Raw genomic sequence first — 55907 nt, forward strand, 5'->3', positions numbered from 1 at the left:
AGGCCCGGTCCGACCGAGGACGTGTCCGACGATTCCTGACCCCACCGCCCGTTCGCCCCACACCCGTTGAGGAATCACCCGCCCATGAGCACCCCCGCACCGCAGCGCCCCCGGTTCGGCGTCAACTACACGCCCAGCGCCGGCTGGTTCCACCACTGGCTCGACTTCGACCTCGACGCCGTCCGCGCCGACTTCGACTCCATCGCCGCACTCGGCCTGGACCACGTCCGGGTCTTCCCGCTCTGGCCGCTGTTCCAGCCCAACCGCACCCTGATCCGGCCGCGCGCCGTCGAGCAGTTGGCGGCCCTGGTGGACGCGGCCGGCGAACGCGGCCTGGACGTCGCGGTGGACGGCCTCCAGGGCCACCTGTCGAGCTTCGACTTCCTGCCCTCCTGGACCCAGACCTGGCACCGGCGCAACATCTTCACCGACCCCGAGGTCCTCGACGGCCAGGCCGCCTACCTACGCACCCTCGCCGAGGCGCTGCACGAGCGGCCCAACTTCCTCGGCATGACGCTCGGCAACGAGATCAACCAGTTCTCCGGCGAACCGCACCCCGACCCCGACCGGATCACCCCCGGACAGGCCGACGCCTGGCTGCGCCGGATGCTCGACGCCTGCGAGCAGGGCGCGCCCGGCCGGATGCACCTGCACGCCTCCTACGACGCCGCCTGGTACCTGGACAAACACCCGTTCACCCCCTGGCACTCGGCCCGGATCGGCGCCGCCACCGCCGTGCACTCCTGGGTGTTCAACGGCACCGCCCAGCGCTACGGCGCCCACTCCACCGCCACCGCGCAGCACGCCGCCTACCTGGTCGAGCTCTCCAAGGCCTGGGCGGACGACCCGGCCCGCCCGGTCTGGCTCCAGGAGGTCGGCGCCCCCGCCCCGCACATCACCGCCGAGGACGCCGCCCGGTTCACCGGCGCCACGGTCGAGGCCGTGCTCGACTGCCCGGACGTGTGGGGCGTCACCTGGTGGTGCTCGCACGACGTGGACCGCTCGCTGGCCGACTTCCCCGAGCTGGAGTACAGCCTCGGCCTGCTCACCACCGACCGCGCGGTCAAGCCGGCCGGCGCCCGGCTGGCCGAGGCCGCCGCCGAGGCGCGCCGCTCCTGGCAGCCGCCCGAGCCGCGCACCACCGCCGTGGTGGTGGCCACCGGGGACGAGGTGACCGCGCCCAAGCGCTCGGTCTGCGGGCCCGGCGGCGCCGTCTACGAGGCGTTCATGCGCCTCGCCGAGGCGGGCGCCCGCCCGACCACCGTCCTCGCCGAGCACGCCGAGGACCAGGCCCACCTGGCCGCGCGCGGGATCACCGAGGTGGTCCACCCGGACGACGTACGGTCCCTGTAACCCTTCGCCTCAGCCGTTACCCCTCAGTCACGATCCTCACTCACGCCCCTCAGACACGCCCCTCAGTCACGCAACGGAGCCCGCTGACATGCACGATGACCGCACGCTGGTCGAGTCCCGCCTCAAGCGCGTCCTGGACGAGCGCATCCGCCCGGCCGTCTACCCCGAGTCCGTCCCGCTGGAGGTCGGCATCTGGACGGCACCCGGCGAGCCCGTCCCGGTCGCCGAGGGCCTGGCCGCGCCGCGCACCCCGATCGCGGTCAGCGACGCCTGGGGCGCGCCGTGGGGCACCAGCTGGATCACCGTGACCGGCACCGTGCCGCAGGCCTGGGCCGGGCGGACGGTCGAGGCGCTGATCGACCTCGGCTTCGACGCCAACATGCCCGGCTTCCAGTGCGAGGGCCTGGTCTACCGCCCGGACGGCACCCCGGTGAAGGGCCTCAACCCGCAGAACCAGTGGGTGCGCATCGCCGCCCCCGCGGCCGGCGGCGAGCAGGTCCTGCTGCACGTCGAGGCGGCCTCCAACCCGGTCATCCTGGACTACCACCCCTTCCTGCCCACCGAGTTGGGCGACAAGGACACCGCCGGCGACCAGCCGCAGTACAAGCTGACCCGGATGGACCTCGCCGTCTTCGACGAGACGGTCTGGCAGCTGGTGATCGACCTGGAGGTGCTCGGCGAGCTGATGGCCGAGCTGCCGGTGGACGGCGCCCGCCGCTGGGACGTCCTGCGCGCGGTCGAGCGGGCGCTCGACGCGATCGACCTCCAGGACGTCAACGGCACGGCGGCCGCCGCCCGTTCGGAGCTCGCCGGGGTGCTGGCCGCGCCCGCCGTGCCGTCCGCGCACCGGATCAGTGCGATCGGCCACGCCCACATCGACTCGGCCTGGCTCTGGCCGCTGCGCGAGACCGTCCGCAAGGTGGCGCGCACCACCGCCAACATGACCGCGCTGCTGGAGGACGAGCCGGACTTCCTCTACACCATGTCCCAGGCGCAGCAGTTCGCCTGGATCAAGGAGCACCGCCCCGAGGTGTACGCCCGGGTGCAGAAGGCCGTGGCGCAGGGCCGGTTCGTCCCGGCCGGCGGCATGTGGGTCGAGTCCGACACCAACATGCCCAGCTCGGAGGCGATGGCCCGGCAGTTCGTGCACGGCAAGCGGTTCTTCCTGGACGAGTTCGGGGTGGAGAACCACGAGGCGTGGCTGCCCGACACCTTCGGCTTCACCGGCGGCCTGCCGCAGATCATCCGCAACGCGGGCTCCAAGTGGCTGCTGACGCAGAAGATCTCGTGGAGCCAGATCAACAAGTTCCCGCACCACACCTTCCTCTGGGAGGGCATCGACGGGACGAGGATCTTCACCCACTTCCCGCCCGTGGACACCTACAACTGCTCCATGAAGGGCAGCGAGATCGCCCACGCGGCAAGGAACTTCAAGGACAAGGGAGTGGCCCGGCACTCGCTCGCCCCGACCGGCTGGGGCGACGGCGGCGGCGGCACCACCCGCGAGATGGTCGCCAAGGCGGGCCGGATGAAGGACCTGGAGGGCTCGGCCACCGTCCGCTGGGAGAAGCCCGCCGAGTTCTTCACCAAGGCCGAGGCCGAGTACCCGAACCCGCCGGTCTGGGTCGGCGAGCTCTACCTGGAGCTGCACCGGGCCACCCTGACCAGCCAGGCGAAGACCAAGCAGGGCAACCGGCGCAGCGAGAACCTACTACGCGAGGCCGAACTCTGGTGCGCCACGGCCTCGTTGCGCACCGGCGCGGCCTACCCGTACGAGCAGCTGGACCGGATCTGGAAGACCGTCCTGCTGCACCAGTTCCACGACATCCTGCCCGGCTCCTCCATCGCCTGGGTGCACCGCGAGGCCGAGGCGACGTACGCGGCGCTGGCCGCGGAGCTGGACTCGCTGATCGACGGCGCCCAGCAGGCCCTCGCCGGGGACACCGCCGGCGGGCGCGAGCTGGTGTTCAACTCGGCGCCGCACCCGCGCTCGGCCGTCCCGGCCGGCGGGGCCGCCCCGGCCGTGTTCGGCGCGGGCGCCTGCGAGGTCGTCGAGCGGCCCGAGGGCGGCTTCCTGCTGCGCAACGGGCTGCTGGACGTGGTCGTGGACGCCGACGGCCTGGTGGCGTCGGTGGTCGAGGTGGCGAGCGGCCGCGAGACCGTCGCCCCCGGCACCCGGGCCAACCTGCTCCAACTGCACCCGGACTTCCCCAACATGTGGGACGCCTGGGACGTCGACCAGTTCTACCGCAACACCGTCACCGACCTGACCGCCGTGGACGCGCTGACGGCGCTCTCCGCCCCCGACCAGGCCACCGTCCGGGTCGCGCGCTCCTTCGGCTCGTCCACCGTCGTCCAGACGCTCACCCTGCGGGCGGGCGAGCAGCGGCTCGACATCGACACCGAGGTCGACTGGCACGAGACCGAGAAGTTCCTCAAGGCCGCGTTCCCGCTGGACGTGCACACCGAGCGGTACGCCGCCGAGACCCAGTTCGGCCACCTCTACCGGCCCACCCACACCAACACCAGCTGGGACGCCGCCAAGTTCGAGGCCTGCAACCACCGCTTCGTCCACCTCGACGAGCCCGGCTGGGGCGTCGCCCTCGTCACCGCCTCCACCTACGGCCACGACGTCACCCGCGCCGTGCGCGACACCGACGGCGGCACCACCACCACGGTCCGCTTCTCGCTGCTGCGCGCGCCCCGCTTCCCCGACCCGAAGACCGACCAGGGCCTGCACCGCTTCCGGCACGCCCTCGTCCCGGGCGCGGCGATCGGCGACGCCGTCCGCGAGGGCTACCGGATCGGCCTGCCCGAGCGGCGCGTCACCGGCAGCGCCGAGCAGGTCGCGCCGCTGGTGCAGCTCGACAACGACGCGCTGGTGGTCAGCGCGGTCAAGCTCGCCGACGACCGCAGCGGCGACCTGATCGTCCGGGTCTACGAGGCCGGCGGCGGCCGTGCCCGTGGCCTGCTCACCACCTCCTACCCGCTGGCCGGCGCCGTCCCCTGCGACCTGCTGGAGCGGCCCTGGGACGGCACCCGCGGCGAGGTGGCCGTGGAGGACGGCGCGGTGCGGCTGGCGCTGCGGCCGTTCGAGCTGGTCACGCTGCGCCTGAGCGCGGCGGGCTGAGCACGGCGGGCTGAGCACGGCCGTCTGACGGCGGGGCCCTGCCGCTGGGGCCCCGCCGTTGGGGGCCCTGCCGTTGGGGCCCTGCCGTTGGGGGCCCCGCCGTTGGGGGCCCCGCACCCCCGCCCGCCGCGCCCCGCATGCCGCACTACGCTGATCGGCGCCCCGGCCCGCCCGCCGGGGCGCCACCCCCGCCCGAACCCGCCTGGAGCCCGCCGCGATGACCCTCACCCCGCCGCCCGCCGCCACCCCGCTGTTCGCCGCCGTGGACATCGGCGGCACCAAGATCGCCGGGGCGCTGGTCGACGGCCACGGGCGGCTGCGGCACCGGCTCCAACTGCCCACCCCGGCCCGGGAGCCGGGCGCGGCCGTGCTCGCCGTCGTGCACGAGGTGCTGGACCGGCTCGCCGGCACCGCCGACTGGGCCGCCGTGACGGCCGTCGGGATCGGCAGCGCCGGCCCGGTCGACCTCGCCGCCGGCACCGTCAGCCCCGTCAACATCCCCGGCTGGCGCGACTTCCCGCTAGTCGCCGAGGTCGCCTCGCACCCGGCGGTGGCCGCCCGGCGGCTGCCCGTCCACCTGGCCGGGGACGGCGTCGCGATGGCCGCCGCCGAGCACTGGCAGGGCGCCGCCCGGGGCGCGGCCAACGCGCTGTGCCTGGTGGTGTCGACCGGGGTCGGCGCCGGGCTGGTACTCGACGGCGCCGTCCGGCCCGGCCCCAGCGGCAACGCCGGCCACCTCGGCCACATCAGCGTCGACCTGGACGGCGAGCCCTGCCCGTGCGGCTCGCGCGGCTGCCTGGAGGGCCTCGCCAGCGGCACCGCGATCGCCCGCCGGGCCCTCGCCGAGGGCTGGCGCCCGGCCGGGGAGGACCGCTCGGCCCGGGCCGTCGCCACCGACGCCGAGGCGGGCGACCCGGTCGCGCTCGCCTCCTTCGACCGCGCTGCCCAGGCCCTCGCCGCCGGGATCGCCGCCACCGCGGCCCTGGTCGATCTCGACCGGGTGGTGGTCGGCGGCGGCGTCGCCACCGCCGGCGACGTCCTGTTCGCACCGCTCGCCCGCCACCTCGACCGCTACGCCACGCTGTCCTACATCCGCGGCCTCGACGTCCGCCGCGCCGAACTCGGCACCGATGCCGGGCTGATCGGCGCGGCCGCGCTCTGCCGCTGACCCGAACCCCTCGGAGGCCGCGCCATGTCGCTCCCGCCCTTCGCCCTGCTCCACAACCCGGTCCGCCCGTACGCGTGGGGCTCGCCCACCGCCATCCCCGCACTGACCGGCACCGCGCCGACCGGCGCCCCGCAGGCCGAACTGTGGATGGGCGCACACCCGTCGGCGCCCTCCGAGCTGCTGGCTCCGGACGGTGCCGGCGGGCCGCAGCCGCTGGACGAACTCATCCAGCGGTACCCGAACGCCATGCTCGGGCCGGACACCGTGGGGCGGTTCGGCCCGGCGCTGCCGTTCCTGTTCAAAGTGCTGGCCGCCGACCGGGCGCTCTCCCTCCAGGTCCACCCGACCCGGACCCAGGCGGCGGCCGGGTACGCGGCCGAGGAGGCCCGCGGGGTCCCGCTCGACGCACCCGAGCGGGTCTTCAAGGACCCCGGGCACAAGCCCGAACTCATCTGCGCCCTCGGGGACTTCGAAGCACTGTGCGGATTCCGCCCGGCCGCCGACACGGCCCGGCTGCTGGACGCGCTCGCCGTCCCGCTGCTCGCCCCCTGGGCGGACGACCTGCGCGCGCACCCCGCCGCCGAGGTCCTGCCCGCACTGCTGCGCCGGGTCCTGGCCGAGGACCGGCCCACCGGCCCCCAACTCCGCGACATCACCCGGTCTTTGCACCGGCTCGCGGCCGATGGCGGCCCGTTCGCCGAGGCCTGCGCCGGCTACGCCCGCGCCGCCGCGCAGTACCCCGGCGACCCGGGCCTGATCGCCGCGCTGCTGCTCAACCACGTCCGGCTCGCCGCGGGCCAGGCCCTCTACCTGGACGCCGGCGTGCCGCACGCCTACCTCCGGGGCGTGGGTGTGGAATTGATGGCCAACTCGGACAACGTGCTGCGCTGCGGGCTCACCCCCAAGCACGTCGACGTCGACGGCCTGCTGGCGGTCACGTCCTTCCACACCGGTGAACCGCAGGTCCTCACGGCGCTCCCAGGAGACCGATTCGAGGACGAATTCCCCTCCCCCGCCGAGGAGTTCCGACTCTCCCGGCTGCGCCCGGGCCCGGCCGCCGTCCGCGCCGAGCTGCCCACCCCGCAGATCCTGCTGTGCGCCGAGGGCCGCGCCCGACTGCACGCCCCCGGCTTCGCGGACCTCGACCTCCCCCGGGGCGCGTCCGTCTACCTGCGGCCGGGCGCCGGACCGGTCGAGCTGACCGGCCGGGGTGCGGAGCTGTTCCGGGCCACCACCGGCGCGCCGGCCCAGGCCGGCACCGGGTGGCCGAACAGCAGGTCGTAACCGTCCGGGAGCTGCTCGACCACACGGTCGACCAGTTCCCCCGGGGCCAGGTCGGCGAGGGTGCCGAGCACGGCCCCGATGTCCCACGGCCCAGTCGCCTCGGTCGCGCCGTCGATCCAGCCGACCACACCGCGCACGAAGCGCTCGGCGGTCAGCGGTTCGGCGGCGGGCCCGGCATCGCGCAGCAGCGGGGCGTACGCCTCGGGCAGCGCGTCGGCGAGCTCGGCCCGTTCGGCCCCGACCAGGTGCTCACCGAGCAGCGCGAGCACGACCCGGATGGCGTGCTCCGCCTCCGCCTCGCTCGGGTACTCCCCGCAGTCGACGACGCGGGCGCGGAAGTCCTCCGGGGAGATGGTCATCGCGTCCTCCTTCCGGTCGGCGGGGACCGGCTGCGCTCCGCCCGGAAGCCGGAGGCCGAGAGCCGCCGGCCCTCGCGCGGACGATCCGATGGCCCGATGGCCCGGTGGCCCGGTGGCCCGATGGCGGCGGACGGCTGGTGGCGGACGGCCCGTGGCGGACGGCTGGTGGCGGCGAGGTCCGGTCGGCTGCGCCGTCACGGTCCGTGACCGCCTGGGGTTCGCCGGTGCCCGTGCTGCTCAGCGTACTGCGGCACGGCGGCAGGGAGACCGGCCGGACGGATCGACGCCGTTGTCGATCACGTCGCCGGCCCGCGCCCTGCCCGGCGCGGGGCCACCAGGGGCCCGGGTGTCAGGCCGCCGAGGCCCGACACCGTCTGCGGGTGCGGTGCGGCAGAGCGGCGCCCGTGCGGGCCGCCACCCGCTGCGGCGGCGGCGCCGTGACCGGCACGGCCGGTGCGGTGGGCACAGCGGGCACAGCCGGCACGGCGGGGGCCCGCACCTCGTCCGGCATAAACGCCTCGAGAAAACGCCGCTCGTTCGAACTGAGTTTGCGCGAGCGGCCGGATTCACGGTCCCGCGCGACCACCACGGTCCTGGCCCGCATAAAGGTGTGCGGGTCACGGCAGACATCCACCACGATATGCGTGGAACTCCGCCCGATCCGTTCAACCGTCAACTGCACCGACAATGGCTCGGGCCGGTGGTACAACTGCTCCAGAAAATCGATCTCGTGTCGCGCGATAATGAATCCGGACGGGAACAGGGCGTCCCGGACGGCGGTCTCGTGGTGGCAGAACATGTCGTAAATCCCCTCCTGGACGTAGCCGACCAGCCGGGCGTTGTTGATGTGCCCGTTCTCGTCGACGTCGCTCCACCGGGTGGGGCAGGACAGCACGTGCACGCCCAGGTGCAGCGCGCTCACTGCTGCGTCAGCCCGGCGCCGGTCGCGGCGGGGAGCAGTGCCCGGCGCAACCTGGCGTAGTAACCGGACTGTTCCGCCGCCATCCGGGCCGCCGTCCAACCCTCCTCGGCCGCTTCCGCGGCGACCTGGACGACCAGGCTGTCGAGCACCGCGTCAACCGACCGGCAGAGTTCGGCGACCGCCGCGAGACGCTCGGTGACATCCGCGCCTCCGGCCGCGCCCCGGGCCGGGAAAGCGGCCAGCGATTCCGCCGCGAGTTGCAGGTCGTCGACGGTGTCCGGCATTTTCTCCGGCATGTTTTCCGGCATCAAATTCGACACGTTTTTCTCCATGACTCAATCCGGCCATTACGGCCCGGTAGCTAGTGTTCGAATACACCGAATCGGTGTCGGCCCCCCGACGCCTTCGACGCTATCCCAGCCGACACGGTGGACGGATGGTTTACGGACGGCGACGGGAAACTCACTTCTATTGGAGTAGTTTGCCGGGGTACACAATATGCCCCATCATCCGAATGCCGTCGGCAGAACGGGTGGCATCGCCGACCCGAACCCCGAAACCGGCACCTGCGCGTCGCAAATCTGCTACCAGCCTCCCCACCACCTCGCCTTGTAGAGATGCGTCCCGCGCAGGGTCCGCGTACCGTCCGGCCGGTGCAGGGTGATCACCGAGGTACACCAGGAGCACGGCCCGCTGTAGTCGGGGGCCACGGTCAGCAGCCGTCCGGTACCGGGCTCGTCCCCGACGCTCTTCACGTCCCGGACGGCTGCGGGGCCGTCCAGCCGCACGGCGGTGAAGCGGTCGGCCGCCGGGTCGTACCGCCACAGGCCGGTCAGCGTGCTCACCCAGAACCGCCCCGGCTCGGCCAGCACCGGCGCAAGGTCGTGCCCGCCGTGGTCGGGCAGCGGCGTCGACCGGACGGCGGTCAGGGTGGGCGCCGCCGGGGTGCCGCCCACCCGCAGCGCGGTCAGCACGTCGTCGCCGAGCACCCAGAGCAGGCCCGTCCGGCCGTCCCAGTGCACGCCGTGCGCGCCCGGGAGCGGGTAGCCGGCGTGGGCGGTGGCACGCGGCCCCTGCGAGGCCGCGTACAGCCGCACCCACCCGCCACCGCTCGCCGCGACCGCGACGTTGCCGTCCGGCAGCAGCTCGATGCTGTGCGGATTGGCCGCCCCGCCCAGGTCCGCCGCCCAGCGCGTCGCGCCGGTGGTGGTGTCCACGACGGCGGCCAGGCCGCCGGAGGCGGTGGTCAGCAGGTAGCGCCGGCCCTGCCGGACCCGGCTCTTCGCCTCGTCCGGATTCGTCCAGCTCCGCGCGGGCGTCAGGTCCGCGAGCCCGGCCGCCCGGTCGGCGCTCCAGCCCCACACGACCGGCAGCCGCCCCGGGCCCCGGTAGGCCATCAGCTCCTCGGCGCTCTGCAGCACCAGGACGCTACGGGACTCCTGGTCCACCACCACGACCGCCCACCCGGGCGACCTGGCCTGCGCGCCGGTCGCCGGCACGCAGAACAGCAGGACGCACAGGGCGCACAGGGCCGCCAGCCTTCTCCTCAGCACGCCCCCACCGTGCTTGCTCCCGGGCCGCTTTGCACGGTGGAGCGTCCGAACGGCCGTGGCGATCACGGTGGCGGATCCGGGGTGGCGGATCCGCCACCGTGATCGCCACCGTCCGGCGTGCTCGCCGCCGTCCGACCGCGCTCGCCACCGCCCGCGCCGCTACCTCCCGGAGACGACGTCCGCGACGCGGGCGATCGGCGAGGTGGCGGCCCGTCCGCCCGCCTCCTGGCGGTCCGCCGCGTGGTAGGCCGCGTACATCGCGTGCACCCCGATCCAGCGCAGCGGCTCGGGCTCCCAGCGGCGCACGGTGTGGCCCACCCAGGGCAGCCCGGTCAGCCCGGTGTCCCGCCCGAGGACCAGGTCGCGCAGGGTCCGGCCCGCCAGGTTCGTCGTGGTCACCCCGCTGCCGACGTACCCGCCCGCCCAGCCGAGACCACTCGCACGGTCCAGCTCCACCGTGGCGCACCAGTCCCGGGGCACGCCGAGCACGCCCGCCCAGGCGTGGTCGATCCGGGCGCTCGCGGCCGCCGGGAAGAAGCGGTTCAGGATCTGCCGGAGCTGGCGCACGGTCTCCACCTGGGTGCCGCCGTCGGCGTCCGTCCGCGAGCCGAACCGGTACGGCACACCCCGGCCGCCCAGTGCGATCCGGTCGTCCGCGGTGCGCTGCGCGTACATGTAGGCGTGCGCGAAGTCGCCCAGCACCTCGCGGCCCTGCCAGCCCGCGTCCGCCCAGAAGGCGGGCGGCAGCGGCTCGGTGGCGATCATCGCCGAGTTCATCGGCAGCCAGGTCCGCCGCTCGCCGCGCAGGCCGGCCGTGAAGCCCTCGGTCGCGCGCAGCACGTACTCGGCGGTCACCGTGCCCTGCGGCGTCACCGCGCGCGGCCGGGCGTACGCGGTGCCCGGCAGGATCGCCGTCACCGCCGTCCCCTCGTGCACCGCCACCCCGAGGTCCCGCACCACCCGCGCCAACCCGCGTACCAGCGCGGCCGGTTGGATCCGCGCACCGTACGGCGTCCAGGTACCGCCGAGGGCGCCCGCGACGGCGATCCGGTCGGCGGCCTCCTTCGCGCCCAGCAGCTCGACGCGACCCTCGCCGTACGCCCGCTCGGCGGCGGCGAAGGCCTTGAGCCGCTCCAACTGGGCTCTGTTCCTGGCGACTTCGAGCACCCCGCCGCGCACGATGTGCGCGTCGATCCGCTCGGCGGCGGCAACGTCCACGACCTCCCCGACCGCCTCGTCCATCGCCCGCTGCATCGCCGCCGCCGCACCCGGGCCGTACCGCTTCGCGAACGCGCCCCGGCCCGCGAAGCCGTTGTACAGCCACCCGCCGTTGCGCCCCGAGGCGCCGTAGCCGCAGAACCGGCGTTCCAGCACCGCGATCCGCAGCGACGGCTCCGCCTTCTTCAGGTAGTACGCCGTCCACAGCCCGGTGTACCCGCCGCCGACGATGCACACGTCCACATCCGCGCTCCCGGGCAACGCCGGCCCCGGCTCCGGCAACCCACTCGCCGCGTACCAGAACGACACCTCGCCGTTGACCGCCACCAGAACCTCCCACACCCGTCGCCGACCTGCCCGGACGCTACGCCGCACCGGTCACGCCGGAACACCCCCACACTGCCAAGATCCCCCCGCCCGGCCAGCCACCCTGTCAGACCACCAACAGCTCCAGCACCCACATCCAGCTGCACGCCCCCGGCATGAACTCCGCGACCCGCGCCCCCACCCTCCGTAGCCTCGCCAAGCTCGCGTCGCCCGACAACTGGATGGCCTGGGCGATCTTCTGGGCACGCACCGGGAGTACGGCCCGGTGCGTGAGTACCTGGCACGATTCGACGAAGCGAGCAGAATCCGGCTCCTGCTACTCGCCGACATCATCCCGTCACCTCGGGGAGGTTCATCGTGAGGCCCGCACCCACCGACACCGAAGCCTGGAACGCCTACCTCTCCGAAGGCAACGCCAGGCAGGCCCGCAAGCGCGTCTCGGCCGACGTCATCCTGCGAGACGTGAGCGGCTGTCTCCTGACCGTCAACCCGACCTACAAGGACGGCTGGGACCTGCCGGGCGGCATGGCCGAGGCCAACGAACCCCCTGACCAGGCAGCCGTGCGGGAGCTGCGGGAGGAGTTGGGCCTCGACATCGCCGTCCGTGCCCTCCTCGTCGTGGACTGGGTGGCGCCGCACGGGCCCTGGGACGACCAGATCGCGTTCATCTTCGACGCCGGAACCCTCGCCCCCGCCCTTGCCGCCAACGTCCGCCCCCATGACGACGAACTCTCCGAAGCACTCTTCCTCCCAGCACCCGAGGTGGCCGCCCGGCTGCGGGCGCGCCAACGCACCCGCCTCCAAGCAGCCCTCCGCGCACTCTCTGACGGTCGCACCCGCTACCTGCGGGACGGGGCGGAGCCATGGCAACTCTGACCCACCGTCACACACCAATGGCCGGATCGCAGTTCATACCCCGCAGGTCGTAGGCCGTCAGGACCACGGCTTCGGCCCGCGCTCCTCCTGCGCGCGGACGACCGTCGCCGGTGCCGCGTGGTGCCCTGGTGGTCCCGGGCGCGTCGGCCCGGCGAGAGGAGACGCTCCGTGAACCCGTCCACGCCGTACAGGATTCGACCGTTCCGGCTCAGCGCAGCGGCCGTCGCCGCAGGCGTCCTGCTGTTCGGCGTGGCCGCCGCGCCGGCGGCCCAGGCGGCGGGCCCCCGAGCCGACGTCGTCCAGCAGCGGCTCGACGCGCTGGTCCGGCAGGATGGTGTGCCCGGCGCGCTGGCCACCGTGCGGGACCGGAACGGGCACACCCGCACCTACACGGCCGGGGTGGGCGATCTGGCCACCGGCGCGGCGGTGCCCGTGGACGGGCAGGTCCGGGCGGGCAGCAACACCAAGTCCTTCACGGCCGTCGTCGTCCTGCAGCTCGTCGCCGAGGGCAAGGTCGATCTGGAGGCCTCCCTCGACACCTACCTGCCGGGTCTCGTGCGCGGCACCGGCGCAGGCGGCGAGATCGACGGGCGGAAGATCACCGTCCGCCAGATCCTCCAGCACACCAGCGGCCTGCCCGACTACACCCACTTCCTGCCCGACCAGAGCCTCTCCCAGTACCACGAGCCCCGCGATCTGCTCGACCTCGCGCTCGCCCAGAAGCCCGACTTCGAGCCCGGCACGGGCTGGAAGTACTGCAACACGGGCTACCTGATCGCCGGTCTGATCATCCAGAAGGTCACCGGGCGGCCCGCCGGCGAGGAGATCACCCGGCGGGTCATCGACCGCATCGGCCTGCGCCACACGTACTTCCCCGCCCAGGGCGACATGACGGTGCACGAGCGCCACCCGCACGGCTACGTCACCGAGAAGCCCGGTGACCAGCCGCTGGACGTCACCGAGCAGGACATGTCCTGGGCCTGGACGGCCGGCGCCCTGGTCTCCACGAACAGCGACCTCAACCGCTTCTTCCGTGCCCTGCTCGGCGGCGAGTTGCTGGCCCCGGCCCAGCTCGCCCAGATGCAGATCACCGTCCCCGCCGAGTACATGGGCCCCGGCGGCCGGTACGGGCTGGGGCTCGCCAGCCGCCCGCTGTCCTGCGGCGGCGTGTACTGGGGCCACGGCGGCACGCTCCCGGGCTACGCGACCCGCGGTGGTGTCACCGAGGACGGTCGCGCCGCCGACATCGCCGTCACCACCCTGCCCTCTGCCGATGTCAAGCAGCGCGTCGCCGACGCCGTCGACGCCGCGCTCTGCCGCTGAGGCGGTCAGGCACTCACACGCGAGAGCGGACCCCGGGCGACGACCGTGCCCGCCCCCGCGTCACGGGGCGGGCACGGTCGCTCATCCGCGGTCTCAGCCGATGGTGGATCCGGTGATGGGCTCGGAGAGTTCGACGGTCTTGCCGTTCAGGCCGGCCTTGACGAACTGCCAGGTGAGGCCGTTGATGACGCCCTGGCCGAGCGGGGCCAGCTGGGCGAAGGCGGGCTGGCTGAGGTCGAGGTGGCTGGCGTCGCAGGAGGGGCACTTGTCCCGGACGGGGACGGTGACGGTCTTGCCCTGGTAGCTGACCTTGACCGAAATGCCCTGACACAGGGGGTCGTTGTTGGGGTTGGCGCTGGTCCACCAGGTGTGGGAGACCGCGACGAGCATCTGGTTGGAGGCGTTGATCTGGGTGCCGCAGGCGCCGTAGCCGGCGTCGTTGTAGTAGGTGGCCTTGCCGGCCATGGGCGTGTTGATCGGTATCGCCGCGCTGGCGGTGCCGGCGGTGAGGGCGATGAGGGCGGCGGCCGCGAGCGGGGCGCCCGCGAGGATCCTGAGGTTCTTGCTGATGGCGCGCATGGTTCCCTCCGGTTCTTTAGCCATGGACATGACAGGCAGAAGTCGCCGAAGCCGCAGGGGGATTCAGCGAGACCGCCCGATGCCCGTCCGAGTGAAGAGAACGTATGCGCCCGACGGCGGTGTGGTCCAGACCGCCGCCATGTTGACATGAACACAAGTCAGGAATCTTTACCAATACGGCCGAAGGGGCGAAGATACGTGACCGCACCGCGCCGCAGGGTGTTGACAGGCCACCACGCCCACCCCCGGAGGCCCCGCCCCATGCGCACCGCACTCGCCGCACTGCTCCTCGGCGCCGCCCTGATCCCGGCCGCCGCCGCACCCGCCAACGCCGCACCCGTGCCCGTACCCCGCGCCGTGAACCAGGGCTACAGCATCCCCGTCGGCGCCGTCACCGACCTCGGCGCGCTGCCGGTGCTCGGCAGCCTCGGGCTGGACTTCGCCCGCCTGCTCGGGCAGTAGGGACGCGGACCCTTCAAAACCGGCCCCCTCACACCCGGACGCTGAACAGGCCGCCGGAGAGCGGCTGTTGGTCGGACCGGGCGGACGTGATGTAGAGCGTCCGCCCGTCCGGCCCGCCGAAGGCGCAACTGGTGACGCGCGGCACCGGCAGCTCGACCGACGCCAGCACCTCACCCTCCGGCGAGAGGCACCGGACCGCCCAGCCGTCCCAGAACGCCACCCACAGGTTGCCGTCGGCGTCGAGCGTCATGCCGTCCGGGTAACCCGGCAGGTGGGAGACGTCGAGCGTGCGGATCCGCTCGCCGAGGGGGCCGTGCTCGGGATAGGGGTAGAGGGCGATGCGGCGCGTGGTGGTGTCGATGTGCCAGAGCCGGTCGGGCTCCGGCCAGGCGAGGCCGTTGGGGATGTCGAGCCCGTCGAGGATCGCCCGGACGCCGCCGTCGCGCTCCAGCCGGTACAGCGATCCTGGCTCGCGCGGCTCCCCCCGCCCCATCGAGCCGGCGACCGGCCGGCCGTACGGGTCGGTCTTGCCGTCGTTCATCCGGCGGTCCTGGCGGTCGGCTTCGACGGCGGCGACCAGCGTGGTGCGGCCGGTGGCCGGGTCGAGCCGTTCGAAGCCGCGCTCGGTGGCGAGCATCAGTCCGCCGTCGCCGTACGGCATCAAGGTGCCGGGGGTGACGTCGAGTTCGACCGAGCTGATCGCGCCCGAGGCCGGGTCCAGGGTGAGCACCCGCCGGTCGGGGATGCCGATCCAGCGCAGCAGTTGCGCGGACTGGTCCCACAGCGGGCCCTCGCCCAGCTCCAGGTACGGTGTGTCGGCGACCGGTTCGGCACGCACAGCGGGGCCCTCCTCGAACAAGGTGTCAGCGCAGCAGGGCTTCGGGCAGCATCGCGGTCATTCCGCCGTCCACGGCAAGGCAGGCACCACTGATGAACGAGGATTCCTCACCCGCCAGGAAGCCGACCACCCGCGCGACCTCGGCCGCACTGCCGAACCGCCCCAGTGGGGACGACCGTAGCATCGCGGCGCTCGGCTGCGGATCCGTCCACCAACTGATCGGCACGGCCCCCCTTCCAGGGCATCGGCGTCGACGTCGACCGCAAGTCCCCGGTGTCCTGGCCGGTGTACGAGCGCCACCGCTCCCTCCGCTGCACCGGCGGCCTGCACTCCGTCACCTACCTGCCCGGTGGCCCTGGCGTGTTGGTGGCCCCGGCGTGTTGGTGGCCCTGGTGGATCTTCCCCGGAAGGCCCGCCGGGACCGCCCCCACCCGGGTTAGGCTCGATCCGCGCGGCGGCCGTCCGCGCACCGACCGAGGGGGAGCGTGTGATCGGGGACCTGCTGCCGGACGCCGTCGTGACCGAGGTGTCCTACGACGACCCGCCGGAGGCCCGGCTGGAACCGGCCGAGGAGGCCGCCGTCGTCCAGGCGGTGGCCAAGCGCCGCCGGGAGTTCACCACCGTCCGCCACTGCGCCCGCACCGCCCTCAACCGCCTCGGCATCCCCTACCGCCCGCTGGTCCCCGGCCTGCGCGGTGCCCCGAGCTGGCCCGACGGCGTCGTCGGCAGCCTCACCCACTGCGAGGGCTTCCGAGCGGCGGCCGTCGCCCGCTCCGGCGACCTCGCCTCGGTCGGCATCGACGCCGAGCCCGCCCTGCCGCTCCCGGACGACGTCCTGGACGTCATCGCGCTGCCCGAGGAGGGGAAGCGGATCGTCGACCTGCTCGCCGAGCACCCCGGCACCCCGTGGGACCGCATCCTGTTCAGCGCCAAGGAGTCCGTGTACAAGGCGTGGTTCCCGCTCACCGAGCAGTTCCTGGACTTCAGCGAGGCCGACCTGGTCCTCTCCCCCGACGGCTCCTTCACCGCCCGCCTGCTGGTCCCCGGCCCGAACGTCAACGGCCGCCGCATCGAGGGCTTCGAGGGCCGCTGGGCCGTCGGTGACGGGCTGCTCGCCACCGCCATCGCGGTCGCCCGGTAGTCCGGCGCACCGACGACCGCACTCGGCATATCCTCGACCCCGTGACCGTGACCTATGTGATAGCTGGCACCCGGATCCACACGCTGGACGACTTCTGGGACGTGGTCGGTGAGACCATCGGCAGCGACGGCTACTTCGGCCGGAACCTCGACGCCTTCGCCGACTGCCTGCGCGGCGGCTACGGCACCCCCGAGGACGGCGACTACCTGATCGAGTGGCGCGACCACGCGGTCTCCCGCCGCAACCTCGGCTACCCGGAGACGGTCCGCCAGCTGGAACTGCGGCTGGCCCACTGCCACCCCGCCAACCGCGAGCACGTCCGCGCCGACCTCGCCGCCGCCCGGGCCGGCAAGGGGCCGACGGTGTTCGACTGGCTGGTCCGGATCATCGAGGAGGAGCACCCGGGAGGCCTCCGACTGGCCTAACGCCGCAACGCGCCGCCCCCGCACCTCACCGCAGCACGTCCGACAGCCGGACGAAGCGCCGCCCCGCCGCCAGCAGCCCCGGCACCGCCGCCACCACCCCGGGGGCGGTGCCGCCGCCCGGGTGGTTCATGTGGCAGATCACGATCGCCCCCGGCGGGGCCGCCGCGAGCTCCTGCCGCACCTCGGCGGCGCTGAGCGTCGCCCCGCCGTCGCCGTTCACCGTGAAGCCCGCGGCGCGTTCCCCCAGGTCGGCGACCACCCGGGCGGCGACGTCGTCGTAGTGCGCGGTGCCGGAGCGGAAGAACCGCACCGGGTGGCCGAGCAGCCCGGCGAGCTTGTGCGCGTTGCCCGCGACCTCGTCGTACACCTCGCCGACGCCACCGGTGCCGGCGATGCCGTAGGCGGAGCGGCCGGTGACCGAGAGCGGGCGGTGGACGGTGCCGTGGTTGCCGATCTCGAAGAGCGGATCGGCGGCAAGCTGCTTGAACACGTCCGGGTTGGCGTCGATCCAGCGGGCGTTCAGGAAGAGCGTGGCGGGGACGGAACGTTTCCGCAGGAAGTCGATCAGGTCGGCGTCGTACCCGTTCCCGCCGGGGCCGCCGCAGGCGTCGAAGGTGAGCGCCGTCGCGCTCTCGCCGGCGGGCAGCTTGGTGGTCACCCCGGTGACCTCCATCCCCCACTCCTTCGGCGCGGTGCCGACGTACCGGGCGATCAGCTCGGCCCGGGTCGGCTCCCGGCTCGCGGTCGCAGCGGTCGGGGCGGGCGGGGCGGGCGGGGCCGTCGTCGGGGGCTCCGACGGCGTCGCCTCCGATATCGCCGAGGCCCCGGAGGCCCCGGAGACCTCTGCGGCCGAAGCGGAGGCCTCCGGGGCTTCCGGGGCCGCCGCCCCGCCGCCCGCCGAGGACCCGCACCCCGCCAGCGTGCTCCCGGCCACCGCCGCCAGCAGCGCCCGCCGACTCAGTGCCACACCCGTCTCCTCCGCGATGACCCGATCCGCTCGTTATGAATATGAACGGACTAATCGTCATCGCCCGCAACTCGCCGACCCGGCCGACGCCGACCCCCTTCACCGACCCGCCCCCCGCCCGTGGGCCCCGGCTCACCCCTGATTCACCACCACGGGTAAGGAGCCGAACGGACCCGCCCGCCCCGACCCGGAGGACCCGATGCCCGCCGACCACGACACCCCACGCCCCGCCCGCCGCGACCTCCTCCGCACCGGCCTCACCACCGGAGCCGCCGCCGCCCTCGGCCTCACCGCGACCACCCCCGCCGCCGCCTCCGCACCCGGCGCCCCCGCCACCCCGGGCACCCCGGGCACCCCCAGCGCCCCCAGCGCCCCCGGCACCGAACGGACCCTCACCCTCACCGGCCACCTCCCCACCGGCGCCCCCGACTTCGTCTACCTCCCCGTCGAAGTCCCCGCCGGCGTCCGCGAGATCGCCGTCAGCTACGGCTACGACAAGCCCCCGGTCCCGGCCGGCACCCCCGGCAACTCCTGCGACATCGGCATCTTCGACGAACGCGGCACCGACCTCGGCGGCCCCGGCTTCCGCGGCTGGTCCGGCGGTTTCCGCACCGAGTTCAGCCTCGCCCGCGACGCCGCGACCCCCGGCTACCTCCCCGGCCCGATCAACCCGGGCACCTGGCACCTCGCCCTCGGCCCCTACCAGATCGCGCCGCAGGGGCTGGACTACCACGTGCAGGTCACCCTCCGGTTCGGCGCCCCCGGGCCGGCGTTCGCCCCGCACTACCCGTCCGAGCGGGCCCGCGGCCGCGGCCGCGCCTGGTACCGGGGCGACTGCCACCTGCACACCGTGCACTCCGACGGCCGGCGCCTCCCGGAGGAGGTGGCCGCCGGCGCCCGCGCGGCCGGCCTGGACTTCATCGTCTCCACCGACCACAACACCAGCTCCTCGCACGCGGTCTGGGGCCCGCTGGCCGGCCCCGACCTGCTGATCATCCCGGGCGAGGAGATCACCACCCGCAACGGCCACTGGCTGGCCCTCGGCCTCGAAGCGGGCCAGTTCGTCGACTGGCGCTACCGCTCCCGCGACGAGGAGTACCCGCGCTTCGTCCGTCAGGTCCATCGCGCCGGCGGCCTGGTGGTGCCCGCGCACCCGTACTGCCCGTACGTCGCCTGCCAGTGGAAGTTCGGCTACGAGCAGGCCGACGGCGTCGAGGTGTGGAACGGGCCCTGGACGTACGACGACGAGTCCGCGGTCGACACCTGGGACGGCCGGCTCGCCGTCGCCCTGCGCGAGGGCCGTTCCTGGCTGCCCGCCCTGGGCAACAGCGACGCGCACAGCGCCCCGCAGGTCATCGGCTCCCCGCACAACGTCGTCCTGGCCGAGGACCTCACCCGGGACGCGATCCTCGACGGGCTGCGCGACGGGCGCAGCTGGCTCACCGAATCCGCCGCCGTCCAGCTGGAGTTCACCGTCACCGGGCACGGCCGCCGGGTCGGCATCGGCGAGGAGCTGGCCGTCCCGGCGGACGCCCCGCTGGACGTCCGGCTCACCGTCTCCGGCGTCCCCGGCGGGACGGTCCGCCTCCTCACCGACGAGGGCCAGCTGCACCAGGAGTCACTGCCCGCCGACGGCTCCGGCACGGTGGTCTGGCGCACCACCGCCTCGCTCGCCGCCTACGTCCGGGCCGAGGTCCGCCACCCGAAGCCGGACGGGTCGCCCGGCAAGGGCAACGCGATGGGCCCGGACCTCCCCTGGGGTCCGATGGCGGCCCTCACCAACCCGATCGTGCTGCGCGTCGAGGACCGCTGAGGCGTCCGGAGCAGGAGTGGGGACGACTCGGGGCACCGGCGTGGACTAGGTTGATCCCCGAAAGCACCAGTCGTAGGGACGAGGCGGTCGGCTGTCCGTATCCGGGCCGGCCGGCCCTTCCGCACTCCGACCGCCTCGCCCCGGCTACCCGTCCGTCCCCGGCCCGCGAAGGGATCAGCAGCTGTGAACCGTACGACCGTAGGTGGGCCGGAGCTCGGGGGCGGCCGGGGCGCCGGCGGCGTCCTCGTCCTCGTCGACCCGGCCGGGGCCGGCCAGAGCCCGGTCGCGAGCCGGCTCGCGGAGGAGCTGCACCCGAGCGTCCACCTGCGTGCGCACGACTTCCTGCGGGTCATCCGGCGCGGCCAGCTCCCGCCGCACCTCCCCGAGGCCGAGCGGCAGAACACCACCGCCCTCGCCGCCGCCGCGCAGGCCGCCTTCGCCTACGCGACCGGCGGCTACCAGGTCATCGTCGAGTGCCCGGCCGCCCCGCCCACCCTGGACACCTTCCGCCGCGAGAGCCGCACCACCGGCGCCGCCCTCCACCTCGTCGTCCTCCAGCCCACTCCGGGCGCCGTCCCCGGCCCGCACACCCTGGACACCAGCTCCCTCACCCCCGTCGGCGCCGCCGAGTCCATCCTCGCCGCCCTCACCCGCCGCACCCACCTGCTCGGCTGGTGACCCCGCGGGGTGCCCGAGGCCCCGGCCCCGGGCACCCGGCGCGCACGGCTACGCCCCCACCACCCCGTCGATCGCCTCCCGCAGGAAGTCGGCGTGCCCGTTGTGCCGGGCGTACTCGTGGATCAGGTGCAGCATCACCAGCCGCAGCGACACGTCGGCGTCCCACCGGGCCTGGTAGCCGGTGACGTCGAGGGTCTCGGCGGCGCGCTCGATGCGGCGCGCGTGTTCGACCTCGGCCTGCCAGACGGCGAAGGCCTCGGCCCGGGTGGCGCCGGTGGCGTCGTACGCGGCCTGGAAGTCGCCGTCCGGCGACCAGACCAGCGGGACGTCCTCGCCGTCGATCACCCTGCGGAACCAGGTGCGCTCCACCTCCGCCATGTGCCGGACCAGCCCGAGCAGGGTCAGGGTGGACGGCGGGCTGGAGCGCCGGCGCAGCTGCTCGTCGGTGAGGCCCTCGCACTTCAGGGCGAGGGTCGCCCGGTGGAAGTCCAGGAAGCCGCGCAGCATCTCGCGCTCGCCGCCGCTGAGCGGCGGTGCGGGGCGCTGGTCAGGGATGTTCACGGTGTCGCTCTCCTCAAACCCTCGGGAATCCTCGCGGACTGTAGCGAACCGGCCGTCCGCGCCCGGTAGCCGCCCCCGGTAGTGCGGCGGTGTTCTGAGCCCCCCGGGCCACCTCCGCGCCCCTTTCCCGCCCCGGACCGGGGTCCATCACGTACCGTGTTCGGATCACCACCGGTTTGGGTACGTACCTCGGCGCGCCCGACGGGCGCCGAGCACCGCGGTGCCGGTCACAGCGCCGCCACATCGTCACGCAGCACGTTCAGCGTCCCCGGTCCGGGGTCGTCACTCCACCGCCGAGACCGGGTACATCACACACCGGGAGACCGACCATCATGAGCCACGACCACATCCCCGCCCCCGTACGCCGGACCTACGGTGCCGGCGATCTGTCCCAGGCCGCGAGCTTCGCCGGTGGATTCATCAACTTCGGCTACTGGCAGGACATGGACCTCACCGCCCCGACGACCGAGGACCGGGTCCACAGCCAGGAACAGCTCTACCGCCGGGTCCTGCGGGAGTTCGCGGAGCCACGTGAGCGGCTGCGGCTGGCCGAGGTCGGCTGCGGGCGCGGGCTCGGCGCGGCGCTCGCCCTGCGCGAGTTCCGGTTCGGGGGCGTGACCGGCGTCGACATCCACCCCGACCAGATCGAGCGCGCCCGCGCCGTCAACGCCAAAGCCCTGGCCACCTACCCCGATCGGCTGGCCTACACCTTCGGATCGGCCAACCAACTCCCCTTCGCCGACGGCTCCCTGGACGGCGCCTACTCGGTCGAGGCCGCCCAGCACTTCCGCGAACTCACCGGCTTCGCCCGCGAGACCGCCCGCGTCCTACGCCCGGGCGGCCGGCTCGTCGTGACCACCTTCTTCGCCGCCGCCGGACCGGACATCACCGAGCGCCTGAGCATCCTCCTCGCCAGCTTCGCCGACGGCCTCGACGTCCCCCACCCCCTCGCCGCCTTCACCAGCGACCTCACCGCGGCCGGCTTCACCACCATCACCACCGAGTCCATCGGCGACGCCGTCTGGCCCGGCCTCGACCGCTACCTCACCGACGCCGTCCCTCCCGGTCACTGGAGCCGCAACTTCCTCCCCGCCTGGCGCAGCGGCCTCCTCGACTACCACGTCGTCACCGCCACCCGGCCCGGGCCGGCGGAAACGGCCCGCCAGCCGATCTGACGAGCCGTCCTGCCCCCGGTACGTCGCGGGGCCCTGACGCCCCCTCCGCCGTCCGCGCCAGGCCCGGCGGGCGCCCGGCGGCCGCGACGCGCCGGATCAGCCGACCGCCGCCCCCACCCGCGGCGACGGCTCGGCCGCCGGGCCGGCCAGGGCCGCCAGCCGGCGCAGGCTGGCCCGGCGCTGGAGCGCGCCGAGGCCTACGGTCGCCGCGCCGAGGGCCAGCCAGCCGGCCGGACCGGCCGTCATCACCACGCCGGTGAGCAGCAGCGGGCCCACCGACTTCTGCACCGACTGGGCCATCCCGGCCACCCCCAGGTAGGAGGCTTGGGCCCCTGGGGGCGCCAGGACGACCGCCAGCTCCCAGGAGCTCACCGAGCGCATCAGCTCCGCCAGCGTGACGAGCATCGCCGCGGCCAGCAGCGCGAGCGAGGCCGTCCACGGCCCGCCGCCGGTGGCGAGCGCGGTCAGCAGGCAGCAGCCGAGCAACGTCAGGCCGTACCAGCCCACCGCCGCGGCCGCCCCGTGCGGGCCCTGCGCCCGCGCCGAGACGCGCAGTTGCAGGAGCACCACGAGCACCGTGTTGAGGATCAGGAAGACCGGGACGACGGCGTGCGGCGCGCCGGTGTGGTGGACGAGCCAGAGCGGCAGGCCGACGTTGAGGATCGAGTCGTCCAGGTTCAGCGGCATGTCCAGCGCGACGAACAGCAGGTAGCCCCGGTCGCGCCAGGGGCTCGGAGCTGCCGCCGGGGCGGCGGCCGGCTCCTCCCCGGAGGCCGCCGCGACCAGGCCGCGCCCGGCCGGCTCCCGGGTGCGCCAGACCAGGACGGCGGCGAAGGCGAAGGAGAGTGCGTTGGCCACGATCAGCGCGCGGTAGGCGTTCGTGGTGCCCATCGCCAGGCCGATCGCCGCGATGCCCGCGCCGAGCGCGTACCCGGCGTTGGCCACGCTGCGGAACAGCGCCTGGTACGTGCCGCGCCGCTCGCCCGCGATCCGGGTGGCGAACAGCATCTCCAGGGTCTTGGCCGCCCGTTCGGCCAGGCAGGTCAGGGCGACGGCGGGGAGCAGCGTGGCGAAGTCGTCGACGACCAGCAGCAGGCCCATCGTCCCGATCCGCAGCAGGTGGCACCCGATCAGCAGCCACCGCACCGGCAGCCGTTCGGCCGCCCGCCCGGCGAGCGGGGACCCGGCGATCCCCGCCGCCGCGCCCACGCCCAGCAGCACGCCGAGCTGCCGGGCGTCCATCCCGCACACGTAGGTGAAGTACAGCACCGAGGCCGCCGCCCACACCCCGCTCCCGGTCCGGTCGACGCACTGCGCCAGCAGCATGATCCGCGCGTCGCGCCCGCCCGGCGGCTTCCGCAGCTGCGCCATCAGTCCGTTCCCCCGCATGGCAGGCCCCCGTTGCATGATCGACATCAATCTCGACATCAAGATACTTCACGTCGAGATAGATGCGGAAGCCCCGGCCGCACACCCGCCGGGCCCCGAACCTCGGACCTCGACGGCGGGCGGGCGGTGCGCCACACTCTCCCCAGCAGCATCCGCGCTCCCAACGCACCGGCACGACGTCACGATCCACCGCCACATCGGAGAGCCACACGGTGACCACTCGTCAACTGCTGGAGATCGCCTTCTCGTCCGGCCGGGCCGGGTCCGGCCCTGCCACCTGGGGCCAACAGGCCATCTGGGACGTCCTGAGCCGGCTCACCCCGGCCGACGCGCCGCGCTACAACATCGCCGCGGCGGCGCCGCTCGACCCCGGGCTGCCGCTGCCCGCCCTGCTCGCCGGCCTGGAGGGGCTGCTCCACCTGCACGACTCGCTGCACACCCGCCTGGTGCCGGGCGAGGCCGGCCGGTTACACCAAGTGGTCGACGCCGAGGGCCGGTTGGAGGTGGAGGTACGGCACTGCGCGGAGCCGGCCGATCCGGCCGAGGCGGGCGCGCGGCTGCACGAGGAGCTGGCGGCACTGCCGTTCGACACCGCCACCCAGTGGCCGATCCGGGTCGGCGTGGTGGAGGCGGGCGGGTCGGCCCGGTACGTGAGCCTGGTGCTCTCGCACACCGCGGTGGACGGCACGGGGATGAACCGCCTGGTGGCCGACCTGACCGCGCTCTGCCAGGGCACCTCGCCGGACGAACTGGCCAAGATCCGCGAGCCCGCCCAACAGCCGCTGGAGGAGGCGGAGTTCCAGGCCTCCGAGCGCGGTCGGCGGCGGGACGAGGGCGCCCGCAAACAGTTCCTGCGCAAGCTCCGGCTGGCCCCGGCCCGGCTGTTCCCCCCGCCCGGCGAGCCGGCCACGCCGGGCGCCAGGTTCCCGAACGCCGTCCTGCGCTCGCCCGCGCTGCCCCGCGCGGTGGACCAGGTGGCGGCCGCCCACCGGGTGACGTCCTCCTCGGTGCTGCTGGCGGCGACGGCGGCGATGACGGCCCGGCTGTCGGGCTCGACGGAGGCGGTGCTGAACGTCGTGGTGAACAACCGCTTCCTGCCCGAACTGACCAACGCGGTGAGCGTGGTCGCGGGCGACGGGCTGTTCCACCTCCCGGACGCCACCGCCGAGTTCAGGGACGTCGTCCGGCGCACGAACGCCGCCGCGATCGGCGCCTACCGCCACGCCTACTACGACAAGCTGCGACTGCAGGCCGAGATCGGGCGGCTCGCCGCCGAGGGCGTCCCGCTCGCGGACCGGTCCTGCATCTTCAACGACACCCGCGAGATGGTCACCGCCTCCCCCGACACCGGGACGGGCGAGGAGACCACCCTGACCTGGCCGGTGGAGTTCGAGCCCCGCCCCGGCCTGACCTACGCCCTGGACGCACTGCAGTCCCCGGGCGCACTGAGCCTGACCATGACGGCCGACCCCGCGGTGCTCCCGCGTCCGGCGATGGAGCGCTTCCTGTACGGGATCGAGGAGTTGATCCTCACCGAGGCCCGCACCCTCGAAGCAACCTAGCCGTGCCCCGAGACCGGAGGGCACCGTGCACCACGCGGCGCCCTCCGGCGCCTCCCCGCCACCCGCCGCTCCCCCCGGGCCCGTTGGCCCCGCCGCTACGCTGGGCCCATGCGGATCCTCCTCCTCGGCGGCACCTCCTTCGTCGGCCGCGCGATCGCCGACGACGCCCTGCGCGGCGGCGCCGAGGTCGCCCTGTTCACCCGCGGCCGGACCAACCCCGGCCTCTTCCCCGCCGCCGCCCACCTGATCGGCGACCGCGACACCGGCGACTACGCCGCCCTGCGCGGCGGCCGCTGGGACGCGGTGGTGGACGTCAGCGGCTACCGCCCCCGCCAGGTCGGCCAGGCCATGGACGCGCTCGGCGACCGGGTCGGCCGCTACCTGTTCATCTCCAGCCACGCGGTGTACGAGCGCGCCGGCCTCGCCCCCGGCTCGGACGAGTCCGCCCCGCGCCGCGCACCCCTGCTCGACGCCGAGCAGCTCACCGAGGAGACGTACGGCCGGCTCAAGGTCGCCTGCGAGGACGACGTCACCGCCCGCTACGGAGACCGGGCGACGATCGTGCGCCCCGGAAAGGTGGCCGGCCCCCACGACGAGCAGCGCGGGCTCACCTACTGGGCGCGCCGGGCCGCCCGAGGCGGGCGGATCGCGCTGCCGGGGAGGCCGGAGCAGCCCGTCCAGGTGGTCGACGTGCGCGACCTGGCCCGGCTGGTGGTCCGGCTGCTCCAGGACGGCCGGGCGGGCGCCTTCCACGCCGTCGGCCCGGCCGAACCGACCACGCTGGGCGGGCTGATCGCCACCTGCGCCGAGGTCGCGGGCGCCGAGGTGGAGGTCGTCCCGGTGCCGCCGGAGAGCGCGCCGCCGCCGTTCTTCCCGCTGGTCAGGGCCGCGCCGCTCTGGACCGGACAGCAGCGCAGCGCCGCCCGGGCCAGAGCGGCCGGGCTGCCGGCGACCCCGCTCGCGGTCACCGCCGCCGACGTGCTCGCCTGGGACCGCGAGCGCGGCGAACCGCCCCTCGGCCACGGCTTCACGCCCGAGCAGGAGGCCCGGGTGCTGGCCGAAGCGACGGGGCCGAGGCCCTGAACGACCGCCGACCCCACACAGCACGACCGGTCAGGACGGACTGCCGGACGGGCACCCCGTCCTGACCGGTTGTCAGTGTCACGCGCTATGGTCGGCCCCGAACGATCCCACCAGCACCTGCACAGCACCGCCAGGGGGCACCATGACCGCGCACCGCACCACCGCGCACAGCGCCGGCCCGCGCACCACCCCGCTCGACGCACCGCTCGACGCACCGCTCAGCACCGCCGATCTCGTCGACGGCTGGCGGCGGGTGGGCGTCCGCGAGGGCATGGCGATGATCGTGCACTCCTCGCTCTCCAGCCTCGGCCGGGTCGACGGCGGCGCCGCGGCCGTGGTGGCCAGCCTGCGCGAGGCGGTCGGGCCCGGCGGCACGGTCGCGGTGCCCACCTTCACCACCGCCGTCGTCCGGGACCCGGCACCGGAGCACACCGGCCTGCCGAGCCCCGAGGTCGCCGAACGGCGCGCCGCCGTCCCGCTGTTCCACCCCGGGCTCCCCTCCCCGATGGGCGCCGTGCCGGAGGCGCTGCGCGCGCTGCCGGAGAGCCTGCGCAGCACGCATCCGCAGGCCTCGGTCGCCGCGGTCGGGGCGCACGCCCGTGAGGTCACCGCCCGCCGCTCGCTGGGCTTCGCGGTCGGCCGCGAGTCGCCCTTCGGCGCGCTGCACGACCTCGGCGGGTACGTGCTGCTGATCGGTGTCGGGCACAACCGCAACACCTTCCTGCACTACGCCGAGACCTTCGCGCCCAACCGCCGCCTCAAGCTCCGGCGCTTCCCGATGGCGATCCAGGGCGAGCGGGTCTGGATCGAGGCGCCCGACGTGGGCGACGACAACGACACCCACTTCCCGGTCGTGGGAAAGGAGTTCGAGGAGCGGGCGGGCATCCACGAGGTGCTGGTCGGCAACGCGCCCTGCCGGCTGATCCCGGTCCGGGAGCTCATACCCTTCGCCGTCCGCCGCCTCACCGAACTGCTGGCGGCGGACGGCCCCGGAGCGGCGTAGCCCGATCGACCGCCCGCTTCCTCAAGCGGCCGACCGGACCACGCCCGTCACCAGGTCATCGGATCACCGGGTCACATCCGGGGGCTCAACCCACCCAGAGATCAACGCTCCTCGTCGTGCAGCGAGTTGGTCTCCTGGATCTTCTTCCAGGACTTCGGTTCCGCCGGCAGCTGCCCGTCGGCCTGTCCCGCGCCCGCACCCGGCGCGAGCGAGGCCGCCGCTGCGGCCGGCGCCGGCCCGACGGCCGGCTTCGAGGCCGTGAACAGCCAGGTGGCGAAGAGGTCCCCGAGCTTCTTCCCGGAGACCTTCTCCGCGTACGCCTGGAACTCCGGGACGGAGGCGTTGCCGTAGCGGCGCTCGGTGGGCCAGCCCTTCAGGATCTGGAAGAACTTGTCGTCCCCGACGGCGTTGCGCAGCGCCTGGATGGCCACCGCGCCCCGGTCGTAGACGGCGTTCGCGAACTGGTTGGCGGCTCCCGGGTCGCCCGGCTTGACGGTCCAGAAGGGGTCGTCGGCCGGGTGCGAGGCGTAGACGTAGTCGGCGAGTTCCTGCGCCGTGCCCTCGTCCTCGTGCTCGGACCAGAGGAACTGCGAGTACCGGGCGAAGCCCTCGTTCAGCCAGATGTCGCTCCAGTGCGAGACCGAGACGCTGTCGCCGTACCACTGGTGGGCCAGCTCGTGCACGACGACGGAGGTGTTGGAGCCGCGCGCGAACTGCCGGGGGCTGTAGAAGACCCGGGTCTGGGTCTCCAGCGCGAAGCCGGTCTTGACGTTGGGCACGTAGCCACCGACCGAGCTGAACGGGTAGTCGCCGAAGTAGCCGCTCAGCCAGTCGACGATCTCGCCGGTGCGCTCGACGCTGGCCTTGGCCGCGTCGGTGTTCTCGCCGAGGTCCTTGCTGTACGCGTTGTAGACGGGCAGCCCGCTCGGTGTGCTGTCGGTCGTGACGTCGAACTTGCCGACCGCGAGGGTGGCCAGGTAGGTCGCCTGCGGCTTGTTCTCGCGCCAGCTGTAGCGGGTCCAGCCGGCCTGCGAGACGGCGCCGGCCAGGATGCCGTTGCTGATCACCTGGTTGCCGTCCGGCACCTGGACCGAGACGTCGAAGGTGGCCTTGTCGCTCGGGTGGTCGTTGCTCGGGAACCACCACCACGCCGACTCGGGCTCACCGGCGGCCACCGCGCCGTCCGGCGTGCGCAGCCAGGCGGTGAAGCCGTACTTCTTCACGGTGGACGGGACGCCCTTGTAGCGGACCACCACGGTGGCCTGGCTGCCCTTGGCGAGCGGCCGGGCGGGCGTGACCTCCAGCTCCTGCTCCCCGCTGGTGGCGAAGGTCGCCGGACGTCCGTTGACCCGGACCTCCTGGACGTTCAGCGCGAAGTCCAGGTTGAAGCGGGAGAGGTTCTCGGTCGCCGTGGCGAGGATGGTGGTGGTGCCCTCCAGTTCGTCGGTGGCGGGCTGGTATTTCAGCCGGATGTCGTAGTGCGAGACGCGGTACCCGCCGTTCCCGTAGGTCGGGTAGTACGGGTCTCCGATGCCGGCCGCGCCGGGTTGGAAGTCGGCCGCCGAGGCGGGGACGGCCAGGAACAGGCTCAGGGCGCTGGCAGCAGAGACGATCAGCCTCTTGCGCACGTGGTCCTCCAGGGTCACTGGGACGATGGGTCGGATCGATCCATGTCCCGGTGGCTCCCGGTCCACTCCCCAATTGTGAGATGTTCATGAAAAGAAACAGGCCGACATGGCGCCGCCGCGACACCGCCACACACCCCGGGGACCCCCTGCGCCCCACCCGCCCCTCACGCCCCGGCCCCCGCCCCCCTCACCCGCCGAGCGTCACCGGCGCCCGCACCAGCGAGCCGTACTCCGTCCACGAGCCGTCGTAGTTCTTCACGTGCGGGTACCCCAGCAGCTCGGTGAGCGCGAACCAGGTGTGCGCCGACCGTTCGCCGATCCGGCAGTACGCGATCACCTCGCGCTCCGGTTCCACACCCTTCCCCCCGTACAGCGCCCGCAGTTCCTCCGCCGAGCGGAACGACCCGTCGTCGTTGGCCGCCTGCGACCAGGGGACGTTCACCGCGCCGGGGATGTGCCCGGGCACCTGCGCCTGCTCCTGCGGCAGGTGCGGCGGCGCGATCAGCTCGCCCCGGTACTCGGCGGGCGAGCGGACGTCGACCAGCACCGCGTCCGAGCCGGGCTTGGCGAACAGCTCGGCCTTGCCGAGCACTTCGTCCCGCAGCGCCCGCAGCTCCGGGCGCTCGGGCCCGGTCAGCCGGTAGGCGGTGTGCTGGTAGTCCATCACCTCTTCGGTGAGCCCGCGCCCCTCCAGCTCCCACTTCTTGCGCCCGCCGTCCAGCAGTCGCACGGGGCCGAAGCCGCGCAGCCGCAGCAGCCAGTAGGCGTACGCGGCGAACCAGTTGTTGTTGCCGCCGTAGAGCACCACGGTGGTGTCGTCCTCCACGCCGGCCGCCCGCAGCAGGTGCTGGACGCCCTCCCGGTCGGCGTAGTCGCGGCCGACCTGGCTGTGCAGGTCGGTGGTCCAGTTCCAGCCGATCGCGCCGGGGATGTGGTCCCGGTCGTAGGCGGTGGTGTCCTCGTCCACCTCGACGACCCGGATCGTCCCGTCGTCCAGGTGGTGGGCCAGCCACTCGGTACCGACCAGCGCCTCGGGGTGTGCGTAGCCGTTGCCGGTCATCCCAGGCCCTCCTTCGCTCTGCCCAGGCTTTCGGCGCCCGACCAGGGGCACAGCGAGCCGCGCACGGGCACGGCGGGGCGCCGGCGACCGGGCCGGACAGTTCGACGCTACGCCGACCGCCCGGCCCGGGCCACCCCGCTCAGGAGAAGATCACGGAGCGCAGCTTCAGCCGGTCGCCGAGCTTCTTGCCGGGGTTCATGACGTAGTAGACGTCGCCCTCGCAGTCGAAGTCCAGGAACACCGTCGCCGTCGAGCGGGTGAGGTTCTCCGGCGCGAAGGCCGGGTCCGCCTCGGTGGCCCCGAACAGGTTGATGCACTCGCGGCTCTCCGGGTCCGCGAGCCCGGCCGGCACGCCGGGGAGGCGGCCGACCTTGTAGAGGAAGTCGCCGGTGGCGGCGTTGGCGGAGGTCGGGACCGCGAGGATGAGGGCGACGGCGCTGGCGACGGCGAGTGCGGTGTTGCGGAGACGCATGATTGATGGCCTTTCAGGAGGTACCTGGCGGTACCTGATGCATTGATGCGAGATCACCCTAGAGGCCAAAAATCAGCAGAAACGGTTCTCCCAATCCACTCTTTCAGGTGGTTTAAGCGGCAAAGCCGCGACTTCTGCCGAGAACCGTCACCCGCACCCGCCGCCCCGCGCCCGCACTCAGTTCGCCGGGGCCGAGAAGGAGTACCCCTGGTCGATCAGCACCGGCAGGTACGCCTTCAGCGCCGCCACCGTCTGTGACCGGTCGCCGCCGCCGTCGTGGTTGAGCACGATCGACCCGGGCCGGACGTTCTTGAGGATCCGCTCGGTGATCACCGAGGTCCCTGGCGTGGCCCAGTCCTCCGGGTCCACCGTCCAGCCCATCGGCCGCATCCCGAGTTCGGTGGTCACCCTGATCGCGACCGGCGACCAGTCCCCGCCGGGCGCGCGGAACCAGGACGGCTGGCGCCCGGTGGTCCGGTACAGCAGGTCGGAGGTGCGCTCCAGCTCGTCCCGCACCGCCTCGTCGGACATGTGCCGCAGGTCGGGGTGGGTCCAGGTGTGGTTGCCGATGTGGTGGCCGCGGTCCGCGATCTCCCGCACCAGCCCGGTGTTCTCGGCGGCGCACTCGCCGACCAGGAAGAAGGTCGCCCGGATCCCGTACTGCTGGAGCAGCGCCAGGACGGTCGGCGTGTACCGGGGATCCGGCCCGTCGTCGATGGTGAGCCCCACCACCCGTTGGCCCGGGTCGAGTTGGTTGACCGGCTTGGCCTCCTCCTCCGTGAGCCGCCGGCGGGCGGGCATCGGCGGCGGGGCGGCGGCGGGTGTCGGCGGGGCCGGGGCGGCCTGCGGGGGCGCGGCGGAGGGCGCACCGGAGGCGGCGGCCTGGGCCGCCTCCGCCCCGGGGGCCTCCGGGGCGGCCCCCGGCGGCCGCGCCGTAGCGCCCGCCCCGGCGTCGTCCGCGCCGCTCCAGGGGCTCCCGCAGCCGGCCGCCCCGAGCAGGGACATCCCGGCCGCGACCAGCAGCAGTCGCCGCGAGGGCGTTCGTTTGGGCATTTGTGAGTAAATCTGATGATCTGACAGCATTCTGAATGCTTCCCCCGTGTGTCGCCGCCGCTCCCCGATGGCGCCTCAGACGGACCCGATCACCACTCCGACGGCGCAAGCACACCCCGCCCACCCCCGGCTTCCCCGCGACTTCCCCGACCGGACGCCCGCCCTCCCCTCCCGACCGCTACGCTGTGCCTTCCCCAGTGTGATGATCTGCCATCAGAGGACGTGGCCATGACGACAAGTCAGGACATCCCGGACCAGGGCCGGCCCGACGACGACCCCGCCGAGCTGAGCCAGTGGGAACGGTTCGGCGTCGACACCACCGCCCCCCACTCGGCGCGCGTGTACGACTACTGGCTGGGCGGCAAGACCAACTTCCCGCCGGACCGCGCCATGGGGCAGGCCATCGAGGAGGCCGTGCCGAGCGTCAAGCAGATGGCCAAGGCGAACCGCGCCTTCCAGGGCCGGGCCGTCCGCCACCTCGCCCGGGAACACGGCATCCGCCAGTTCCTCGACCTCGGCACCGGCATCCCCACGTCGCCCAACACCCACGAGATCGCCGAGGCGGTCAGCCCCGGCACCCGGGTGGTCTACGTCGACAACGACCCGATCGTGCTCGCCCACGCCCGCGCCCTGATGGTGTCCAGTCCGGCCAGCCGGACCACCTACATCCACGCCGACCTGCGCAAGCCCGAGGAACTGTTCACCGACCCGGCGCTCACCGCCACGCTGGACCTCACCCAGCCGGTCGGCCTGCTGATGATCGCCGTGCTGATGCTCATCGCCGACGAGGACGACCCGTGGGGCCGGGTCGCCGCCCTGCGCGACGCCCTGCCCGCCGGCAGCTGCATCGCCCTCACCACCCCCACCCAGGACTTCGACCCGGAGGCGGTCGGCAAGGTCACCGAGGCCGCCCGGGCCGGCGGCATGACCCTCGTCCCGCGCACCCACGACGACGTCCTGCGCTTCTTCGACGGCTGGGACCTGGTCGAGCCGGGCCTCTCCCCCGTCCTCGCCTGGCGCCCGGACGGCGAGCCGCCGGCCGACCCGAAGGCCGCGTACTACTGGGGCGGCGTCGCCGTCAAGCGCTGAACCCGGCCGGGCGGGGCGGGCCGCACCAGGCCCGCCCCACCCGCGCCCTCACCCCAGCAGCCCCCACCCCGCCCGCGCCCTCACTTCAGCAGCCGCGACAGCCGCCGGTCCGCCAGCGGCTTCCCCCCGGTCTGGCAGGTCGGGCAGTACTGCAGCGAGGAGTCCGCGAAGGACACCTCGCGCACGGTGTCCCCGCAGACCGGGCAGGGCAGGCCGGTCCGGCCGTGCACCCGCAGCCCCAGCTTCTTCTCCGCCTTGAGCTCCCCCGCCGCCAGCCCCCGCGAGCGCTCCACCGCGCCGCGCAGCGTGGCGCCGAGCGCCTCGTAGAGCCGCGCCGCCTCCTCCTCGGTCAGGCTGGACGCCGGCTTGTACGGGGACATCCGGGCCGCGTGCAGCACCTCGTCCGAGTAGGCGTTGCCCACCCCGGCCAGCACGCCCTGGTCCCGCAGCACGCCCTTGAGCCGGCGCCGGTCGCCGCTCAGCAGGGCGGCGAAGTCCGCCAGGGTGAACGCCGGGTCCAGCGGGTCGGGGCCGAGCCGGGCCACCCCGGGCACCTCGGCCGGGTCCTTCACCACGTAGACCGCGAGGCCCTTCTTCGTCCCCGCCTCGGTCAGGTCGAAGCCGTCGCCGGCCTCCCCGGCCAGGCGCAGCCGCAGCGCCAGCGGGTTCCTCGGGCTCGGGCGCGGCGGTTCGGCGGGCAGGCCGTCCTTCCAGCGCAGCCAGCCGGCCCGGGCCAGGTGGATCACCAGGTGCAGGCCGCTGGCCTCGATGTCGAGGAACTTGCCGCGCCGGGTCACCGGGCCGACGGTCCGCCCCTCCAGCGCGGTGACCGGCGGGTCGTACGTCTTCAGCGCGCTGATCGCGACCGGCTGCACCCGGGCGATGACGCGCCCGGTCAGCCGCTCGGACAGGAAGTCACTCAGCGCCTCGACCTCGGGCAGCTCCGGCATGCGCCCAGTCTCCCGCAGCCCCGCGGCGGCCGCCCGCCCGGGGGCGCGCCTTTGCCCGGCTCCCGCGCGGGGCGCAGGCTGGAACTGCGCGCCGTACCCAGCGCCCCCCTGCGCCCCCGCCACGGAGCACCGTGATGAGCATCCTTGAGGAACAGATCGACCTCGCCGTCCCCGTCCTCGTCGCCTGGGAGCAGCTGCACCGGGTGCACGAGTACCCGCAGTTCGTCGACGGCGTCCGCAGCGCCCACCCGCACGGGCGGAACCTGGCACACCTCGGGGTGGAGGTCGACGGCGCCGAGCGGGCGGTGGACACCGAGATCACCGACCGCGGCCGGGGCCGAGTGATGTCCTGGCGGACGCTCGACGAACCGCGCCTGCACGGCGCGTTCGCGCTGCTGCCGCTGGACGCCCGGCACACCCGGCTGCAGATCCGGGTGGAGTACGACCCGGAGGCGATGCACGAGGCGTTCGGCGGGCCGCGCGGCTTCGCCCTGGCCGGGGCGATCGAGCGGACCGTACGGGACGACCTGGAGCACTTCCGGGAACTGGTCGAGGATCGGGTCGGCGCGGCGGTCAGACGCGGGTGAGCACGGCCGGCAGGCCCGGGTGAACACAGCGGGCAGGCCCGCGTAAGGGCCGCATAAGCCCAGCTCAGCGCCGGTGGTGAGGCTCTTCACAGCGGACCTCCGGCCCGACCGTTTCACTTTCAACCTGTGGCAGACTCGGATGCCATGGACATCGGCCCGGTCACCAGGACGCTCCGCGCGGCGGTCTTCGCCGCGCTGGTCGTGCTGCTCGCCGGGCTCGGCCAGGTGCTGGTCACCGGCCGCGCGCTGCCGGCCGGCCCGATGGCCCTGGCCTGCGTCGCCGTGTTCGCGGTGGCGTACGCGCTGGCCGGCCGCGAGCGCGGCTACCCGGCGGTCGCGGCGGTGTTCCTGCCGCTGGAGCTGGGCGTCAGCGCGCTGTTCGACTTCGCGCAGACCGCCTGCCCGTCCCTGCCGCCCGGCTCCGCGCGCGGCTTCCAGCCGCTGCTGTGCGGCGGCGGTTCGCTGGGCGGGTTCCTGCTCGGCCATGGCGTCTCCCAGCAGATCGGCGTCCTGCTGCTCCTGCTGCTGCACGCCGCGATCGCGCTGGCCGGCGCGTTCTGGCTGCGCCGCGCGGACGCCGCGCTGGCCGGCCTCGCCCGCACCGTCCGGATGCTGGGCGACTTCCTGCACCGGCACCTGCCGGCCGCCGCCCGCTGGCTGCGGCTGCTCGCCGCGCCCGTCCCGGCCCGTCCGGTGGCGCGGGTGCCGTTCCCCCGGGCCAGCCGGGCCCTGGTCCCGGCCGAGGACGTCGTCGTCCGCCCGACCGTCCGGCGCGGTCCGCCGGCGCTCGCCCTGGCCTGCTGACAGGCGCGCGCCGCTCGGCGCCGCTCCCGGCCGGTCCTCTCGCCGCGCGCCCCGCGCGCCCGCACCCCCGCACGCCCGAGAGCACAGGACGACACCTCATGAGCAACACCCGCAAGGCCGCCGCCAAGACCAACGCCACCGACCGTATGCGCGCCGCCCGCGCCCAGGCCGAGCGCTCCGACCGGATCCGCCGCCGGGTCGTGGTCGGCGGCGCCTCCGCCGCCGTGCTCGCCCTCGTGGCGGGTGTGGCCTTCGCCGTCGGCGGCTCCTCCGGCTCCGGTTCCGCCGACGCGGCCGCGAGCGGCCCGCTGGTCGTCCCCGCCAACACGGGCGGCCAGGACGGCACCGTGATCACCTACGGCAAGGCCGACGCCCCGCACACCCTGGAGATCTACGAGGACTTCCGCTGCCCGTTCTGCGAGCAGTTGGAGACCACCACCGGCAAGGCCATCCAGCAGCTCGCCGACGACGGCACGTACAAGATCGAGTACCACCTGGCGACGTTCCTGGACAAGAACCTCGGCGGCAAGGGCTCGCGCACCGCGCTGGCCGCCGCCGGCGCCGCGCTCAACGAGGGCGTGGACAAGTTCAAGCAGTTCCACGACGTGCTCTACGCCAACCAGCCCGACGAGCGCACCGACGGCTTCGGCGACGTCAACCACCTCCTCGACCTGGCCGGGCAGGTGCCCGGGCTGAAGACCGACGGCTTCGTCAAGGCCGTCCAGGACGGCACCTACGCGCCGTGGGCGGCCAAGGTCAACGAGGAGTTCAACAAGAGCGACGTCACCGGCACCCCGACCGTCAAGCTGGACGGCAAGAAGCTGGACGTCCTCACCGGCGGCAAGGCCGCCACGCCCGAGCAGTTCACCGCGATGGTCAAGCAGGTGACCGGATGACGGCCGCCGCCCCCGCCGCGCGCACGTACGGCGCGAGCCGCCCGTTCGCCTGGCTGCTGCTGATCGGCGGCGCGGTCGGCCTGTTCGCCTCCTCGGTCCTCACCCTGGACAAGATCCGGCTGCTGAAGGACCCGTCGTACGTCCCCTCCTGCAACATCAACCCGATCATCAGCTGCGGCTCGATCATGCGCAGCGACCAGGCCGAGGCCTTCGGCTTCCCCAACTCGCTGCTCGGCCTGGTCAGCTTCGGGGTCGTCATCGCGATCGGCGCCGGGCTGCTCGCCGGGGCGGCGTACCGGCGCTGGTTCTGGCTCGGCCTCCAGGCCGGGACGGTCTTCGGCATCGGCTTCGTGACCTGGCTGATGTACCAGGCGCTCTACCGGATCGGCGCGCTCTGCCCGTACTGCATGGTGGTCTGGGCCGCGATGATCCCGCTGTTCTGGTACACCACCCTGCACAACCTGCGTTCCGGGATCATCCCCACCGGCCGCGCCCTGCGCCCGGTCGTCCGCGAGGCGGCGCGCTACCACTGGGTCGTCCCGGCGCTCTGGTACGCGGTGATCGCCCTGCTGGTCCTCAACCGGTTCTGGTACTACTGGAGCACCCTGCTCTGACCTCGTTCGGCCGACCGTTCGGCAGACCCGTCCGCCCGGCCCCGGGCCCTACGCTCCGGGGCCGGGCGGCCGGCCGTCAGATGCCGCCCAGGACAGCGCCTAGAAGCGGAACTCCTCGACCTCGGCCAGCAGTTCGGCCCGGCGCTCGTCGTCGATGAAGGAGGCCCGGAAGGAGTTGGCGGCGAGCCGGCGCAGGGTCTCCTCGTCGAGCGCGAGGGCCTGCTGCACGGCCCGGAAGTTGTCGTCGACGTAGCCGCCGAAGTACGCCGGGTCGTCCGAGTTGACGGTGACCAGCAGGCCGGCCTCCAGCATCTCGCGCAGCGGGTGGTCGGCGAGGGTGTCGATGCACCGCAGGCGGACGTTGGAGAGCGGGCAGAGCGTCAGCGGGACCTGCTCGCGGACCAGCCGAGCGACCAGCTCGCCGTCCTCCAGGCAGCGCAGGCCGTGGTCGATCCGCTCGACGCCGAGCACGTCCAGCGCCTCGGTGATGTAGGACGCCGGGCCCTCCTCGCCCGCGTGCGCGACACGGCGCAGCCCGGCCTCGGCGGCCCGCCGGTAGACCTCGCGGAACTTGGCCGGCGGGTGGCCGACCTCGGCCGAGTCGAGGCCGATGCCCGCGATCCGGTCGAAGTACGGGCGGGCGGCCTCGAAGGTCTCCAGCGCGGATTCGGCGGACTCGTCCCGCAGGAAGCACATGATCAGCTGGGTGCTGATCCCGTGCCGCTCCTCGCTGCGCGCCAGCGCCCGGGTCAGGCCGTCGACCACCACGCCGAGCGGCACGCCGCGCGCGGTGTGCGCCTGCGGGTCGAAGAAGATCTCCGCGTGCCGCACCCCCGCCTCTGCCGCCCGGGTGAGGTAGGCGTCGGCGAGGTCGGCGAAGTCCTCCTCGGTGCGCAGCACGGCCATCAGCGCGTAGTACAGGTCCAGGAAGGACTGCAGGTCGCTGAAGGAGTACGCCGTCCGCAGCGCCTCGGTGTCGGCGTAGGGCAGCGTGACCGCGTTGCGGGCGGCGAGGGCGAAGGCGAGTTCGGGCTCCAGGGTGCCTTCGATGTGGAGGTGGAGTTCGGCCTTGGGGAGCGGCATGGGGGATCTGTCCGAGCTGTAGGGGGCGGGAGCGATGAGTCCAGAAGCATTCATCCTACGATCCGTTCGATCACGACTGGCCTGACGGGCGCGCTCCCGGCCACCCGAACTGGTGCACCGGCCGGGGGCAGCGGGCACCCTGGAGGAGGGGGCTTCCGCCGAGGAGGTACCAGATGCGGCACGTCGAGGATCCGCACATCCGGCCTGCGGGCGTCTCCCCGCACGCCCTGGGCAACGACACGCTCCTGCACGAGCTGGAACAGCTGCACCGCACGCGCCACGAGACCTTCCTGTACGGCTCGGAGGAAGCCCTCAAGCGGCACACCCTGCGCACCGGGCAACTGGAGGCCGAGTACCTGCACCGCTTTCCCGGCCGGCTGGTGACGGCCGGGCGGACCAGGGCCGGTGCCCGGGCCCGCGAGGCGGCGGCCCGGGTGGAGTCGCTGCCCGAGTAGACGTGCCCGCGCCACCACCGCCCGGCGGGACACGCCGGGCGGTGGTGGCGTGCCCCGGGCGGGCCGTCGGGGAGGGTGAGAGGCGCAGACGCACCGGACCCCGACCCCCCTGGGAGCCCCGCATGCCCATCGCCAGCGTCAACCCCGCGACCGGCGAGATCCTGGAGACCTTCGAACCGCTCGACGCGGCCGGCATCGAGCAGCGGCTGGCCCGCGCCGAGGCCGCGTTCCACAGCTACCGCACCACCCCCTTCGCCGCCCGCGCCGACCTGCTGCGCCGCGCCGCCGACCTGCTGGACCAGGACCGGGAGGCGATCGCCCGCACGATGACCGAGGAGATGGGCAAGCCGCTCACCGCCTCCCGGGCCGAGGCCGCCAAGTGCGCCACGGCGATGCGCTGGTACGCCGACCGCGCCGAGGAACTGCTCGCCGACGAGCACCCGGCCCCGGCCGACGTCGCCGACTCCGGCGCCGCCCGTGCCTACGTCCGCTACCGCCCGCTCGGGGCGGTGCTGGCCGTGATGCCGTGGAACTTCCCGTTCTGGCAGGTGGTCCGGTTCGCCGCGCCGGCCCTGATGGCGGGCAACGTCGGCCTGCTCAAGCACGCCTCCAACGTGCCCCGGACGGCGCTGGCGCTGGAGGAGCTGTTCCGCCGGGCCGGCTTCCCGGAGGGCTGCTTCCAGACCCTGCTGATCGGTTCGGGCGCGGTCGAGGGCGTGATCCGGGACCGCCGGGTGGCCGCGGTCACGCTCACCGGCAGCGAGCCCGCCGGGCGGGCGGTCGCCGCCACCGCCGCCGACGAGGTGAAGAAGGCCGTCCTGGAACTGGGCGGCAGCGACCCCTTCGTGGTGCTGCCCAGCGCCGACCTGGACGCGGCGGTGCGCACCGCCGTCCGGGCCCGGGCGCAGAACAACGGGCAGTCCTGCATCGCCGCCAAGCGCTTCATCGTGCACACCGACGTGTACGACCGCTTCACCACCGCCTTCACCGAGGCGATGCGGGCGCTGCGCGTCGGCGACCCGATGGAGGAGGCGACCGACGTCGGCCCGCTGGCCAGCCGCCAGGGCCGGGACGACCTGGAGGAGCTGGTCGAGGACGCCCGCACCCACGGCGCCCGGGTCGAGTGCGGCGGCGGACGCCCGGAGGGCTGGGACACCGGCTACTTCTACGAGCCGACGGTGCTGACCGGCATCACCCCGGCCATGCGGATCCACCAGGAGGAGACCTTCGGCCCGGTCGCCACGGTCTACCGGGTCGCCGACCTGGACGAGGCGGTGGCGCTCGCCAACAACACGCCGTTCGGGCTCAGTTCCAACGTCTGGACCCGGGACGAGGGCGAGCAGGAGCGCTTCGTCCGCGACATCCAGGCCGGCGGGGTGTTCTTCAACGGGATGACCGCCTCCCACCCGGCGCTGCCGTTCGGCGGCGTCAAGCGCTCCGGGTTCGGCCGGGAGCTGTCCGGGCACGGGATCCGGGAGTTCTGCAACATCACCACGGTGTGGATCGGCTGAGCACCCCCGGATCCGCAGGCACGAACCGAGCCCGGCTCGGACCCGGCCGGGTCAGGACGCCACCCGGTGCCTGCCCCGGCCGGGCGTCATCCAGCGGGCGACCACGCCGACCAGGGCGAGGACGGTCGCTCCCCAGACGATGGCCATCAGCACCAGCATCGGCAGCCAGCTCACCTGGGCGGCGACCATGCCCAGGCCGAGCGAGAGCGCGACCATGACCACCACGGCGGTCGGGTTGAGGCTCAGCAGCCAGTGCCAGGCCCGCTGCGCCGGGCTCCGGCGCTGCGGCGGGGCCTCGGGGTCGGCGTCGGTGTCGGTGTCGAGTTCCTTGTAGGTCAGCAGGTCCATCGGGATCGCCTCCGGTTCTCGGGGGGCTGCCGGATCCGCGGGGCTCAGGAGGCCTTGCGCGGAGCCGTGGACTTTCCGGTCGCGGTCCTTCCCGCCACGGCCTTTCCGGTCGCGGACTTTGCGGTCGTGGCCTCTCCGGTCGCGGTCTTCGCGGTCGCGGTCTTCTTCGCCGGGGCAGTCCTCTTCGCCGGGGCGGCCTTCCCGGCGGCGGCCGCCGACCCGGCGGGCTTCTTCGCCGGGGCGCGCTTGCGGGTCGCGGGCTGCTCGTCCTCCGGTTCGTCCGTGTCGGGCCCCGCGTCGGGCCCGGCGGCGTGCCCCCGCCCGCCCTTGGCCCGCTTGAGGCTGCTGCGCAGCGCCTCCATCAGGTCGATCACGTTGTCGGGCGCCTCGCCCGGCTCCTCCTCGTGCGGGAGCTCGACGCCCTCCAACCGGGCCGTGATCACCTGCTGGAGCGCCTGCTGGTAGTCGTCGTGCAACTGGGCGAGGTCGAAGTCCTCGGAGAGGGTGTCCATCAGCGACCGCGCCATCTTCAGCTCCTGCGGCCGGACGGTGACGTCCCCCTCGGGCGCGATGCCGGCCGCGGGGCGGACCTCGTCGGGCCAGATGCAGGTCTGGAGCACCAGCGTGCCGTCGTGCACCCGCAGCACCGCCGGGGATTCCCGGGTGCGCAGCGCGATCTTGGTGACGGCGATCTGCCCGGACGCGGTGAGCGCGTCGCGCAGCAGGGCGTACGGCTTGGCGGCGGCCTGGTCGGCGACGCCCACGTAGTAGGCCTTGGAGAACATCAGCGGGTCGATCTCGCCGGCGTCCACGAAGGCCAGCACGTCGATGATCTTCTTGCTGGGCAGCGGCAGGTCGGCGAGGTCCTCGTCGGTGAGCGTGACGGTCCGGCCGTCGGGGGACTCGTAGCCCTTGGCGATCTCCGCGTACGGGACCTCCTTCTCCTCCCGCTCGCAGTACCGCTTCATCCGCACCCGTCCGCCGTCCTTGGCGTGCACCTGGTGCAACGGGACGTCGTGCTCCTGGGTGGCCGAGTAGAGGTGGACGGGGATGCTGACCAGCCCGAAACTGATCGTCCCCTTCCAGGTGGTCTGCATGGGGTCGCTCCTTCCCGGAGCGTGCCGAGAATCCCACTGTGCCTGGGTTTGCCCCGATCGGCCACACCGGGCCGACAATGAGCCGAGGAGGTCGATGCCGATGACCGTCCGGAGCCGTGGGCAGGGCGCAGCGCCGCCGCCGCCGGAGCGGACCGTGTACCGGGTGGTGTACGCGGTGCGGGGCGAGGCCGGCGTGCGGCGGGCGGAGGTCGAGGTGGTTCCCGGGTACTCGCAGGAGGGCGACATCCCCCGGATCCTGGCGGCGCGGCTGACCGGCCGGCCCGCGGACGCGGCGCGGATCACCGTGCTGGACCTGCGCGGGCCGTGAGCCGCGACAGGGCTCCGACCGGGCCCCGAGCGCCGCCGACGCATTGGCGGTGCGTCAGATTTGAGCTTTTCGCACCCCTTTTCCACCCGCTCTGACCTGGCTTTTTATGTCCGGTTACCGAACATTTACGGATGCTCTGTTCCGATACTCGGCCGTAGAAGTTAGGTTGCACCGCAATGCGCGGGTCCGTCCCCCACCCTCCGGCGCAACGAGCCGAGGGTCGCGCCGCGCGCTGGAAAGGCACAGGGCTCATCTGATGAGTGCGGACACCACCAGGCCTGCGGCAGCCGCCCAGGTCCCCCAGCAGGCCGGGCCGCCCGGGCACGGCGGCGAGGGCCATCTGAAGGCGGGACTCAAGAACCGCCACCTGTCGATGATCGCCATCGGCGGGGTGATCGGCGCCGGCCTGTTCGTCGGCTCCGGCGCGGGCATCGCCTCCACCGGGCCGGGCATCCTGCTCTCCTACACGCTGGCCGGTGTGCTGGTCGTGCTGGTGATGCGGATGCTCGGCGAGATGGCGGCGGCCGACCCGCAGAGCGGCTCGTTCTCGGCGTACGCGGACCGCGCGCTCGGCCGCTGGGCCGGGTTCACCATCGGCTGGCTCTACTGGTTCTTCTGGGTCGTGGTGCTCGCGGTGGAGGCCACCGCCGGCGCGAAGATCCTCAACGCCTGGATGCCCGGCGTGCCGCAGTGGGCGTTCGCGCTGCTCGTGATGGCGGTGCTGACCGCCACCAACCTGTTCTCGGTCGCCTCCTACGGCGAGTTCGAGTTCTGGTTCGCCGGGATCAAGGTGGTGGCGATCGCCGCGTTCCTGGTGATCGCCACGCTCGCCGTCTTCGGCGTGCTGCCCGGCACCCACGCGGTCGGCACCAGCAATCTGACCGGCCACGGCGGCTTCCTGCCGCACGGCGTGGGCGCGGTGTTCACCGGCATGCTCACGGTGGTCTTCGCCTTCATGGGCAGCGAGATCGTCACCCTGGCCGCGGGCGAGTCGGAGGACCCGGAGCGCGCGGTCAGCAAGGCCACCAACAGCGTGATCTGGCGCATCGGGATCTTCTACCTGGGCTCGATCCTGCTCGTGGTCACCCTGCTGCCGTGGGACTCGGACGCCGTCAAGGGCAGCCCGTACGTGGCGGTGCTGGAGCACGTGGGCATCCCGGGCGCCGGCCAGGTGATGAACGTGATCGTGCTGACGGCCGTGCTGTCCTGCCTCAACTCCGGGATGTACACGGCCTCCCGGATGGCCTTCTCGCTCGGCCAGCGCGGGGACGCGCCCAAGGCCTTCGCGACCGTGACCAAGCGGGGCGTGCCGCGGGTGGCCATCCTGTCCTCGGTGGTCTTCGGCTTCGTCGCGGTGTTCTTCAACTACACCTCGCCGGACACGGTGTTCGCGTTCCTGCTCAACTCCTCCGGCGCGGTTGCGCTGTTCGTCTGGCTGGTGATCTGCTTCTCCCAGCTGCGGATGCGCCGGATCATCGAGCGGGAGGCTCCCGAGCGGCTGACCGTCCGCATGTGGCTGTACCCCTACCTGACCTGGACGGCCATCGGCATGATCGGGTTCGTGGTGGCGTACATGTTCACCGACGCCGACGGGCGCAAGCAGATGTACCTGTCGCTGGTCGCCGCGGCGATCGTGCTCGCGGCCTCGGCCGTGGTGGGCCGACGGCGGCGGGCCGCGGTGGCGGCGGGGTCCTGACCCGTCCGCGCCGCGCGACAGTGCCGGGCCCGGGAGCCGTTGCGGAGGCTCCCGGGCCCGGTGCCGTTCGCCGGACACGAACCACAGTTTGACAATGGCACGTCAAGGGGGATACCTGGGCATGGCGCTCCCCCACGAGCGCTCCCCCACCCCCCGGGAGACCCCTTGCCACCCCTCCCCGCCCCCGCGTCCGCGCGCCTGCGCTTCGGCCACCGGCTGCGCCACTGGCGCGAGGCCCGCGGACTCAGCCAGGCCGAACTCGGCCGCCTGCTCGGCTACCACAACTCACTGATCAGCCGAGTGGAGAACGCCCGCCGCTGGCCACCGCCGGGGCTCCCCGCCCGGGCCGACGAACTCCTGCTCACCGGAGGCGAGTTGGCCGCCCTGTGGCAGCCCGTCCGGCAGGAGCGGGAACACCTCGGCGAACTCGCCGCCCCCACCCTGCCGCCCCTCGGCGAGAGCGGCACAGGGCCCCCGCCGGGCCGACCGGACGCCGCCACCTTCGCCGTGCTCGGCCACCTGCTCGACGTCTACCGCGCGGCCGCCGCCCACACCGGCGGCGAACAGCTGGCCACCGTCCTCGAACACCACGCCCGCACCCTGGCCGCCTGGCAGCACGCCGCCCCGCGCGAAACCGCCCCCGCCGTCCGCTCGCTCGCCGCCCGCTACGCCGAACTCGCGGGCTGGGCCCACTTCGAGGGGGACCGCCGCACCCGCGCGCTCGGCTGGTACGCGGCCGGACTGGAATGGGCCCGCGCCGCCGACGACCAGCCGACCGCGGCCGCCCTGCTCGCCCGGCAGAGCACCCTGCACTGGTGGAGCGGCGACCCGGCCACCGCGCTCGCCCTGGCCGAGGCCGCCCACGCCACCGCCCGCACCCTGCCCGGCCTGCGGGCCTGGGCCGCCCTCGCCCAGGCGCACGCCCACGCGCTGGCCGGCGCGGCGCCCGAGACGTGGCGGGCGATGGCGGACGCCGAACGGCTGACCGAGGCCGCCCTGCGGGCCGGCGAGCCGGTGCCCGGGGCCGCCCGAGCGGCCCTGGTGCTGGGCGTCGCCCACGGCACCTGCCACCGGGACCTCGCCGTCCGCACCGGCCGCACCGCCCACGCGCACGCGGCGGTGGCCCACCTGGGCGCCGCCCTGGGGCGCCTGGACCAGGCCGCCCACCCGCACGACCACGCCCTGGTCGCCGGCCGCCTCGCCGGGGCGTACGCCCGGGCCGGGCGCCACGAGGCCGCGGCCGCCGTCCTCTCCCGGCTGCCGCCGGACGCCACCGGCCGGATCGCCTACGAGCGGCGCCGGGCCCGGGCCTGGCTGGGCGGCTCGACGGCGCACCGGCCCCCGGCGGACGGCTGACCGCTGACCGCTGACCGCTGACCGCTGACCGCGGACGCGCCGGAGCGCCCGGTGGGGATTCTCCGGGCGCTCCGGCTCTTCGGTTCTTCGGCTCTTCGGCGGTCGGCGTCAGAGCCCGGCCGCCGCCGAGGCGATGTCGGCCGCGTAGGTGCTGACCTTGGTGTAGACGCCCGGGTAGCCGGGCCGGGCGCAGCCGTTGCCCCAGCTGACGATGCCGACCTGGACCCAGCGGCCGGCCGCGTCCCGGTGGACCATCGGCCCGCCGGAGTCGCCCTGGCAGGTGTCGACGCCGCCCTGGTCGACGTAGCCCGCGCAGAGCGAGGCCGCGCTGTTCAGGCCCGGGTAGGCGTTGGCGCAGGCGGCGTCGTCGACGAACGGCACGGTGGCCTTGAGCAGGTAGCGCTGCTGCGCGCCGCCCTCGGTCGCGGCGCCCCAGCCCATGATGGTGAAGGTGCCGCTGTCGTAGGCGGTGGAGTCGGTGGTCGGCAGCGTGCTCACCTGGCTGCCGCCGACCGGCGAGGCCAGCTTGATCAGCGCCCAGTCGTCGCCGCTTTCCGCACCGGAGAAGCCGGGCGCCTGGTACACGTACGTCGAGCGGACCTTGACCGCGCTGCCGCTGCGCAGGTCGACCGCGCCGGCGGTCGCGGTGATGCTGGTGTCGGCGCCGGTGCCGTTGACGCAGTGGGCGGCGGTGAGCACGATCTGCGGGGTGTAGAGCGCGCCGCCGCAGCCCATCGAGAGCCGCACCACGAACGGGAACTCGCCCTGCGCCGCCCGCGTGCCGCCGACCACGCCCGGCGACGGCGCCGAGGGTGCGGGCGAGGCGGCGGCGGGCAGCACCAGCGCGCCGGTGCCGAGCACCAGTGCGGCCAACAACACGATGAATCTGCCGAATTGACGCTTCATCAGACTCCTCCACTGACAGGTCGGGGAGCACCGAGGGTGGCCCCGAAGGCGTCGCGACAGGAGGGGCCCGACCCTGCCGGTCGAAACTGGCAGGAACACGGCAATGCGGGGTTCCGGACGGGAAAGCCCTAAGGTGATCGCCCATGCGAGATCTTGTGGCGGGGATGAAGTACCTGGTCGGGGGCCAGAAGTGGGTGGGTCGGCACGGCCGCTGGTGGGGCTTCGGCATGCTGCCCGCACTGCTCACCCTGGCCGGGTACGCCGTCGCGCTCGTCTTCCTCGGCGGCTGGTCGAAGGACCTCGCCGACTGGGCCACCCCGTTCGCCGACCACTGGAGCTCGCCCTGGCAGGGCCTGCTGCGCGACGCGCTCGCCGCGATCGCCTTCGGCGGCGGCCTGCTGCTCTCGCTGCTCACCTTCACCGCCGTCACGCTGCTGGTCGGTCAGCCCTTCTACGAGGCGCTGTCCGCGAAGGTCGACGAGACCGAGGGCGGTGCGCCCACCCCGCCGGATTCGCCGCTGTGGCGCGAACTGGTGATCGCGGTACGGGACAGCGCCTCCGTCCTGGCGCGGGTGGCCGCGTTCGGCGTGGTGCTGTTCGCCTGCGGCTTCATCCCGGTGATCGGGCAGACGGTGGTGCCGGCGCTGGGCTTCCTGGTGTCCGGCTTCTTCCTGACCGTCGAGCTCGTCGCCGTCGCCCTCCAGCGGCGCGGGGTGCCGCAGCGTGAGCGGATCCGGCTGCTGCGCGCCCGGCTCGGGCTGGCGCTGGGCTTCGGCACGCCGCTGATCCTGGCGTTCCTGGTTCCGCTGGTGACGGTGCTCGCCATGCCGGGGGCCGTCGCGGGCGCCACCCTGCTGGCCCGGGACCTCGCCCGCGACCTCGCCCTCGACCCGGTCCACGACGCGGCCACGGCGGACGAGCAGGAGCAGGAGCAGGAATCGGCGGCGGAGCCGGCCTCCCGGCCCGCCACCGGGAACCCGTACGCGACCTCCTGAAGCGGTGACCGGCCGGTCACCCTGCGCCGATCCCGGCCGGCCGGAGGTGTGAGGCCGCCCACACGGGGTTCGCCGTCTACTGCCCCCGATAGTGGACGGCTACGGCCCGGGCGCCGGCCGACCCCCCGGCACGGGCTCCCGTCCCGCGTCGGGCTGCCCGGAATGCCTCGAAGAACGCAGGCCACCGCACCTCACACCCACGCATTCCGCTCGCGCCACCGACCTTCGACCCACAAGTACGCAAGTCGGACAAATTCCCCCAAACCCATCACCGCGTCTCGCCGCAGCCACCCTGCGGCTACTACCCGCCGTAGTGGCACCTGCCTTTGCCACCCGTCCCCGGCCCTGCGAAGAATGGCCCGTCGCCAGGCAGCGCAGCCGGCCCCGCCCGCCGCGCAGCCGACCCGCCCCGCCACTTCCGCCGGGGCACCACGGCCGTCCCGGACGGCCGCGCGGGCCCCGCTCACCCGGGCGCCCGTGCGATGCCCCGCACCCGGTGCCACCGGCACGGCCCCCGACGGAAAAGGATTGTCCGCTTCATGCAGCTCAGCCATGCCCGCCGCAACTCCCTGATCACCGGCATCGCCACCCTCGTCGTCGCGAGCGCCGCCACCGCCGCCCTCGCCCTCCCGCAGGCCGGGAGCACCACCGAGGCCGCCGCCCCCGCGGCCGCCGTCACGGTGGACGACAAGGCGGCCGCCGACCAGGCCCAGGCTGACACCGCTGCTGCTGCCGCCGCCGACCAGGCCGCTCAGGACGCCCAGGCCCAGGCGCAGGCCCAGGCCGAGGCGGAGTCCGCCGCCCAGGCGCAGGCCGAGGCCGACGCGAAGGCCCAGGCGGACGCCAAGGCCAAGGCCGACGCGGACGCCGCCGCCTCCCGCTCCCAGGCGCGCCAGGACCTCACCAGCGCCCCGGCCCTCACCGGCAGCCCGCAGCAGATCGCCGCGCAGCTCGTCCCGGCCGGCCAGCTCCAGTGCTTCAGCAACATCGTGTCCCGCGAGAGCAGCTGGAACCACCTCGCCGTCAACGCCTCCTCCGGCGCGTACGGCCTGGTCCAGGCGCTGCCCGGCAGCAAGATGGCCTCGGCCGGCTCCGACTGGCGCACCAACCCGGCCACCCAGATCAAGTGGGGCCTGGACTACATGAACTCCCGCTACGGCAGCCCCTGCGCCGCCTGGTCGTTCTGGCAGAACCACCACTGGTACTAAACCGAGGCTGCCGAGCCTCGACGCACCCCGGGCCCGCGACGCACCACGCGTCGCGGGCCCCGCGCGTTCCGGCTGTCGTGGACGCGTCCGGCAGGCCGCGTGAAGATATGGCGTACGGTCGTACGATTTGGCGGGAATTGCTCGGTATTACGCACCGTCAGGGCTTTGCCACGGTCAGCGCGTCCTCTTACGCTCCGGCGTCATGCCCTCACCCCTCATCAGCGTCGTGCTCCCCGCCTACGACCAGCACAAACAGCTCGCGGACTGCCTGGACTCGCTGTTCGCGCAGTCCCTCCAGGACGTCGAGGTGATCGTGGTCGCCGACCGCTCCCCCGACGCCGCGGGCGAGCTCGCCGACGCGTACGCGGCCCGGCACCCGCGGCTGTCGGTCCTGCACCTCAACGCGGCGGTCGGGGTCGGGGTGAGCCGGAACGCGGGGGCGGCGCGGGCCGCCGGCGAGTACCTGCTGTTCCTGGACGCCGACCACCAGCTGCCCCAGGACGCGCTGCAGGCCCTCGCCGACCGGCTCGGGCAGACCGGCCCGGTGGATCTGCTGCTGTTCGGCCACTCCCGCCGGCACAACGGCCGGGACTGGCCGGGCGGGGCGGAGGCACTGCTCGCCGAGGCCGGCCCCGAGGTGTTCGAGCCCTTCGACCAGCCCGCCCTGTTCGGCGCGCCGCCGCTGGTCTGGGACCGGCTGATCCGCCGCGGCCACTGGGAGGAGCTGCGGCTGGCCTTCCCCGACGGCCGGTACGAGGAGATCCCGGTGGTGCACGCGGCACTGCTCGGCGCCCGCCGCGTCGCCGCGCTGGCGCGCGAGTGCGTGCAGCTGCGCCGCCGGGAGACCGTCCACCCCACCGGTTCCCCGGGCAGCGGCGTGTTCGACCTCTTCGACCAGTACGAGCGCAGCTTCGCGCTGCTGGAGGACCAGCCGCACCTGTACGCGGTGCGGGACGCGCTGTTCGTCCGGATGATCCGGCACTACCTGTTCGTCTTCGACCTGGCCGGGTGCGTCACCCGCGCCGAGCGGCCGCAGTTCTTCCACCGGGCCGCCGAGCACCACCGGCGCTTCCAGCCACCCGGCCACCGGCGGCCCGGCGGCCGCGAGGGGATCAAGTTCTCGCTGCTGGCCGGCGGCGCCTACCCGGCGTTCGAGATGGCCAAGCTCTCCCACATCGCCCGCGGCACGCTCACCGGGCGGCGGTGACTGGACTCCGCACGTGCGCGACCCCGCCTCCGCAGGCGGCGGGGCCGAGGTCCTGTCCGGGCGGCCGCCGACCGACACCCCATCGGCGGTACCCCGGTCGTGGCCGGTACCCCTGCGGGCGCGCGGCTGCCATGATCGGCCGGAGCCGTCGCCGCACCCGCCCGGAGGTCCCTGGTGAGCCGTCCGTCCGCAGCCCCCGGGGCCGAGCTGGCCCGCGAACTGGCCGCCGTACTGCGCGGGGAGGTCCGCTTCGGCACCGCCGAGCGGACCGTCTACAGCCACGACGCGTCCAACTACCGGCAGCTGCCGCTCGGCGTGGTCAAACCCGCCGACCTCGACGACGTCCGCACCGCCGTCGCGCTCTGCCGTCAGTACGGCGTGCCGGTGGTGCCGCGCGGGGCGGGCACCAGCATCGGCGGGCAGGCGATCGGCCCGGGCGCGGTGGTGCTGGACTTCCGCCGCCACCTCGGCGCCGTCCTGGACGTCGACCCGCAGGCCCGCACCGCCCGGGTCCAGCCGGGCACCGTGCTGGACGACCTCCAGCGCGCCGCCCGGCCGTACGGGCTGCGCTTCGGCCCCGACCCGTCCACGCACAGCCGCTGCACCCTCGGCGGCATGATCGGCAACGACTCCTGCGGCTCGCACTCGCTCGCCTGGGGGCGCACCTCGGACAACGTCGAGCGGCTGGAGCTGCTGCTCGCGGACGGCACCGAGCTGACCGTGGGCGGCCGGCTCACCCCGCAGGAGCGCGCCGCGCTCCGCGCCCTGCCCGGGCGGCCCGGCGAACTCCACCGGCAGCTCCAGGAGTTCACCGACCGCAACCTCGCCACCATCCGCCAGGGCCTGCCCGCGCTGCCCCGCCGCACCTCCGGCTACCCGCTGGACGCCCTGCTGCCCGAGCACGGCCACGACCTGGCCCGCGCGCTCACCGGCACCGAGGGCAGCTGCGCGGTGCTGCTCGGCGCGACCGTCCGGCTGGTCGAGGAACCGCCCGCGCGCGCCCTGGTGGTGGCCGGCTACCCCGACGAGGGCGCCGCCGCCGACGCCGTCCCCGCGCTGCTGCCGCTGGGGCCGCTCACCGCCGAGGGCATGTCCGCCGACCTGATCGCCGCACTGCTCGCCGCCGGCCCCCGACCGCCCGCGCTGGACCGGCTGCCCGCGGGCGAGTGCTGGCTCTTCCTGGAGACCGGCGGCGCCACCCCGGTCGAGGCCTACCAGGCCGCCCGCCGGCTCGCCGACGCGGTGCGCCGCGAACGCTCCGCCTCCGTCGCCCTCGTCACCGACCCGGCCGAGCAGCGCCAGCTCTGGGCCGTCCGGGAGGCGGGCGCCGGCATCGTCACCCGGCTGCCCGGCGGCGGCGAGGCCTGGCCCGGCTGGGAGGACTCCGCCGTCCCGCCCGAGCGCCTCGGCGACTACCTGCGGGACCTGCGCGCCCTGCTGCGCCGGCACAGCCTGCACGGCGTGCCGTACGGGCACTTCGGCGACGGCTGCGTGCACCTGCGGATCGACTTCCCGCTGGACGAGCCCGCCGGGGTGCTGGTCTTCCGGGAGTTCCTGGAGCAGGCCGCCGACCTGGTGGTCTCCTACGGTGGTTCGCTCTCCGGCGAGCACGGCGACGGGCAGGCCCGCGGCGAGCTGCTGCCCCGGATGTACCCACCCGAAGTGATCGCCCTGTTCGGCGAGTTCAAACGGATCTGGGATCCCGAGCACCTGCTCAACCCGGGGGCGCTGGTCGACCCGCGCCCGCTCGACGCCGACCTGCGCTTCGTCACCGCCCCGCGCCGCCCGCTGCCGCTCGCCCTCCCGTACGATCAGGACGGCGGCAGCCTGGCCAAGGCCGTGCACCGCTGCGTCGGCGTCGCCAAGTGCGTGGACCCGAACACCGGGGTGATGTGCCCCAGCTACATGGCCACCGGCGAGGAACGGCACTCCACCCGGGGCCGGGCCCGGCTGCTGGCCGAGATGCTGCGCGGCATGGCGGCACCTCCCGGCCGCCAGGGCGGCGCGGCGATCGCCGACGGCTGGCGCTCGACGGAGGTCCGGGAGGCCCTGGACCTCTGCCTGAGCTGCAAGGGCTGCGCGAGCGACTGCCCGGTCCATGTCGACATGGCGACCTACAAGGCCGAGTTCCTCCACCAGCACTACCGGCACCGCCCGCGCCCGCTCGCCCACTACTCGATGGGCTGGCTGCCGCTCTGGCTGCGGGCCGCCGCCCTCGCCCCCGGCGCCGCCAACACCCTCGCCCGCTCCCCGGCCGCCGGGCTGCTCAAACTGCTCGGCGGGATCGACCGGCGCCGGGTGCTGCCGGTCCTCCCGCCGGAGTCCTTCACCCGCTGGTACCGCCGCCACCGCGCCGCGCACCCGGCCCCGGCGGGGGCACGGCCGGTGCTGCTGTGGCCGGACACCTTCTCCGACCACCTCCAGCCGAACGTGCTGCGCTCCGCCGTCGAGGTGCTGGAGCACCTGGGCTTCGACGTGCGGCTGCCCGCCGGCCCGGTCTGCTGCGGCCTGACCTGGTACTCCACCGGCCAACTCGGCACCGCCCGCCGGGTGTTGCGGCGAAGCCTGCGGACGCTGGCCGACACCGGACTGCCCGCCGACACCCCGGTGGTCGGGATGGACCCGAGCTGCACCGCCGCCCTGCGCGAGGACCTGCCCCGGCTGCTCGGCCCGGACGGCCGCCCGCTCGCCGAACGCACCCGCACCTTCGCCGAGTTCCTCGACCAGTACGCCTCCGACGCCCCGCTCCCGCAGGTCCCGCTGGACGCCGTCACCCAGACCCACTGCCACCAGCACGCCGTCCTCGGCAGCGCCGCCGACCGCCGGGTCGAGGCCCGACTCGGCCTGCACAACCGGGTGCTGGACTCCGGCTGCTGCGGCCTGGCCGGCAACTTCGGCTTCGAGCGGGGCCACTTCGAGGTGTCCGAGGCGATCGCCGAGCGCGTCCTGCTCCCCGAGGTCCGGGCCGCCGCCCCCGACACGGTGATCCTGGCCGACGGCTTCAGCTGCCGTACCCAGATCTCCCAACTCGCCCAGGGCCGCCAGGCCCTGCACCTGGCGGAACTGATCGCCCGGGCGCTTCGGGAGCATTCCTAGGGCGCGGCGTGCTCGCCGAGGAAGGCCCCGGCGCGGGCCGCGGCCTCCTCCTTCGTCGGATAGCCGCGGTCGGCCGCGCCGCGCGCGCCGTCGGCGCCGACGCCCGCCCAGCGCCAGTCGCCGGATTCCGCCTCCTGCTCCAACTCGGCTGTTCCGCCGAACAGTTCGAGCGTGCCGTGCGGCGCCGCCGGGCGGGCCTCCGGCCACTTCTTCCGGGCACCCTGCCGGGTGATGCCCCAGGCCGCGCCCAGCTGCTCGTAGCTCGCACCGTAGGAACCCGCCGTCGCCGCCGCGATCGCGGTCAGCCGCTTGACCTCCGCGTCCACCACCTTCCAGGTGGCGAGGACGGAGAGCGCGACCTCGGCCGGGTCCGCGTTCCACATCCGGTCCTCGGGCAGCCCGGTCTCGCGCGAACGAACAGCCCTGGCAAGGGGGTTCAGGGCGTCACCGAGCGCCCTGGCCAGCTCGGACCGCTCCTCGGGGGTGATCTCGATCGATGTCATGCGACAACCATAGTTACCGAACCGGCATACGACAACCAAAGTTACCGTCCGATTCGAGCCCCGCCGCTCGGGCGCGAAGGGAAGACCCGCGACGAGCACCCGGCAGCCGACCGCCAGGGCCTCACCGAGGAAGCCCACGCCGATCGACAACTGCACCGGCCGGGCATCCGGAGCGAGACCGAAGCGGCCGGCGAGGAGGCCGAAGCCCGCCATCACCGCGAGGGAGCCGGCGGCCACCAGGAAAGTCCGGCCGGTGTACCGCTGCCACGCCACACCGTCGCGCTCGAACAGCGTGACGGTGATGCCGCGCAGCACCCCGAGTCCGACGCCGAGCGCGGCACCGGCGGCCACCCAGGCATAGTCACCCGCACCCAGACCCGGGTGCCGCACCAGCGACCAGAACCCGATCGCGGTCAGCACCACCGGCGGCGCGAACAGGTCCCGAGCGTTGAGCGGCTCCCCACGCAGCCGCCGGATCACCACCACCACGACCACGACGGCGATCAACCCCGCTTGCAGCCAGACGTTCATCGGCACACCCCTCCCCGGGAGTTTTTTAGCTCGACCATGCTAAATCAGCAATTTAGCTCGACCGTGCTATAACGGCAACATGCCCAAGATCGTGGACCCCGCGGAACGCCGCCAGGCCGTCGCCGACGCCGTGCTCCGCGTCGCCGCCCGAGAGGGGCTGGAACGCGCCTCGCTGCGCAACGTCGCGGACGAGGCCGGGCTCGCCATCGGCTCGGTACGGCACTACTTCGCCGGCAGCTCCGAACTGATGATCTTCGCGATGCAGGAGCTGGCCCGCCGCATCGACAGCCGCATCCGCACCCACGCCCGCACCCTGCTCGACCCGGAGGGCGACACCGACCGCCGTGCACAGGTCGAGGAACTCCTCACCGAGACCCTCCCCCTGGACGCCGAGCGCCGGGAGGAGTCCGCGCTCTGGCTGTCCTTCGTCACCGCCGCCCGCACCCGCCCCGAACTCCGCTCCCGCGCCGCCGAGTTGCAGGCCGGACTGGACGAGCTGATCCACCGCGTCCTGACGGAGGCCGAACGATCCGGCGCCCTGGCGCCCGACCTCGACCTCGCCGTCGAGACCCGCCGCCTCTCCGCCCTGCTCGACGGCCTCACCCTCCAGGCCGTCCAGCACCCGGACCTGGTCGGCCCGGACGAACTGCGCGCCGTGCTGCACCGCCACCTCGACACGCTGGCCGGACGATGCCCTGATTGATTCGCCGCGTCCCTGATCCGCCACAGCTGGCACTGACCCCCCGGCCCGGATCAGCCGACGCCGTCAGGCCCCGGCCTTGGCCGCCTCCTCCGCGGGCGCCTCCTCCGCGCAGACCGCCGACACGAACTCCGCGACCCGGGCCTGCGGCAGCCCGCGCGCGATGTCCGCCTCGCTGATCATCCCGACCAGCTTGTGCTCCGGGTGGTTGATCACCGGCAGCCGGCGCACCCGGTACTGCTCCATCACCCGTAGCACCTGCTCCGCGTCCTCGTCCGCCTCCACCGTCATCGGCCGGCCCAGGGCCAGCTCGCCCGCCGTCACCCCGGCCGGGTCCCGGCCCTCGGCGACGCAGCGCAGCACGATGTCGCGGTCGGTCACGATGCCCAGCAGCTTGTCGTCCTCCCCGCAGATGGGCAGCGCGCCGACGTGTCGTTCCCGCATGATCCGGGCGGCGGCGGCGAGCGTCTCGTGCTCGCGGATACACTCCGCGCCCGGGTGCATGATGTCGCTGGCTCTGGTCATGGTCCCGCCTCCTGGCCTGGCTTCCGCCCCCTGTCCATCCTGGTCCGGGCCCGCGGCGGCCGCCACCGGGCGCCGGTCAGGCCGCCTGGTCCGGCTCCGCGCGTCCGCCCGGCGCGTCCGCGCCCGGCAGCGGCGACTGGTCCAACAATTCCTCCAGCGGCGGGAGTTCGTGCTTCGAGCTGTCCTGCTCGACCTCCGCCTTCACCGCCTCCTCCCGCTCCACGGCGGCCCGTTCGGCGGCCTTCGCCGCTGCCGCCGCGGCATTCACCGCGGCCCGCTGCTGGTTGTCCGTCGCGCTGTCCAGGAAGCGCAGCAGCTCCACCGGGAAGGGCAGCACCAGCGTCGAGTTCTTCTCCGCCGCCACCTCCACCACCGTCTGCAGCAGCCGCAGTTGGAGCGCCGCCGGGGTCGCGCTCATCACCGCCGCCGCCTCCGACAACCGGGCCGAGGCCTGGTACTCACCGTCCGCCGTGATGATCCGCGCCCGCCGCTCCCGCTCGGCCTCCGCCTGCCGCGCGATCGAGCGCTTCATCGACTCCGGCAGCGCGACGTCCTTGATCTCCACCCGGTCGATCTCGATGCCCCAGCCCAGCGCCGGGCTGTCGATCATCAACTCCAACCCCTGGTTGATCGGTTCGCGGTTGGCCAGCAGGTCGTCCAGCTCGCTCTTGCCGATGATCGAGCGCAGCGAGGTCTGCGCCACCTGGGAGATCGCGAAGTGGTAGTCCTGCACGTTGACGATCGCCTTCACCGGGTCCTCGACCCGGAAGTACACCACCGCGTCCACCCGGACGGTCACGTTGTCCCGGGTGATGCCCTCCTGCGCCGGGATCGGCATCGTCACGATCTGCACGTTCACCTTGCGCAGCTTGTCCGCGATCGGCAGCAGCCCCACCAGCCCGGGCTCGCGCACATCCCTGCGCACCCGGCCGAAGCGGAACACCACTCCCTTCTGGAACTGCTGGACGACCCGGACGCTCAGGCCCGCCCAGATCGCCCCCAGCCCGACCAGCCCCCCGATGGCACCCAGCACCGCATCGACGATCATCGCGGCCTCCTTGCGGCCTCGGCGAGGCCTCCTCGCGCACCAGCCAGCCCCGGCCGTCGCCGACCCGGCCCAGCCGGGGGCCGCCGGAGCAGCTGATTCCACGCTACGCCTGCCCGGGCAGGCCGGCGCAGGGCCGATGCGGGGCCGGTACGAGCTCGGTGCACGGCCGATGCGGGCCCGGTGCGAGCCCTAGGAGGGCTTTGTCAGGTCCTGTAGTGGGGGTCGGGGGTTGTCCGGCCTCGAACGTCGCTGCGAGACGATCACCCGCTCGGGGATCGGTGGGGCGGTGGTGACCGGTTCGTCCCACGGGGTTGAGCGGGAGTCCGGGTCGGGCCGTCCGCCGACAGCCCGACCCCGGCCCTGTTCTGTTACGACCACTCCGGGTGCGGGGCCGTGATGCTCCCGAACTGGTACGAGTTGTTGGGGAGGGTGAAGACGTACTCGTGCGGGTCGTTGTGCGCGGACTCCAGCTTGTTCGGGACGCTGTGGTAGCCGAGCGCGTAGAGGTTCCGGGACGGGGCCCAGGTGTTGTAGCAGTAGATGGCGTTGCGCTTGGTCGCCATGTGCGCGGCAGGGATGTCCAGCACGTAGGCGGCACCGTTCGCACGGGAGCCGAGCGGCTGGTCGTAGGCGTAGACGAAATTGAAGCGCACGTCGGTGAGTTTGCCCTCGCGGGCCAGTTGCACGGCCGCGTCGGCGATCGCCTTGTGGGTGTCGGTGATCTCCAGCCAGCCCGCGGTGAACTTGTGCGAGGCGCCCGGGTACTGCCGCGCGATGGACGCGATCTTCGACTTGACCGTGGCGACGAACCGGGCGAAGGCATCGGGCCCCCCGTAGGGGGAGTCGACGATCTTCAGGTTGATCACCTTGTCGACCCCGAGGGTGGCGGCCGAGGCCATGAACTCGGCCGTCCGGCAAGGGACGATCTTGCTGCTGCCGTCGGTCGGCCAGTTCACCCCGTGGTGGCCGCCG

The 55907-nt window shown here is 73.9% G+C and carries 55 protein-coding genes (2 of these 55 cut by a window edge); 31 read left to right on the forward strand and 24 right to left on the reverse strand.

Annotated features, from left to right (window positions below):
* The 5 genes from A6F73_RS03545 to manA all read left to right on the forward strand — a co-directional run.
* Nucleotides 1-2, forward strand: partial view of a carbohydrate ABC transporter permease gene (locus A6F73_RS03545; protein WP_208869049.1) — a 2-nt sliver only. It extends 925 nt beyond the left edge of the window; only 2 of the gene's 927 nt are visible here; its start codon lies off the left edge, out of view; its stop codon straddles the left edge of the window (only 2 of its three bases are visible, at nucleotides 1-2).
* Between the two features lie 82 nt (nucleotides 3-84).
* Entirely contained in the window at nucleotides 85-1353 is a 1269-nt protein-coding gene (locus tag A6F73_RS03550; protein WP_063346404.1) for a hypothetical protein, read from the forward strand.
* Nucleotides 1354-1441: 88 nt separating this feature from the next.
* Complete coding sequence (locus A6F73_RS03555; RefSeq protein ID WP_063346405.1) at nucleotides 1442-4483, forward strand: glycoside hydrolase family 38 C-terminal domain-containing protein; 3042 nt, start codon at nucleotides 1442-1444, stop codon at nucleotides 4481-4483.
* A 217-nt stretch (nucleotides 4484-4700) separates the two neighbouring features.
* Entirely contained in the window at nucleotides 4701-5651 is a 951-nt protein-coding gene (locus A6F73_RS03560) for an ROK family protein (RefSeq protein WP_063346406.1), read from the forward strand.
* A 24-nt stretch (nucleotides 5652-5675) separates the two neighbouring features.
* Complete coding sequence (gene manA, locus A6F73_RS03565) at nucleotides 5676-6935, forward strand: mannose-6-phosphate isomerase, class I (RefSeq protein WP_063346407.1); 1260 nt, start codon at nucleotides 5676-5678, stop codon at nucleotides 6933-6935.
* On the opposite strand, the gene A6F73_RS38995 is transcribed toward manA, so the two are convergent.
* The 5 genes from A6F73_RS38995 to A6F73_RS03590 all read right to left on the reverse strand — a co-directional run bounded on the left by A6F73_RS38995 (nucleotide 6818) and on the right by A6F73_RS03590 (nucleotide 11317).
* A complete protein-coding gene (locus tag A6F73_RS38995) occupies nucleotides 6818-7294 on the reverse strand; it encodes a DUF2267 domain-containing protein (RefSeq protein WP_079135401.1) in 477 nt (158 codons plus the stop codon). The genes manA and A6F73_RS38995 overlap by 118 nt on opposite strands.
* 349 nt (nucleotides 7295-7643) lie before the next feature.
* Nucleotides 7644-8216: a thioesterase family protein gene (locus tag A6F73_RS03575; protein ID WP_063346409.1), complete on the reverse strand. Its 573-nt coding sequence runs from the start codon at nucleotides 8214-8216 to the stop codon at nucleotides 7644-7646.
* Complete coding sequence (locus tag A6F73_RS03580) at nucleotides 8213-8548, reverse strand: hypothetical protein (protein WP_063346410.1); 336 nt, start codon at nucleotides 8546-8548, stop codon at nucleotides 8213-8215. The genes A6F73_RS03575 and A6F73_RS03580 overlap by 4 nt, the downstream gene beginning before the upstream one ends.
* A gap of 252 nt (nucleotides 8549-8800) precedes the next feature.
* Nucleotides 8801-9769, reverse strand: coding sequence for a DUF6528 family protein (locus A6F73_RS03585; protein ID WP_063346411.1), 969 nt, complete (start codon nucleotides 9767-9769; stop codon nucleotides 8801-8803).
* A 159-nt stretch (nucleotides 9770-9928) separates the two neighbouring features.
* On the reverse strand, nucleotides 9929-11317 hold the full coding sequence (locus A6F73_RS03590) for an FAD-binding oxidoreductase (RefSeq protein WP_063350913.1): 1389 nt from the start codon (nucleotides 11315-11317) through the stop codon (nucleotides 9929-9931).
* A 354-nt stretch (nucleotides 11318-11671) separates the two neighbouring features.
* On the opposite strand from A6F73_RS03590, the gene A6F73_RS03595 reads away from it, so the two are divergent.
* Both A6F73_RS03595 and A6F73_RS03600 read left to right on the forward strand, forming a co-directional pair.
* Nucleotides 11672-12190, forward strand: coding sequence for an NUDIX hydrolase (locus tag A6F73_RS03595; RefSeq protein ID WP_063346412.1), 519 nt, complete (start codon nucleotides 11672-11674; stop codon nucleotides 12188-12190).
* 168 nt (nucleotides 12191-12358) lie between these two features.
* Nucleotides 12359-13513 (forward strand): serine hydrolase domain-containing protein, encoded by a 1155-nt coding sequence (locus A6F73_RS03600; RefSeq protein WP_063346413.1) that lies wholly within the window; start codon nucleotides 12359-12361, stop codon nucleotides 13511-13513.
* Between the two features lie 93 nt (nucleotides 13514-13606).
* Here A6F73_RS03600 and A6F73_RS03605 read toward each other — a convergent pair whose 3' ends face one another.
* The gene (locus tag A6F73_RS03605; RefSeq protein ID WP_063346414.1) at nucleotides 13607-14092 is read right to left on the reverse strand and encodes a cysteine/serine endopeptidase inhibitor; all 486 of its coding nucleotides are present in this window, start codon (nucleotides 14090-14092) and stop codon (nucleotides 13607-13609) included.
* A 261-nt stretch (nucleotides 14093-14353) separates the two neighbouring features.
* On the opposite strand from A6F73_RS03605, the gene A6F73_RS03610 reads away from it, so the two are divergent.
* Entirely contained in the window at nucleotides 14354-14554 is a 201-nt protein-coding gene (locus A6F73_RS03610; RefSeq protein WP_063346415.1) for a hypothetical protein, read from the forward strand.
* Nucleotides 14555-14582: 28 nt separating this feature from the next.
* Here A6F73_RS03610 and A6F73_RS03615 read toward each other — a convergent pair whose 3' ends face one another.
* The gene (locus tag A6F73_RS03615; protein WP_063346416.1) at nucleotides 14583-15392 is read right to left on the reverse strand and encodes an SMP-30/gluconolactonase/LRE family protein; all 810 of its coding nucleotides are present in this window, start codon (nucleotides 15390-15392) and stop codon (nucleotides 14583-14585) included.
* 25 nt (nucleotides 15393-15417) lie between these two features.
* A complete protein-coding gene (locus A6F73_RS03620; RefSeq protein ID WP_079136189.1) occupies nucleotides 15418-15576 on the reverse strand; it encodes an SDR family oxidoreductase in 159 nt (52 codons plus the stop codon).
* A gap of 303 nt (nucleotides 15577-15879) precedes the next feature.
* On the opposite strand from A6F73_RS03620, the gene A6F73_RS03625 reads away from it, so the two are divergent.
* Nucleotides 15880-16533: a 4'-phosphopantetheinyl transferase superfamily protein gene (locus A6F73_RS03625; RefSeq protein ID WP_063346418.1), complete on the forward strand. Its 654-nt coding sequence runs from the start codon at nucleotides 15880-15882 to the stop codon at nucleotides 16531-16533.
* Nucleotides 16534-16574: 41 nt separating this feature from the next.
* Nucleotides 16575-16958: a barstar family protein gene (locus A6F73_RS03630; protein ID WP_063346419.1), complete on the forward strand. Its 384-nt coding sequence runs from the start codon at nucleotides 16575-16577 to the stop codon at nucleotides 16956-16958.
* A gap of 25 nt (nucleotides 16959-16983) precedes the next feature.
* Here the strand turns inward: A6F73_RS03630 and A6F73_RS03635 are convergent, their stop codons facing one another.
* Nucleotides 16984-17925: a polysaccharide deacetylase family protein gene (locus A6F73_RS03635; RefSeq protein WP_063346420.1), complete on the reverse strand. Its 942-nt coding sequence runs from the start codon at nucleotides 17923-17925 to the stop codon at nucleotides 16984-16986.
* A gap of 199 nt (nucleotides 17926-18124) precedes the next feature.
* On the opposite strand from A6F73_RS03635, the gene A6F73_RS03640 reads away from it, so the two are divergent.
* Both A6F73_RS03640 and A6F73_RS03645 read left to right on the forward strand, forming a co-directional pair.
* Nucleotides 18125-19738 carry a CehA/McbA family metallohydrolase gene (locus tag A6F73_RS03640; RefSeq protein WP_063346421.1) on the forward strand — a complete coding sequence of 538 codons (1614 nt, stop codon included), beginning with the start codon at nucleotides 18125-18127 and terminating at the stop codon, nucleotides 19736-19738.
* 183 nt (nucleotides 19739-19921) lie between these two features.
* Nucleotides 19922-20416 carry a hypothetical protein gene (locus A6F73_RS03645; protein WP_063346422.1) on the forward strand — a complete coding sequence of 165 codons (495 nt, stop codon included), beginning with the start codon at nucleotides 19922-19924 and terminating at the stop codon, nucleotides 20414-20416.
* A gap of 48 nt (nucleotides 20417-20464) precedes the next feature.
* On the opposite strand, the gene A6F73_RS03650 is transcribed toward A6F73_RS03645, so the two are convergent.
* Nucleotides 20465-20971, reverse strand: a complete 507-nt coding sequence (locus A6F73_RS03650; protein WP_107453004.1) for a DinB family protein — start codon at nucleotides 20969-20971, stop codon at nucleotides 20465-20467.
* A gap of 338 nt (nucleotides 20972-21309) precedes the next feature.
* Between A6F73_RS03650 and A6F73_RS03655 the strand changes: the two genes are divergently transcribed.
* Nucleotides 21310-22152, forward strand: a complete 843-nt coding sequence (locus tag A6F73_RS03655) for a class I SAM-dependent methyltransferase (RefSeq protein ID WP_063346423.1) — start codon at nucleotides 21310-21312, stop codon at nucleotides 22150-22152.
* Between the two features lie 96 nt (nucleotides 22153-22248).
* On the opposite strand, the gene A6F73_RS03660 is transcribed toward A6F73_RS03655, so the two are convergent.
* On the reverse strand, nucleotides 22249-23523 hold the full coding sequence (locus tag A6F73_RS03660) for an MFS transporter (protein WP_244293275.1): 1275 nt from the start codon (nucleotides 23521-23523) through the stop codon (nucleotides 22249-22251).
* A 230-nt stretch (nucleotides 23524-23753) separates the two neighbouring features.
* Between A6F73_RS03660 and A6F73_RS03665 the strand changes: the two genes are divergently transcribed.
* The 3 genes from A6F73_RS03665 (at nucleotide 23754) to A6F73_RS03675 (ending at nucleotide 27189) form a co-directional block, all read left to right on the forward strand.
* The gene (locus A6F73_RS03665) at nucleotides 23754-25103 is read left to right on the forward strand and encodes a condensation domain-containing protein (protein WP_063346424.1); all 1350 of its coding nucleotides are present in this window, start codon (nucleotides 23754-23756) and stop codon (nucleotides 25101-25103) included.
* 108 nt (nucleotides 25104-25211) lie between these two features.
* Nucleotides 25212-26186 (forward strand): NAD-dependent epimerase/dehydratase family protein, encoded by a 975-nt coding sequence (locus A6F73_RS03670; protein ID WP_063346425.1) that lies wholly within the window; start codon nucleotides 25212-25214, stop codon nucleotides 26184-26186.
* A gap of 142 nt (nucleotides 26187-26328) precedes the next feature.
* On the forward strand, nucleotides 26329-27189 hold the full coding sequence (locus A6F73_RS03675; protein ID WP_079135404.1) for an AAC(3) family N-acetyltransferase: 861 nt from the start codon (nucleotides 26329-26331) through the stop codon (nucleotides 27187-27189).
* Between the two features lie 101 nt (nucleotides 27190-27290).
* Here A6F73_RS03675 and A6F73_RS03680 read toward each other — a convergent pair whose 3' ends face one another.
* From A6F73_RS03680 to A6F73_RS03695, 4 genes are all read right to left on the reverse strand, one after another.
* Complete coding sequence (locus tag A6F73_RS03680) at nucleotides 27291-28817, reverse strand: M1 family metallopeptidase (RefSeq protein WP_063350917.1); 1527 nt, start codon at nucleotides 28815-28817, stop codon at nucleotides 27291-27293.
* Nucleotides 28818-29004: 187 nt separating this feature from the next.
* Nucleotides 29005-29877, reverse strand: a complete 873-nt coding sequence (locus A6F73_RS03685) for a sulfurtransferase (protein ID WP_063346426.1) — start codon at nucleotides 29875-29877, stop codon at nucleotides 29005-29007.
* A gap of 139 nt (nucleotides 29878-30016) precedes the next feature.
* Complete coding sequence (locus A6F73_RS03690; protein ID WP_063346427.1) at nucleotides 30017-30349, reverse strand: hypothetical protein; 333 nt, start codon at nucleotides 30347-30349, stop codon at nucleotides 30017-30019.
* Between the two features lie 177 nt (nucleotides 30350-30526).
* Nucleotides 30527-31402, reverse strand: a complete 876-nt coding sequence (locus A6F73_RS03695; protein ID WP_063346428.1) for a polysaccharide deacetylase family protein — start codon at nucleotides 31400-31402, stop codon at nucleotides 30527-30529.
* A gap of 228 nt (nucleotides 31403-31630) precedes the next feature.
* Between A6F73_RS03695 and A6F73_RS03700 the strand changes: the two genes are divergently transcribed.
* On the forward strand, nucleotides 31631-32491 hold the full coding sequence (locus A6F73_RS03700; RefSeq protein WP_079135406.1) for an SAM-dependent methyltransferase: 861 nt from the start codon (nucleotides 31631-31633) through the stop codon (nucleotides 32489-32491).
* An 80-nt stretch (nucleotides 32492-32571) separates the two neighbouring features.
* On the opposite strand, the gene A6F73_RS03705 is transcribed toward A6F73_RS03700, so the two are convergent.
* Nucleotides 32572-33441 (reverse strand): DNA-formamidopyrimidine glycosylase family protein, encoded by an 870-nt coding sequence (locus A6F73_RS03705; protein ID WP_063346429.1) that lies wholly within the window; start codon nucleotides 33439-33441, stop codon nucleotides 32572-32574.
* A gap of 134 nt (nucleotides 33442-33575) precedes the next feature.
* Between A6F73_RS03705 and A6F73_RS03710 the strand changes: the two genes are divergently transcribed.
* The 4 genes from A6F73_RS03710 (at nucleotide 33576) to A6F73_RS03725 (ending at nucleotide 36342) form a co-directional block, all read left to right on the forward strand.
* Entirely contained in the window at nucleotides 33576-34028 is a 453-nt protein-coding gene (locus tag A6F73_RS03710; protein WP_063346430.1) for an SRPBCC family protein, read from the forward strand.
* Nucleotides 34029-34154: 126 nt separating this feature from the next.
* Complete coding sequence (locus tag A6F73_RS03715) at nucleotides 34155-34832, forward strand: hypothetical protein (RefSeq protein ID WP_063346431.1); 678 nt, start codon at nucleotides 34155-34157, stop codon at nucleotides 34830-34832.
* Between the two features lie 98 nt (nucleotides 34833-34930).
* Nucleotides 34931-35728, forward strand: a complete 798-nt coding sequence (locus A6F73_RS03720; protein WP_063346432.1) for a thioredoxin domain-containing protein — start codon at nucleotides 34931-34933, stop codon at nucleotides 35726-35728.
* Nucleotides 35725-36342, forward strand: a complete 618-nt coding sequence (locus A6F73_RS03725) for a vitamin K epoxide reductase family protein (protein WP_063346433.1) — start codon at nucleotides 35725-35727, stop codon at nucleotides 36340-36342. The genes A6F73_RS03720 and A6F73_RS03725 overlap by 4 nt, the downstream gene beginning before the upstream one ends.
* Before the next feature lie 99 nt (nucleotides 36343-36441).
* Here A6F73_RS03725 and A6F73_RS03730 read toward each other — a convergent pair whose 3' ends face one another.
* Nucleotides 36442-37425 carry an adenosine deaminase gene (locus A6F73_RS03730; protein WP_063346434.1) on the reverse strand — a complete coding sequence of 328 codons (984 nt, stop codon included), beginning with the start codon at nucleotides 37423-37425 and terminating at the stop codon, nucleotides 36442-36444.
* Between the two features lie 173 nt (nucleotides 37426-37598).
* Here A6F73_RS03730 and A6F73_RS03735 point away from each other — a divergent pair, with 173 nt between their 5' ends.
* Both A6F73_RS03735 and A6F73_RS03740 read left to right on the forward strand, forming a co-directional pair.
* Nucleotides 37599-37880, forward strand: a complete 282-nt coding sequence (locus A6F73_RS03735; protein ID WP_063346435.1) for a DUF6158 family protein — start codon at nucleotides 37599-37601, stop codon at nucleotides 37878-37880.
* A 122-nt stretch (nucleotides 37881-38002) separates the two neighbouring features.
* On the forward strand, nucleotides 38003-39391 hold the full coding sequence (locus A6F73_RS03740; protein WP_063346436.1) for an NADP-dependent succinic semialdehyde dehydrogenase: 1389 nt from the start codon (nucleotides 38003-38005) through the stop codon (nucleotides 39389-39391).
* A 51-nt stretch (nucleotides 39392-39442) separates the two neighbouring features.
* Here A6F73_RS03740 and A6F73_RS03745 read toward each other — a convergent pair whose 3' ends face one another.
* Both A6F73_RS03745 and A6F73_RS03750 read right to left on the reverse strand, forming a co-directional pair.
* The gene (locus A6F73_RS03745; protein ID WP_063346437.1) at nucleotides 39443-39739 is read right to left on the reverse strand and encodes a hypothetical protein; all 297 of its coding nucleotides are present in this window, start codon (nucleotides 39737-39739) and stop codon (nucleotides 39443-39445) included.
* 44 nt (nucleotides 39740-39783) lie between these two features.
* Nucleotides 39784-40836 (reverse strand): Ku protein, encoded by a 1053-nt coding sequence (locus A6F73_RS03750; RefSeq protein WP_063346438.1) that lies wholly within the window; start codon nucleotides 40834-40836, stop codon nucleotides 39784-39786.
* Nucleotides 40837-40936: 100 nt separating this feature from the next.
* Here A6F73_RS03750 and A6F73_RS03755 point away from each other — a divergent pair, with 100 nt between their 5' ends.
* From A6F73_RS03755 to A6F73_RS43870, 3 genes are all read left to right on the forward strand, one after another.
* A complete protein-coding gene (locus A6F73_RS03755) occupies nucleotides 40937-41164 on the forward strand; it encodes a hypothetical protein (RefSeq protein WP_063346439.1) in 228 nt (75 codons plus the stop codon).
* A gap of 256 nt (nucleotides 41165-41420) precedes the next feature.
* On the forward strand, nucleotides 41421-42860 hold the full coding sequence (locus A6F73_RS03760) for an amino acid permease (protein ID WP_063346440.1): 1440 nt from the start codon (nucleotides 41421-41423) through the stop codon (nucleotides 42858-42860).
* Nucleotides 42861-43025: 165 nt separating this feature from the next.
* Entirely contained in the window at nucleotides 43026-44216 is a 1191-nt protein-coding gene (locus A6F73_RS43870; RefSeq protein WP_063346441.1) for a helix-turn-helix transcriptional regulator, read from the forward strand.
* A gap of 108 nt (nucleotides 44217-44324) precedes the next feature.
* Here A6F73_RS43870 and A6F73_RS03770 read toward each other — a convergent pair whose 3' ends face one another.
* Entirely contained in the window at nucleotides 44325-45122 is a 798-nt protein-coding gene (locus tag A6F73_RS03770) for a serine protease (protein ID WP_063346442.1), read from the reverse strand.
* A gap of 143 nt (nucleotides 45123-45265) precedes the next feature.
* Between A6F73_RS03770 and A6F73_RS03775 the strand changes: the two genes are divergently transcribed.
* From A6F73_RS03775 to A6F73_RS03790, 4 genes are all read left to right on the forward strand, one after another.
* Nucleotides 45266-46117 (forward strand): EI24 domain-containing protein, encoded by an 852-nt coding sequence (locus A6F73_RS03775; protein ID WP_063346443.1) that lies wholly within the window; start codon nucleotides 45266-45268, stop codon nucleotides 46115-46117.
* A 539-nt stretch (nucleotides 46118-46656) separates the two neighbouring features.
* Nucleotides 46657-47325 carry a transglycosylase SLT domain-containing protein gene (locus tag A6F73_RS03780; RefSeq protein WP_107452815.1) on the forward strand — a complete coding sequence of 223 codons (669 nt, stop codon included), beginning with the start codon at nucleotides 46657-46659 and terminating at the stop codon, nucleotides 47323-47325.
* Nucleotides 47326-47527: 202 nt separating this feature from the next.
* Nucleotides 47528-48532, forward strand: coding sequence for a glycosyltransferase family 2 protein (locus A6F73_RS03785; RefSeq protein WP_063346445.1), 1005 nt, complete (start codon nucleotides 47528-47530; stop codon nucleotides 48530-48532).
* A 174-nt stretch (nucleotides 48533-48706) separates the two neighbouring features.
* Complete coding sequence (locus tag A6F73_RS03790; RefSeq protein ID WP_208869050.1) at nucleotides 48707-51628, forward strand: FAD-binding and (Fe-S)-binding domain-containing protein; 2922 nt, start codon at nucleotides 48707-48709, stop codon at nucleotides 51626-51628.
* Here the strand turns inward: A6F73_RS03790 and A6F73_RS42805 are convergent.
* The gene (locus A6F73_RS42805) at nucleotides 51625-52662 is read right to left on the reverse strand and encodes a hypothetical protein (RefSeq protein WP_244293276.1); all 1038 of its coding nucleotides are present in this window, start codon (nucleotides 52660-52662) and stop codon (nucleotides 51625-51627) included. The two genes, A6F73_RS03790 and A6F73_RS42805, sit on opposite strands and share 4 nt — an antisense overlap.
* Nucleotides 52663-52741: 79 nt before the next feature.
* Here A6F73_RS42805 and A6F73_RS03800 point away from each other — a divergent pair, with 79 nt between their 5' ends.
* Entirely contained in the window at nucleotides 52742-53365 is a 624-nt protein-coding gene (locus A6F73_RS03800) for a TetR family transcriptional regulator C-terminal domain-containing protein (protein ID WP_063346446.1), read from the forward strand.
* A gap of 63 nt (nucleotides 53366-53428) precedes the next feature.
* On the opposite strand, the gene A6F73_RS03805 is transcribed toward A6F73_RS03800, so the two are convergent.
* The 3 genes from A6F73_RS03805 to A6F73_RS03815 all read right to left on the reverse strand — a co-directional run.
* Nucleotides 53429-53887, reverse strand: a complete 459-nt coding sequence (locus A6F73_RS03805; protein WP_063346447.1) for a CBS domain-containing protein — start codon at nucleotides 53885-53887, stop codon at nucleotides 53429-53431.
* 76 nt (nucleotides 53888-53963) lie between these two features.
* Nucleotides 53964-54935, reverse strand: coding sequence for a slipin family protein (locus tag A6F73_RS03810; RefSeq protein ID WP_079135409.1), 972 nt, complete (start codon nucleotides 54933-54935; stop codon nucleotides 53964-53966).
* Nucleotides 54936-55303: 368 nt separating this feature from the next.
* Nucleotides 55304-55907: the 3' portion of a PIG-L family deacetylase gene (locus A6F73_RS03815; RefSeq protein WP_063346448.1), read on the reverse strand. The gene runs 314 nt beyond the window's last position; only the last 604 of its 918 coding nucleotides appear in the window; the start codon falls outside the window, past its right edge; it ends in the stop codon at nucleotides 55304-55306.

It is taken from the genome of Streptomyces sp. MJM8645 (assembly GCF_001625365.1).
In the GTDB taxonomy this organism is placed as follows: Bacteria; Actinomycetota; Actinomycetes; order Streptomycetales; family Streptomycetaceae; genus Kitasatospora.

Coding starts and splice junctions, on each gene's coding strand:
- A6F73_RS03550 (WP_063346404.1), top strand. CDS start 85: ATGAGCACCCCCGCACCGCAGCGCCCCCGGTTCGGCGTCAACTACACG.
- A6F73_RS03555 (WP_063346405.1), top strand. CDS start 1,442: ATGCACGATGACCGCACGCTGGTCGAGTCCCGCCTCAAGCGCGTCCTG.
- A6F73_RS03560 (WP_063346406.1), top strand. CDS start 4,701: ATGACCCTCACCCCGCCGCCCGCCGCCACCCCGCTGTTCGCCGCCGTG.
- manA (WP_063346407.1), top strand. CDS start 5,676: ATGTCGCTCCCGCCCTTCGCCCTGCTCCACAACCCGGTCCGCCCGTAC.
- A6F73_RS38995 (WP_079135401.1), bottom strand. CDS start 7,294: ATGACCATCTCCCCGGAGGACTTCCGCGCCCGCGTCGTCGACTGCGGG.
- A6F73_RS03580 (WP_063346410.1), bottom strand. CDS start 8,548: ATGGAGAAAAACGTGTCGAATTTGATGCCGGAAAACATGCCGGAGAAA.
- A6F73_RS03605 (WP_063346414.1), bottom strand. CDS start 14,092: ATGCGCGCCATCAGCAAGAACCTCAGGATCCTCGCGGGCGCCCCGCTC.
- A6F73_RS03610 (WP_063346415.1), top strand. CDS start 14,354: ATGCGCACCGCACTCGCCGCACTGCTCCTCGGCGCCGCCCTGATCCCG.
- A6F73_RS03620 (WP_079136189.1), bottom strand. CDS start 15,576: ATGCTACGGTCGTCCCCACTGGGGCGGTTCGGCAGTGCGGCCGAGGTC.
- A6F73_RS03640 (WP_063346421.1), top strand. CDS start 18,125: ATGCCCGCCGACCACGACACCCCACGCCCCGCCCGCCGCGACCTCCTC.
- A6F73_RS03655 (WP_063346423.1), top strand. CDS start 21,310: ATGAGCCACGACCACATCCCCGCCCCCGTACGCCGGACCTACGGTGCC.
- A6F73_RS03660 (WP_244293275.1), bottom strand. CDS start 23,523: ATGGCGCAGCTGCGGAAGCCGCCGGGCGGGCGCGACGCGCGGATCATG.
- A6F73_RS03670 (WP_063346425.1), top strand. CDS start 25,212: ATGCGGATCCTCCTCCTCGGCGGCACCTCCTTCGTCGGCCGCGCGATC.
- A6F73_RS03675 (WP_079135404.1), top strand. CDS start 26,329: ATGACCGCGCACCGCACCACCGCGCACAGCGCCGGCCCGCGCACCACC.
- A6F73_RS03685 (WP_063346426.1), bottom strand. CDS start 29,877: ATGACCGGCAACGGCTACGCACACCCCGAGGCGCTGGTCGGTACCGAG.
- A6F73_RS03690 (WP_063346427.1), bottom strand. CDS start 30,349: ATGCGTCTCCGCAACACCGCACTCGCCGTCGCCAGCGCCGTCGCCCTC.
- A6F73_RS03695 (WP_063346428.1), bottom strand. CDS start 31,402: ATGCCCAAACGAACGCCCTCGCGGCGACTGCTGCTGGTCGCGGCCGGG.
- A6F73_RS03700 (WP_079135406.1), top strand. CDS start 31,631: ATGACGACAAGTCAGGACATCCCGGACCAGGGCCGGCCCGACGACGAC.
- A6F73_RS03705 (WP_063346429.1), bottom strand. CDS start 33,441: ATGCCGGAGCTGCCCGAGGTCGAGGCGCTGAGTGACTTCCTGTCCGAG.
- A6F73_RS03710 (WP_063346430.1), top strand. CDS start 33,576: ATGAGCATCCTTGAGGAACAGATCGACCTCGCCGTCCCCGTCCTCGTC.
- A6F73_RS03720 (WP_063346432.1), top strand. CDS start 34,931: ATGAGCAACACCCGCAAGGCCGCCGCCAAGACCAACGCCACCGACCGT.
- A6F73_RS03725 (WP_063346433.1), top strand. CDS start 35,725: ATGACGGCCGCCGCCCCCGCCGCGCGCACGTACGGCGCGAGCCGCCCG.
- A6F73_RS03730 (WP_063346434.1), bottom strand. CDS start 37,425: ATGCCGCTCCCCAAGGCCGAACTCCACCTCCACATCGAAGGCACCCTG.
- A6F73_RS03735 (WP_063346435.1), top strand. CDS start 37,599: ATGCGGCACGTCGAGGATCCGCACATCCGGCCTGCGGGCGTCTCCCCG.
- A6F73_RS03740 (WP_063346436.1), top strand. CDS start 38,003: ATGCCCATCGCCAGCGTCAACCCCGCGACCGGCGAGATCCTGGAGACC.
- A6F73_RS03745 (WP_063346437.1), bottom strand. CDS start 39,739: ATGGACCTGCTGACCTACAAGGAACTCGACACCGACACCGACGCCGAC.
- A6F73_RS03750 (WP_063346438.1), bottom strand. CDS start 40,836: ATGCAGACCACCTGGAAGGGGACGATCAGTTTCGGGCTGGTCAGCATC.
- A6F73_RS03755 (WP_063346439.1), top strand. CDS start 40,937: ATGACCGTCCGGAGCCGTGGGCAGGGCGCAGCGCCGCCGCCGCCGGAG.
- A6F73_RS03760 (WP_063346440.1), top strand. CDS start 41,421: ATGAGTGCGGACACCACCAGGCCTGCGGCAGCCGCCCAGGTCCCCCAG.
- A6F73_RS03770 (WP_063346442.1), bottom strand. CDS start 45,122: ATGAAGCGTCAATTCGGCAGATTCATCGTGTTGTTGGCCGCACTGGTG.
- A6F73_RS03775 (WP_063346443.1), top strand. CDS start 45,266: ATGCGAGATCTTGTGGCGGGGATGAAGTACCTGGTCGGGGGCCAGAAG.
- A6F73_RS03780 (WP_107452815.1), top strand. CDS start 46,657: ATGCAGCTCAGCCATGCCCGCCGCAACTCCCTGATCACCGGCATCGCC.
- A6F73_RS03785 (WP_063346445.1), top strand. CDS start 47,528: ATGCCCTCACCCCTCATCAGCGTCGTGCTCCCCGCCTACGACCAGCAC.
- A6F73_RS42805 (WP_244293276.1), bottom strand. CDS start 52,662: ATGAACGTCTGGCTGCAAGCGGGGTTGATCGCCGTCGTGGTCGTGGTG.
- A6F73_RS03800 (WP_063346446.1), top strand. CDS start 52,742: ATGCCCAAGATCGTGGACCCCGCGGAACGCCGCCAGGCCGTCGCCGAC.
- A6F73_RS03805 (WP_063346447.1), bottom strand. CDS start 53,887: ATGACCAGAGCCAGCGACATCATGCACCCGGGCGCGGAGTGTATCCGC.
- A6F73_RS03810 (WP_079135409.1), bottom strand. CDS start 54,935: ATGATCGTCGATGCGGTGCTGGGTGCCATCGGGGGGCTGGTCGGGCTG.